Annotated in this window: 44 protein-coding genes, 2 tRNA genes and 1 pseudogene (1 of these 47 running past the window's edge); 17 read left to right on the top strand and 30 right to left on the bottom strand. The window is 65.2% G+C overall.

Annotation, left to right across the window (positions count from 1 at the left end; translation table 11 throughout):
• From FK527_RS06120 to FK527_RS06080, 9 genes are all read right to left on the bottom strand, one after another.
• On the bottom strand, positions 1-399 hold a 399-nt coding region (locus FK527_RS06120), incomplete at its 3' end, for a helix-turn-helix domain-containing protein (protein WP_144731093.1).
• Positions 400-436: 37 nt separating this feature from the next.
• Positions 437-1,855, bottom strand: a complete 1,419-nt coding sequence (gene dbpA, locus FK527_RS06115; RefSeq protein WP_144731091.1) for an ATP-dependent RNA helicase DbpA — start codon at positions 1,853-1,855, stop codon at positions 437-439.
• Between the two features lie 154 nt (positions 1,856-2,009).
• Positions 2,010-2,297 carry an RNA recognition motif domain-containing protein gene (locus FK527_RS06110; RefSeq protein ID WP_144731089.1) on the bottom strand — a complete coding sequence of 96 codons (288 nt, stop codon included), beginning with the start codon at positions 2,295-2,297 and terminating at the stop codon, positions 2,010-2,012.
• A gap of 123 nt (positions 2,298-2,420) precedes the next feature.
• A complete protein-coding gene (gene cspE, locus FK527_RS06105; protein ID WP_144731087.1) occupies positions 2,421-2,633 on the bottom strand; it encodes a transcription antiterminator/RNA stability regulator CspE in 213 nt (70 codons plus the stop codon).
• Between the two features lie 88 nt (positions 2,634-2,721).
• Positions 2,722-2,958, bottom strand: a complete 237-nt coding sequence (locus FK527_RS06100) for a hypothetical protein (RefSeq protein WP_144731085.1) — start codon at positions 2,956-2,958, stop codon at positions 2,722-2,724.
• A 341-nt stretch (positions 2,959-3,299) separates the two neighbouring features.
• Positions 3,300-3,956 carry a hypothetical protein gene (locus FK527_RS06095; protein WP_144731083.1) on the bottom strand — a complete coding sequence of 219 codons (657 nt, stop codon included), beginning with the start codon at positions 3,954-3,956 and terminating at the stop codon, positions 3,300-3,302.
• A 313-nt stretch (positions 3,957-4,269) separates the two neighbouring features.
• Positions 4,270-4,345: transfer RNA gene (locus FK527_RS06090), tRNA-Lys, on the bottom strand.
• A gap of 89 nt (positions 4,346-4,434) precedes the next feature.
• Positions 4,435-5,445, bottom strand: a complete 1,011-nt coding sequence (locus tag FK527_RS06085) for an NAD-dependent epimerase (protein ID WP_144731081.1) — start codon at positions 5,443-5,445, stop codon at positions 4,435-4,437.
• Complete coding sequence (locus tag FK527_RS06080) at positions 5,442-6,995, bottom strand: ArnT family glycosyltransferase (protein WP_186298394.1); 1,554 nt, start codon at positions 6,993-6,995, stop codon at positions 5,442-5,444. Before FK527_RS06080 ends, FK527_RS06085 begins: the two co-directional genes overlap by 4 nt.
• A 158-nt stretch (positions 6,996-7,153) precedes the next feature.
• Between FK527_RS06080 and FK527_RS06075 the strand changes: the two genes are divergently transcribed.
• The 3 genes and pseudogenes from FK527_RS06075 to FK527_RS06065 all read left to right on the top strand — a co-directional run.
• Positions 7,154-8,191 (top strand): glycosyltransferase family 2 protein, encoded by a 1,038-nt coding sequence (locus FK527_RS06075; protein ID WP_246072686.1) that lies wholly within the window; start codon positions 7,154-7,156, stop codon positions 8,189-8,191.
• A complete protein-coding gene (locus FK527_RS06070; RefSeq protein WP_144731077.1) occupies positions 8,188-9,156 on the top strand; it encodes a lysylphosphatidylglycerol synthase transmembrane domain-containing protein in 969 nt (322 codons plus the stop codon). Before FK527_RS06075 ends, FK527_RS06070 begins: the two co-directional genes overlap by 4 nt.
• A 136-nt stretch (positions 9,157-9,292) precedes the next feature.
• Positions 9,293-9,577, top strand: a pseudogene (locus tag FK527_RS06065) (transposase); the annotation flags it as partial.
• 13 nt (positions 9,578-9,590) lie between these two features.
• Here the strand turns inward: FK527_RS06065 and FK527_RS06060 are convergent.
• From FK527_RS06060 to FK527_RS06025, 8 genes are all read right to left on the bottom strand, one after another.
• On the bottom strand, positions 9,591-9,818 hold the full coding sequence (locus tag FK527_RS06060) for a DNA gyrase inhibitor YacG (RefSeq protein WP_144731075.1): 228 nt from the start codon (positions 9,816-9,818) through the stop codon (positions 9,591-9,593).
• Positions 9,819-9,849: 31 nt separating this feature from the next.
• Positions 9,850-10,605, bottom strand: coding sequence for a cell division protein ZapD (gene zapD / locus FK527_RS06055; protein WP_144731073.1), 756 nt, complete (start codon positions 10,603-10,605; stop codon positions 9,850-9,852).
• Between the two features lie 94 nt (positions 10,606-10,699).
• Positions 10,700-11,311, bottom strand: coding sequence for a dephospho-CoA kinase (gene coaE, locus FK527_RS06050; RefSeq protein ID WP_144731071.1), 612 nt, complete (start codon positions 11,309-11,311; stop codon positions 10,700-10,702).
• Between the two features lie 4 nt (positions 11,312-11,315).
• Positions 11,316-12,224, bottom strand: coding sequence for a prepilin peptidase (locus FK527_RS06045; RefSeq protein ID WP_144731069.1), 909 nt, complete (start codon positions 12,222-12,224; stop codon positions 11,316-11,318).
• Positions 12,224-13,444, bottom strand: coding sequence for a type II secretion system F family protein (locus FK527_RS06040; RefSeq protein WP_144731067.1), 1,221 nt, complete (start codon positions 13,442-13,444; stop codon positions 12,224-12,226). The genes FK527_RS06045 and FK527_RS06040 overlap by 1 nt, the downstream gene beginning before the upstream one ends.
• Positions 13,445-13,461: 17 nt before the next feature.
• Positions 13,462-15,213 (bottom strand): type IV-A pilus assembly ATPase PilB, encoded by a 1,752-nt coding sequence (gene pilB / locus FK527_RS06035; RefSeq protein WP_144731065.1) that lies wholly within the window; start codon positions 15,211-15,213, stop codon positions 13,462-13,464.
• Positions 15,214-15,350: 137 nt separating this feature from the next.
• Positions 15,351-15,427, bottom strand: a tRNA-Pro gene (locus FK527_RS06030).
• A 37-nt stretch (positions 15,428-15,464) separates the two neighbouring features.
• Positions 15,465-16,394 carry a polyprenyl synthetase family protein gene (locus FK527_RS06025; protein ID WP_144731120.1) on the bottom strand — a complete coding sequence of 310 codons (930 nt, stop codon included), beginning with the start codon at positions 16,392-16,394 and terminating at the stop codon, positions 15,465-15,467.
• Positions 16,395-16,962: 568 nt separating this feature from the next.
• Between FK527_RS06025 and carA the strand changes: the two genes are divergently transcribed.
• The 5 genes from carA to kdoO all read left to right on the top strand — a co-directional run bounded on the left by carA (position 16,963) and on the right by kdoO (position 23,539).
• On the top strand, positions 16,963-18,147 hold the full coding sequence (carA, locus tag FK527_RS06020) for a glutamine-hydrolyzing carbamoyl-phosphate synthase small subunit (RefSeq protein WP_144731062.1): 1,185 nt from the start codon (positions 16,963-16,965) through the stop codon (positions 18,145-18,147).
• Positions 18,140-21,460: a carbamoyl-phosphate synthase large subunit gene (carB, locus tag FK527_RS06015; RefSeq protein ID WP_144731060.1), complete on the top strand. Its 3,321-nt coding sequence runs from the start codon at positions 18,140-18,142 to the stop codon at positions 21,458-21,460. Before carA ends, carB begins: the two co-directional genes overlap by 8 nt.
• A gap of 99 nt (positions 21,461-21,559) precedes the next feature.
• The gene (greA, locus tag FK527_RS06010) at positions 21,560-22,036 is read left to right on the top strand and encodes a transcription elongation factor GreA (protein WP_144731058.1); all 477 of its coding nucleotides are present in this window, start codon (positions 21,560-21,562) and stop codon (positions 22,034-22,036) included.
• A 40-nt stretch (positions 22,037-22,076) separates the two neighbouring features.
• The gene (locus FK527_RS06005) at positions 22,077-22,496 is read left to right on the top strand and encodes a DUF4149 domain-containing protein (RefSeq protein WP_144731056.1); all 420 of its coding nucleotides are present in this window, start codon (positions 22,077-22,079) and stop codon (positions 22,494-22,496) included.
• A 149-nt stretch (positions 22,497-22,645) separates the two neighbouring features.
• Positions 22,646-23,539 carry a Kdo hydroxylase KdoO gene (kdoO, locus tag FK527_RS06000; RefSeq protein WP_144731054.1) on the top strand — a complete coding sequence of 298 codons (894 nt, stop codon included), beginning with the start codon at positions 22,646-22,648 and terminating at the stop codon, positions 23,537-23,539.
• Between the two features lie 197 nt (positions 23,540-23,736).
• Here the strand turns inward: kdoO and FK527_RS05995 are convergent, their stop codons facing one another.
• From FK527_RS05995 to rpsT, 6 genes are all read right to left on the bottom strand, one after another.
• A complete protein-coding gene (locus tag FK527_RS05995; RefSeq protein ID WP_144731052.1) occupies positions 23,737-25,092 on the bottom strand; it encodes a TolC family outer membrane protein in 1,356 nt (451 codons plus the stop codon).
• 4 nt (positions 25,093-25,096) lie between these two features.
• Positions 25,097-26,473: an HlyD family type I secretion periplasmic adaptor subunit gene (locus tag FK527_RS05990; RefSeq protein WP_144731050.1), complete on the bottom strand. Its 1,377-nt coding sequence runs from the start codon at positions 26,471-26,473 to the stop codon at positions 25,097-25,099.
• Positions 26,474-26,515: 42 nt separating this feature from the next.
• Positions 26,516-28,261 carry a type I secretion system permease/ATPase gene (locus tag FK527_RS05985; RefSeq protein ID WP_144731048.1) on the bottom strand — a complete coding sequence of 582 codons (1,746 nt, stop codon included), beginning with the start codon at positions 28,259-28,261 and terminating at the stop codon, positions 26,516-26,518.
• A gap of 29 nt (positions 28,262-28,290) precedes the next feature.
• Positions 28,291-30,072: a type I secretion system permease/ATPase gene (locus FK527_RS05980; protein WP_144731046.1), complete on the bottom strand. Its 1,782-nt coding sequence runs from the start codon at positions 30,070-30,072 to the stop codon at positions 28,291-28,293.
• Positions 30,069-30,680 carry a hypothetical protein gene (locus FK527_RS05975; protein ID WP_144731044.1) on the bottom strand — a complete coding sequence of 204 codons (612 nt, stop codon included), beginning with the start codon at positions 30,678-30,680 and terminating at the stop codon, positions 30,069-30,071. Before FK527_RS05975 ends, FK527_RS05980 begins: the two co-directional genes overlap by 4 nt.
• A 190-nt stretch (positions 30,681-30,870) precedes the next feature.
• Positions 30,871-31,167, bottom strand: coding sequence for a 30S ribosomal protein S20 (gene rpsT / locus FK527_RS05970; protein ID WP_144731042.1), 297 nt, complete (start codon positions 31,165-31,167; stop codon positions 30,871-30,873).
• 167 nt (positions 31,168-31,334) lie between these two features.
• Between rpsT and murJ the strand changes: the two genes are divergently transcribed.
• The gene (gene murJ / locus FK527_RS05965; RefSeq protein ID WP_144731040.1) at positions 31,335-32,900 is read left to right on the top strand and encodes a murein biosynthesis integral membrane protein MurJ; all 1,566 of its coding nucleotides are present in this window, start codon (positions 31,335-31,337) and stop codon (positions 32,898-32,900) included.
• Between the two features lie 68 nt (positions 32,901-32,968).
• Positions 32,969-33,820 (top strand): SirB1 family protein, encoded by an 852-nt coding sequence (locus FK527_RS05960; protein WP_144731038.1) that lies wholly within the window; start codon positions 32,969-32,971, stop codon positions 33,818-33,820.
• A 15-nt stretch (positions 33,821-33,835) separates the two neighbouring features.
• Here FK527_RS05960 and FK527_RS05955 read toward each other — a convergent pair whose 3' ends face one another.
• The 3 genes from FK527_RS05955 to FK527_RS05945 form a co-directional block, all read right to left on the bottom strand.
• Positions 33,836-35,083 (bottom strand): HAMP domain-containing sensor histidine kinase, encoded by a 1,248-nt coding sequence (locus tag FK527_RS05955; RefSeq protein ID WP_144731036.1) that lies wholly within the window; start codon positions 35,081-35,083, stop codon positions 33,836-33,838.
• A 26-nt stretch (positions 35,084-35,109) separates the two neighbouring features.
• Entirely contained in the window at positions 35,110-35,820 is a 711-nt protein-coding gene (locus FK527_RS05950) for a response regulator transcription factor (protein ID WP_144731034.1), read from the bottom strand.
• Between the two features lie 197 nt (positions 35,821-36,017).
• Positions 36,018-36,578: a DUF4148 domain-containing protein gene (locus tag FK527_RS05945; RefSeq protein ID WP_144731032.1), complete on the bottom strand. Its 561-nt coding sequence runs from the start codon at positions 36,576-36,578 to the stop codon at positions 36,018-36,020.
• Positions 36,579-36,804: 226 nt separating this feature from the next.
• Here FK527_RS05945 and FK527_RS05940 point away from each other — a divergent pair, with 226 nt between their 5' ends.
• On the top strand, positions 36,805-37,701 hold the full coding sequence (locus FK527_RS05940; RefSeq protein ID WP_342778961.1) for a LysR family transcriptional regulator: 897 nt from the start codon (positions 36,805-36,807) through the stop codon (positions 37,699-37,701).
• A gap of 27 nt (positions 37,702-37,728) precedes the next feature.
• On the opposite strand, the gene FK527_RS05935 is transcribed toward FK527_RS05940, so the two are convergent.
• Positions 37,729-38,199, bottom strand: a complete 471-nt coding sequence (locus FK527_RS05935; RefSeq protein WP_144731028.1) for a DUF4148 domain-containing protein — start codon at positions 38,197-38,199, stop codon at positions 37,729-37,731.
• Positions 38,200-38,476: 277 nt separating this feature from the next.
• Between FK527_RS05935 and rpe the strand changes: the two genes are divergently transcribed.
• From rpe to FK527_RS05905, 6 genes are all read left to right on the top strand, one after another.
• Positions 38,477-39,208, top strand: a complete 732-nt coding sequence (gene rpe, locus FK527_RS05930) for a ribulose-phosphate 3-epimerase (protein WP_144731026.1) — start codon at positions 38,477-38,479, stop codon at positions 39,206-39,208.
• Positions 39,205-40,089, top strand: a complete 885-nt coding sequence (locus FK527_RS05925) for an HAD-IA family hydrolase (protein ID WP_144731024.1) — start codon at positions 39,205-39,207, stop codon at positions 40,087-40,089. The genes rpe and FK527_RS05925 overlap by 4 nt, the downstream gene beginning before the upstream one ends.
• A gap of 98 nt (positions 40,090-40,187) precedes the next feature.
• Entirely contained in the window at positions 40,188-43,262 is a 3,075-nt protein-coding gene (locus FK527_RS05920) for a class I SAM-dependent DNA methyltransferase (protein ID WP_144731021.1), read from the top strand.
• A gap of 201 nt (positions 43,263-43,463) precedes the next feature.
• On the top strand, positions 43,464-43,793 hold the full coding sequence (locus FK527_RS05915) for a type II toxin-antitoxin system PrlF family antitoxin (RefSeq protein ID WP_144731118.1): 330 nt from the start codon (positions 43,464-43,466) through the stop codon (positions 43,791-43,793).
• Positions 43,790-44,311, top strand: coding sequence for a type II toxin-antitoxin system YhaV family toxin (locus FK527_RS05910; protein WP_144731019.1), 522 nt, complete (start codon positions 43,790-43,792; stop codon positions 44,309-44,311). Before FK527_RS05915 ends, FK527_RS05910 begins: the two co-directional genes overlap by 4 nt.
• 312 nt (positions 44,312-44,623) lie before the next feature.
• Positions 44,624-45,859 (top strand): carbohydrate porin, encoded by a 1,236-nt coding sequence (locus FK527_RS05905; protein ID WP_144731017.1) that lies wholly within the window; start codon positions 44,624-44,626, stop codon positions 45,857-45,859.
• 382 nt (positions 45,860-46,241) lie between these two features.
• Here FK527_RS05905 and vapC read toward each other — a convergent pair whose 3' ends face one another.
• The 3 genes from vapC to FK527_RS05890 form a co-directional block, all read right to left on the bottom strand.
• Positions 46,242-46,664, bottom strand: coding sequence for a type II toxin-antitoxin system tRNA(fMet)-specific endonuclease VapC (gene vapC, locus FK527_RS05900; RefSeq protein WP_144731015.1), 423 nt, complete (start codon positions 46,662-46,664; stop codon positions 46,242-46,244).
• Entirely contained in the window at positions 46,665-46,895 is a 231-nt protein-coding gene (locus tag FK527_RS05895) for an antitoxin (protein WP_144731013.1), read from the bottom strand.
• A 135-nt stretch (positions 46,896-47,030) separates the two neighbouring features.
• Positions 47,031-48,153 carry the 3' portion of a transglutaminase family protein gene (locus FK527_RS05890; protein WP_246072685.1) on the bottom strand. The gene runs 152 nt beyond the window's last position, so only the last 1,123 of its 1,275 coding nucleotides appear in the window; its start codon lies beyond the right edge, outside the window — the gene reads right to left on this strand; it ends in the stop codon at positions 47,031-47,033.

Here is a 48,153-nt window from a genome sequence, read left to right as displayed (position 1 = left end):
GAAGCCCCAGCGCTTGAGGTATTCGCCCATGGTGCGCACGGGCAGCTCGATGCTGCACTCTTGTTGCACGAGCAGCATCACGGCGGCGCGTGTCCACAACGCAAACGATAGCTTGAGTTGCTCGGGGCGGTTTTTGCAGATCAAGCGCTGGATGTGCAACTCTTGCTCGGGCGTGAGTTTTCTCTTTTGGCCGACGGCCCGACCCGTGGGTTTGGGCTTGAGCGCTTTGATGCCGCCGGCTTGTACCGCTTTGACGGCGCTGCGTACGGTGCCCTGGGCCACCCCCAGCGCGGCAGCAATGTCTTTGACCGACATGCCCCGCTGGTGCAGCCGCACCGCCTGCTTGCGTCTTTCATGCTGCGCTTGCCGCGGCAGCTTGCGTCCGTCTTCTTTGTCCATGCCCTGTAGCTGAGGGCGGATGATCGAAACTCAACCCTTAATTGCCGGGTCTATAGTCATCATTCAGCAACCGCGCCTTCACCGCGCGGCCCTTGATGCGCCCGCCGTTCAGGCGCGCGACGGTCTCGTGCGCGATGGTGCGTTCCACGGCCACGTAGGTAGCAAACTCGTTGATGTCGATCTTGCCCACCTGCTCGCGCGTATAGCGTAGGTCGGAGGTGAGCGCCCCCAGCACGTCGCCCGGGCGGATCTTGTCCTTACGCCCGGCCTGGATGTGGACCGTCGCCATCGCCGGCAACAGGCACCCCCCGGGGGTCGGCGTAAGCTCGGTAAGCGCATGCCAAGCCGAGGGCCGCCCCTGCAACTGCTCGATACGCCCGACCGCACCCATCTCATCCAACGACGCGAGGCTAAACGCGAGGCCGCTTTCGCCCGCGCGGCCGGTGCGGCCGATTCGGTGCACGTGCGCTTCGGGATCGGGCGAGATGTCCACGTTGACGACGGCGGCGAGGCTAGCGACGTCGAGCCCGCGCGCCGCGACGTCGGTGGCGACCAGCACCGAGCAGCTTCCGTTCACGAAGCGAACCAGCACCTGGTCGCGCTCGCGCTGCTCCAGATCGCCATGCAGCGCGAGCGCGCTGTAGCCCTGCGCCTGCAGCAATTGCACCAGCTCGCGGCAGCGCGCCTTGGTGTTGCAGAAGGCCAGCGTGCTGACCGGACGGAAATGTTCCAGCAGTCGCGCCACCGCCGGCAGCCGCTGGTCCTCGCGTACCTCGTACCAGCGCTGTTCTATCTGTTCGCTGCCGTGCTGCGCCTCCACCTTCACCGTGACTGGCTCGCACAGCAACTGCGCGGCGAGCCTGGCGATGCCCTCGGGGTAGGTCGCCGAGAACAGCAGGGTCTGGCGCTGCGCCGGGCACTGGCGGGCCACCTTCGCAATGTCGTCGACGAAGCCCATGTCCAGCATGCAGTCGGCTTCGTCGAGCACCAGCGTCGCGAGCGCATCGAGGTCGAGATGGCCGCGCTCGAGGTGGTCTATCACGCGCCCGGGCGTGCCGACCACGACGTGGGCGCCGTGCTCCAGGCTGGTGGTCTGCCCGCGCAGCGGCACGCCGCCGGCGAGGGTGACGACCTTGACGTTGTCCTGTGCGCGCGCCAGCCGGCGGATCTCGGTCGTGACCTGGTCGGCCAGCTCACGCGTGGGGCACAGTACCAAGGCCTGCACCGCGAAGCGGCGCACATCGAGCCTGGCCAGCAGGACCAGCGCGAAGGCCGCGGTCTTGCCACTGCCGGTCTTGGCCTGGGCGATCACGTCCCGGCCTTGCAGCGCGGTAGGTAGGCTGGCCGCCTGGATGGCGGTCATTTCGAGGTAGCCGAGCCGGCGAAGGTTCTCTCGGGCCGGGACAGAAAGGTCGAGCGTGTCGAAACTGTTGGAGGCTGGCAGGGAAATGGTCATGCATGCATGTTACGCAGGAAGCCGGCTGGCCGGCATCGAATCAGATCGCCAGTGCCTGCATCGAGCCTCCATGCGAAGGGAAATAAAAGGAGGCCTTACGAGGATTGAGGCGGCTACTGGTCGGCGATCTCGTGGGCTTCACCCTTACGTACTATCAGTAGCGACGTTGACCGCCACCGTAGCCCGCGCCGGATTCTTTCGGCCGCGACAGGTTGACGACGATAGATCGTCCGCCTACAGACATGCCGTGAAGCCCGGTAATTGCTGCCTGGGCCTCATCAGCAGTGGTCATTTCAACAAAGCCAAAACCTTTGGATCGACCGGTATCGCGGTCAATCATCACCTTCGCGGATGTAACACTTCCATACGCGGAAAAGTTTTGATTCAACGAGTGATCGTCAACGGAATAAGGCAAGTTGCCGACGTAAATTTTGTTACTCATTTGGAGCCTTTCGGAGAGAGTGCGTGGCAGTTTTAAGAAGCCACGAAAATCGGCGGATGTTCTTGCATCGCGCCTGAGGATGACTCAACCAGTGATGGTCGGCACGGCAGGATCAAGGTTGGTTTAGGCCACGCTGCAGATGTTCGACGCTTGCGCGCCTTTGGGGCCCTGGGTCACCTGAAATTCCACTTTTTGGTTTTCAGTCAGGGTCTTGAAGCCGCTGCCCTGGATTTCCCTGAAGTGGGCAAACAGGTCCTTGCCTCCATCGTCAGGGGCAATGAAGCCAAAACCTTTGCTTTCATTGAACCATTTCACGGTTCCGGTTTGAGTTGTCATGTTGAATTCCTTTCGGTTTTAAAGACGCGACATTGCGTCAAAAAATTGGGTGAATGAAAAGTACTGTAAGCGCCGCGTCTGATGTGGGTCAGGCGGGTGTTGCCAAACCGATGGACTCGTAGTTGCCCATGGCTCGTGCATAGATCAGCGCTTCTTCAATCCTGGTGAACGTGGGAACATAGATGCTGACACGGTCGTGGGTAGAGGAGCCCTGCCCTCGCTTGATGGACAGTCCGGCTTTGTAGCGGCCATCTTCTGCGAGGCGGCTGAAGGGGGTGAATAGCAGCTTTCCGATGCGGAAAGACTCTTGTGTCATGGAAGACATGTATGCCAACTTTCTCGAGTCGTGCGCAACGCACCTGCCGTCGTGCCCATGGATGGACGACGACTGCGGCAGTACGACGTACGACCTGTTGAGCTTGCCAGAGGGGAGAGTGACCACCAGATCAACCCATGCGATATGACGGGTCGGTGGCTGAAAAGAGGACGGCTTGGTTGGTGCCGTGAGCTAGAGTCAAACTGTTTACAGCCAGCAAGCAGAAACTGTAAACGCTTTGACTCTAACACAAAATTTCAAAACATGAAAAGATTTTTGTGCCTCGGGTGCTTGCGTCACGTTTTCGGCAAGATGCTGCCTCAATCTGGCATGACCCCAATGTCAGCTACTCAGATGAAATCGACCGTCGGGTCGGAGAGCACGCGGGCACACAGATGACCGCTGCGAGGAAGAAATTGTGGCGCGTCAGAACGGCAACGACCGATGGCAATCGCTGCGATTTCCTTTTGTATCGTGCTCTCGCTCAGTCCGTCCTTGAGCATCTGGGCGCGAAACGCCAGGATGTCGGTCGGCGAGATGCGGCTGCACTTCATCTGCGCCAAGCGGTGCTTGAACGCGAACGTCCCATCGCGCGCGCCCCGTCGCTTGCGTATATAGGCCTCGAACTCGGGCCGGGTGCTGTTGCGTGCCAGGGGCCGGATATCGATGCCGCCGTCTTCGTTCGCGTAGGCTTTGAGCAAGGGCAGCTCAGTGGCTTCCAGGTACTGGTTGATGCGTGTCAGTTCCTGCGCTACGCCCTTTTTTGAAACAGAGCAGTGCCGTGCGTAGTGGTCAAGTGCCTGGGCCAGGGTCGCTTGCGTGGGGCCACCCAGCACAGGGGTGTGTTCGCAGTCGGCATTGGCCAGCTGTTCGTTGGCCCAGGCCTGAGCATCGGCGTATTTCTCGAAGGTGCGTGCCGGGCGCTTGCTGTTGGCCAGGGTCACTTGGATACGCCAGCCGTTGCGATATTTGAAAGGGCTGGGGGTGCGTGTGGACTGCTTAGCCATGGTGGACCTCCGCAGATGCCACGCAGGGGAGGGTGGCCTGCGCAGCCAGCGTGGCCAGAAGGGGGGTGTGATACCTACTCATTTTTCGTCATTCCCAAGTTGTGGATGACGGGTGTAGGTGCGGGTTTTAGCCTGCTGGGGCCGAACCTCGCTCGTTTGGAGCGCCGTTGCGCGAACGCTACCGCCGTGTCCGGCAGAGCTCTGCGCTATCACTTGCGCTATCAAACATCCCTTTGGGCACTGTTTGCGCCGGGAAAAACAAAGGCCTCCTGAGGGAGGCCTTTGTAAATCATGCACTTAGCACGCTTTAATTTGGTGGGTCCTGAGTGACTCGAACACTCGACCTACGGATTAAGAGTCCGCTGCTCTACCAACTGAGCTAAGAACCCGATCTCTGCTGTGGCAGCAGAGCTAAAAATTATACGTTAAATCACCTTACTTTTTTGGCACATTGGGGGCGCGTATGACGGCATTTTTGCTACGCGCCAAAAAAACCACGGTACCAATCCACAAAGCGCCGCACACCTTCTTTCACGCTGGTCGCCGGGGCAAAGTTTACCCATGCCTGTAGCGCTCGCGTGTCGGCCGCGGTGCTTTGCATGTCGCCGGGCTGGCGCGGCAGCAGGCGTTTTTTTGCTTTGATGCCTAGGGCTGCTTCGAGCGCTGCGATGTAGTCCAGCAAGACCGTGGGTGTGCTGTTGCCGATGTTGAAGATGCGGTAGGGCGCGGAGCTGGTGGCGGGGTTCGGGTGCAGCGGGTCGAAGTGCGCATCAGGGGTGGCGGGCTTGTCGAGTACGCGCAGCACGCCCTCAACGATGTCGTCGATGTAGGTGAAATCGCGCACCAGTTGGCCATTGCCATACACGTCTATGGTTTCGCCCGCGAGCATGGCGCGGGTGAACTTGAACAAGGCCATGTCTGGCCGGCCCCAGGGGCCATACACGGTGAAAAAGCGCAGTCCGGTCATGGGGATGCCGTAGAGGTGCGCATACGTGTGCGCCATGAGCTCGTTGGCTTTTTTGGTCGCGGCGTAGTAGCTGATCGGATGGTCCACCGCGTCGCTTTCGGCATACGGCATCTTGGCGTTGCTGCCATAGACGCTGGAGCTGCTGGCATAGACCAGGTGTTCCACTTGGTGTTTGCGGCAGCATTGCAGGAGGTTGGCAAAGCCGAGCAGGTTGGCGTCGGTGTAGTCGTCCGGGTGCTCGATCGAGTAGCGCACCCCCGCCTGGGCAGCCAAGTGCAGGACACGGTGCGGGCGCACCTCGTCGAACAGTGCAGCCAGCCCCTGGCGGTCGGCCAAGTCCAACTTGACGAAGCGAAAGCCCGGATGGGCCTGCAGCTGCGCAAGCCGAGCCTGCTTGAGCGCTACGTCGTAGTAACTGTTGAGGTTGTCCAGCCCGACAACTGGGCAACCGCGTTCGAGCAGGCGCAGCGCGCAGTGCATACCGATGAAGCCGGCGCTGCCGGTGACGAGAACAGGGTTCATGGCGCGATCGGGGCCGGCAGCCACACATATTCATAGCGCATGGGCGGCGTGTTGCGGGGCATTTTGTCCAAGGGAAGATCGAGTGCATGCACTGGTGCGGCCGGCAGCACGGCAAAAACGCCATTCCACCAACTCGCGGGCGCACGGTCGCGGCGCGCCACCAGCAGCAGGCCCACGCCCGCCGCATGGGCACGCGCATGTGCGCTGCGGATGCAGTCCGCTTGCGAAGGATCGGGCCCCGCACACGCGAGCGCAAAGCCTTGCGGAAAGCGCGAATGCAACATGGCCGCGATCATGTGGTCGGAGCCGACGATCACGCCGCGGCCATCGTAGCCGGCGCGCGTGAGTAGTTCTGCGAGTTGGGGCACGGGGTGATTGAGTTCGTCCGCGTCGCCGCGCCAGCCGGCGATCCAGGGGCGTGCCGTGGCCAGCACCAGAAAAAACAGTGCCACCCCCACTACGGCGGTGGTGTAGCCGCGGCCGGCAGCGGGCTCGAGCAGCACCGGGCGCCAGACATACAAGGCCAGTGGGGTGATCGACAGCAGCGGCAGCACCCATCGCTGCTTGAAATGGCTCACGCCGCCTGCCAGCACCATGCCCAAGAGCGCCAGGCACACGATGAGCAGATAGCGACCAAGCAAGGGCCAAGCCCAGGCACGCCAGGCCGGGGTGCTATGGCCGGGGGGGCTGGTGGGGGGCCGTCCAGGGTTTGCGCGCCACAACCGGCGGCGGTAGCTCAGCAGCAATACCAGCAGCCACAGGCCCAGCGTCGAGAGCACCGCCAGTGCCAGACTGCCCAAGCCTTGCAACCACGTTCTTTGCGCCGAGATATCCATCTTCTGCAATGTTTCCGCGGTGGCCTGGTGCCAGTGCGAGAGCAGCCAATACCCGTGGGGCGCAAAGATCAGCAGCCCCACGAGTGGTGCCCACCACCATCCGGGGGCCAGCACGGCGCGCCGTGCCTGCGGCACGGTCAGGGCTGCAAGCAGCAAGGCGGCGATGAACAGCGCGAAGTTGTATTTGGTCAGCAGCCCTAAGCCGCAGAACAGCCCGAGCCACAAAAAATTGCCAGGCTGCGGCGCACGGATCTGGCGCAGCACCGCCCACCAGGCGCCAAAACCCATGGCCGTGACCAGCACGCTGTGCGTCTGGTCACGCAGCGCGTGCCAGCCGAACGGCAGCATCAGCACCAGCGCCCCGGCGACGCGCCAGGCACCCGGCGGGTCGAGCAGGGTGCGTGCCGCGTGCCAGGCCAGCACGTAGCTCAGCGCGATCAGCACTTGTTTTACGAGCGCCAGCGCGAGCACACTCGGCCCCAGCAGTTGGCACACGGCCCATTGCATCCAGGTGTAGAGCGGCGGCTGCGGCCCATAACCCAAGGCAAACTGCTGCGCCCACAGAATCTGCTCCGATTCGTCCCACTTCATGCCCGGTGAAATCGCCACGCGGGATACCACGTGCGCCACGGTCAGCAGCACGAGCCAGACGAGCGGATGCTCGTACAGGCGGGCTTGCCAGTCTCGGGAGGACGGTGTGTGCGCGGACGTCATGGAGAAAGGCCGCGGGCGTCGGCAAACAGGTGCTTGCACGGTGCGCCAGGCAGGCATTAGGGATGGGGTTGCCGCTGCAAGCACGCAGCGGTGAGGCAACGGGGTAGGGCAACGGGGTAGTATAGGCGGCTGCCGTTTACCTTTGGAACATGCTCCCCGTGACTGCGCCCGATCCCGACGTCTCCATCGTCGTCCCCATTTACAACGAATTCGACAATCTGCCAGAGCTGGTGGAGCGCATCGACGCCGCCATGCGCACGCAGCCGCTCAGCTACGAGCTGATCGCGGTGGACGATGGCTCGACCGACGGCAGCGGCGAGCGCCTGCGCGAGCTCGCCGCGACCCGCCCATGGCTGCGAGCCGTGTGCCTGGTGCGCAACTATGGCCAGTCGAGCGCATTGCAGGCGGGCTTCGATCGCGTGCGCGGCCGCTACGTCGTGACCCTGGATGCCGACCTGCAAAACGAGCCCGGCGACATCCCGCTGCTGCTCGCGCGGCTCGAGGCCGACCCCACGGTGGACATGATTTCCGGCTGGCGCCAGAACCGCCAGGACAAAGCCTTGTCGCGGCGCCTGCCGTCGGTGCTGGCCAACCGGCTGATCTCGCGCGCGACCCAGGTGCAGCTGCACGACTACGGCTGTGCCCTCAAAGCTTACCGCCGGCCCATCATCGACCGCATCCGGCTCTATGGCGAGTTGCACCGCTTCATTCCATCGCTTGCGCGCGACGCGGGCGCGCGCATCGCGGAAGTGCCCGTGCGCCACCACGCGCGCACGCGCGGTGTTTCCAAGTACGGGATAGACCGCACGTTTCGCGTCATCCTCGACCTGATCTTCATGGTGTTTTTCATGCGCTTTCGCCAGCGCCCGCTGCATGCCTTCGGCGGCCTGGGCCTGTGGCTGGCCACGCCTGGCATGCTGATCCTGGCCTGGCTGCTGGTGCAAAAGCTTCTGGGGGCGGACATTGGCGGGCGGCCCCTGCTGCTCGCGGGTGTGCTGCTGGTGCTCATGGGCATGCAGTTCATTGCCGTGGGGCTCGTGGGTGAGCTGCTCACGCGCATCTATTACGAGTCGGGAGGCGGGCAGCAATACCATGCCCATGAGTACGGGGCCTGCGCAGAATTGCAAACGCCGCAAGGTGCCGGCGGTAAAGCCCCGGCATCGCAGCCGGCAGTGCGCGCCGCGGCTTCGACGTGAACCGTTCGCGCAAAGGCTGGCTCAAAGGCCTGGCCGGCCTCGCACTGCTTGCGGCCGTGGCCTATCTGGCGGACCCGGCGGCCTTGCTGCTGCGGCTGCGCGAGGCCGATGGGCGTTGGCTGTTGCTCGGCCTTGTGGCGGCGTTCGCCTCGAATGTTGTCTCCGCCTGGCGCTGGCACGCGCTGGCGCAGTGGCTGGGTCTGCCCATGCGCTGGATGGACGCGCTGCGCTGGTATTTTCAGGCCATAGGGTTGAACGCGCTGCTGCCTGGCGCCGTGGTCGGCGGCGACGTTTATCGTGCGGTGGCGGCTTTCGGCATGCTGCAAGCGCCCGCGGCGCCCATGCCGGCAGCCAAAGCCGTTGCATCCTTGTCGGTGCTGCTCGATCGCCTGAGCGGCGTGTGGATGCTGTGCGCGCTCGGCGCCCTGGGCGCGGCGGCTTCGGCGCCTGCCTTGGCGCCGGTGCTGCATGTCCGCCCGTTTTTTGTTCTGGTGGTGGCCGTTTTGGGAGCGTTGCTTTTGCTCGCATTCCCGTGGGTGCTGCTGCTGTGGCTGCGCGCCAAGCGGCCCAACACCACCTCTGCCTGGCTGGCGCCACTGACGCAAGCCGCGGCACGCCCCGACGCGGGGCGCCAATGGCTGCTGCAAGCGCTGTCGTCGGGCATGGTGCAGGTTCTGTCCGCAACCGCGCTGGCTTTGGGTGGCCTGGCTTTGGACGTGCACTTGCCCGCCTCGGCCTGGGCCTTTGCCATGGCGCCGATATTTCTGCTCGCAGCCCTTCCTGTCAGCATAGGCGGGTGGGGTACGCGCGAGGCCGCGAGCATCGCAGCGCTGGCTCCTTTTGGCGTGCCCGCGGCGGCCGCGATGGGTGTGGCCCTGGTTTACGGAGGGTATGCGCTCGTGCAAGGCGCCGTGGGCGCCTTGGCTTTCGGCATGCCCGGGCGCAGTGCGCGGCAGCGCGGATGAGGGTTTGCGCTGCAGCGCAAGCAGCGGTGCCGCCGCTACTATGCAGAATTTTGAAACAAAAAATTCTTAGGGACATCCTGCAACACCCCATCAAAAATTTGGCAGGTGTAAGCGAAAGATGGCATCTTTTGAACCCATGAAACAAGCCAGCCTCGACCTGAGTCTGACTGTGCGCAAGACGCGCAAGCAAGTGTTCCTCGAACAGATGGACAAGGTGGTGCCGTGGGATGAGCTGGTGCAGCTGATTGCGCCCTACTACAGTGAAGGCATTAAAGGACGCCCACCCTTTGCGCTGCAGACCATGCTGCGCATCCACTTCATGCAGCAATGGTTCAATCTGGCCGACCAGGCGATGGAAGAGGCGTTCTTCGACGCACCGCTGTACCGTGAGTTCGCGCAACTGCCGGCCTCTGGACGCCTAGCCTGAGCAATTTTCATGCTTTGTCGAAGCGCGGGTCGCCGCAGGGCGCGTCGTCGGGCGGCGCCTCGGTGGGCACGCGAAAAGACTCGCTGGCCCAGGCGCCCAGGTCGATCTGCTTGCAGCGCTCGCAGCAAAACGGCCTATAGGGGTTGTTAGGGCCGTAGATACTGTCGCCGCCGCAGGCCGGGCAGATGACGTGCCGCTCGGGCGCGGGTGGCTGCGGCGCGGGGGTGCGGGTCATGGCGTGCGTGCGGCTGCGTCGTTAGGGTTTCTTACGCGCACAAGGCGATTTCGAATGCGGCATCCTCACCGCTTGCGAGCAATCGACCGTCGGCTTGCTGGCGCAAAAGCCGTACCGAAACGAGCAGGCGGTTGCCGCTGATCTCGGGAATCAAGCCGAGCGCGGGGTCTATGCGCAGGCGCAAAAGCTGGAAGCTGCGGCCCTGCGGCAGGCTTTGCTGGAACTGTCCGCCGACGACCGCGACCTTTTGCGGCATGCCGGCATTGCGCAGCAGTTTGAGCAGCAAATACACGGTTTCAGCGAGCGGCGCCAGCATGCCGGCCCAATGCTGCAAGTCCTGCTGGCGTGCCTCGGGGCTTTGGTGCTGCCAAGCGTAGTAGGCGGGCAGGTCGAAGCTGCAGGTGCCACCGGGGATGCCCATGCGGTTGCGTATGCCCATGAGCCACTCGTTTTCGGTCAGGCTTTGGCCGATCTTGCCGGGCTCGGCGTTGAGCGCGCCATGGCAGTGGTCGAGCTGCTCCAGCACGGCGTCGAGCGCCTGCTCCGAGATCGAAGGGTTGCCGCGGTAGCTCTCGAGCTGCTGCTTGTGCTTCTCGATGTCTTTGAACAGGTCGGCCTTGAGATCGGAGCGCGCGGCCACGTCCATGAGCTCGAACAGGGTGGCGAGCGCGAAGTGGTGGTCCAGCGCCTGCGGGCGTGGAATCAACTCGCCCAGCCGCAGCAGCAGCTGCTCCAGCCGCAGGTAAGTGCGCACGCGCTCGTTGAAGGGGTACTCGTACAGGATCACGCGGAGGGCTTCCTCGGGGCTCGGTGGGTCACGGTAGCCGTCGGGGGCTGCGAAAAAGTATGCAGCACACCAGCGTTGGCGGTGTCGTGCGGGATCATAGCCCCAAGTATTGCAGCGTTTGCGCCACTTGCTGCTGCAACTCGACCAAGCTTACACCCTCGTCGTTGTAAATCACGGCGTCGGCGGCGCCGCGGCGCGCCGCGCGCGTTGCCTGCGCGGCGATGATGGCCTCGACGGCAGCGCGCTCCAGGCCGTTGCGTGTCATCACGCGCTGGACTTGCGTCTCTACCTTGCAGTCCACCACCAGCACGGCGTCGAGCCGGCGCTCCCAGTGGCCGGATTCCACGAGCAGGGGCACGTCGAACACAAGCAGGGCGCTACCCTGCGCGATGGCATCGCGCGCGCGCCGCTCGTTTTCCTGCGTCACACAGGGATGCACGATCGCTTCGAGCCTGGCGCGCGCCGTGGGGTCGGAAAAAGCGAGGCGGCGCATGCGCTCACGGTCCATGGCACCGTCGGATGCGACATATTCGGGCCCAAAGGTCTGGGCGATCGCCGCCATGGCCGCCCCGCCCGGCCCCGTCACGGCGCGTGCGATCTGGTCGGCATCGATCAGCGCGGCGCCGTGCGCGACGAACATCTGCGCGACCGTGCTCTTGCCGCTGCCTATGCCGCCGGTCAAACCGAGACGCAAGGTTTTTTGCATGGGTTTACTCCAGCAGCGCCCAGACTGCCTGCAAGATGGCACCAGGCCCGAACACCATGGCGACGAGGCCCGCACCTGCCAGAAACGGCCCAAAAGGCACGTAACCGCCCGGGCGCAGCGTGTGCAGCACTTTCATCGAGATGCCCACCAGCGCGCCGATCACCGAGGCGAGCAGGATGATGGGCACCAGAGCCTGCCAGCCAAACCAGGCGCCCAAGGCGGCAAACAGCTTGAAGTCGCCAAAGCCCATACCCTCCTTGCCCGTGGCGAGCTTGAAGCCCCAATACACCAGCCACAGCGACAAATACCCCGCCGCCGCGCCGACCACGGCATGCTGGAGCGGCACGTCGATCCAGCCCAGCACAGAAGCCAGCAAGCCCGCCCACAGCAAAGGCTGGGTGATGTCGTCGGGCAGCAGCGTGGTGTCCCAGTCTATGCAAGCCAGCGCGAGCAAGGCGGCCGCAAAGCCGCACCAGCAAAGTCCCGCCGGCGTCCAACCCCAGCGGGCGATGCACCAGGCAAAGAGGCCGCCGGTCGCCAGTTCGACGAGCGGATAGCGCCAGCCTATGCGCGCGCCGCAGGCCGAACAGCGCCCGCGCAGAAACAGAAAGCTCAGCACAGGGATGTTTTCCCACCAGCGCACGCCATGCCCGCACGCGGGGCAGCGTGAGCGTGGCGTCCAGAGGTTGAAGGCTTGCGCAGGCACGGCCGGCGCCGTTGCCGCAGCGTGCGCCGTGGGCTTTTCGGCCTGAGGTTGCTGCTGCGCGGCAAACTCGGCGCATTCCGCCGCCCACTGCCGCTCCATCATCTTGGGCAGGCGGTAGATGACGACGTTGAGAAAGCTGCCCAGCAGCAGCCCCAACACACCTGCCAGCGCGGCTTGCATCGCTGGCGGCCAAAGCTCCAGGCCCATCAAACGACCTGTCCGAGCTTGAAGATGGGCAGGTACATCGACACCACGATGCCGCCGATGATGACGCCCAGGAACACGATGATGATGGGCTCCATCAGGCTCGAGAGGCCCGCCACCATGTCATCGACCTCGGCCTCGAAAAAGTCAGCCGCCTTGCCCAGCATGTGGTCTATGGAGCCGGATTCTTCGCCGATCGCGCACATTTGCAGCACCATCGAGGGGAAAACATTGGCATCGGTCATGGCGGCAGTCAGGCTGGTGCCTACGGAAACCTCCTGCTGAATTTTTTTCGTGGCTATTTCGTAGACCGAATTCCCCGCGGCGCCACCCACGGAGTCCAGTGCCTCGACCAAAGGTACGCCGGCAGCGAACATGGTCGATAGCGTGCGCGTCCAGCGAGCGACACAGGACTTGTCGACGAGCGGACCAAAAATCGGCAAGCGCAACAGCAGACGATCCATGAACATCTGCATTTTTTCATTACGGCGCCAGGCCTGCATGAAAAAGTAGATGCCGCCCCCGAGCACACCAAAAATCAGCCACCACCAGCGCACGAAAGCATCACTCAGTCCAATGACGAACAGAGTGGGGGCAGGGAGGTCGGCCCCAAAAGAGGTAAAGACCTCCTTGAATGCCGGGATCACGAAAATCATGATGATCGTGACCACTACGAAGGCAACGATGATCACCGACACCGGGTACATCAAGGCCGATCTGATCTTGGACTTGATGGCCTCGGTTTTTTCCATGTAAGTGGCAAGCCGATCGAGCAGCGCATCCAGAATGCCCGCCGCCTCACCGGCTTCGACCAGGTTGCAATACAGGCTGTCGAAATACATGGGGTATTTGCGAAAAGCGCTGCTCAAGGCCGTGCCGGTCTCCACGTCCATGCGAATATCGTTGAGCAGTTTGCCCACACTGGGGTTGGTGTTGCCGCGCCCAACGATATCGAAGGCTTGCAGCAACGGTACACCCGCCTTCATCATCGTGGCCAACTGGCGCGTAAACAGGGCAATGTCCTTGGGCTTGATTTTCTTGCCCGTGCGCATGCGGCGTTTTTTGATTTTCGTGGGCAGCACACCCTGACGGCGCAGGGAGGCATGCACCTGGTTTTCACCGACGGCACGGGTTTCTCCGCGCACCACCTTCCCGTTGCGGTCTTTGCCTTCCCACTCAAAGACGAAGTCCTTGACGTCTCTTTTTGCTACTGCGGTCGCCATGCTGCTTCCTCGTATGTTTAGTCGTTGGTGACAGCCAGCACTTCCTCGAGCGAGGTTAAGCCCATTTTGACTTTGTGCAAGCCGGCTTCGCGCAATGAACGCACACCTTCCAGCCGAGATTGCTCGGCAATTTCCAGTGCACTTCCGTCACGCAAAATGATGCGCTGAATCTCTTCCGAAATGGGCATCACCTGGTAAATGCCGACGCGGCCCTTGTAGCCATTGTTGCAGGCAGAACAACCCACGGCATGATAGGGCATCCAGGAGCCATCGAGTTCATGTTCCTGAAACCCTGCATCCAGCAGCGCCTCCATGGGAATGTCGGCAGGTTGCTTGCAGTTCGGGCAAAGTCTTCGGGCCAGGCGCTGTGCTGTGATCAGAATGACGCTGGAGGCAATATTGAAAGGCGCTACCCCCATGTTGCGCAGGCGCGTCAGGGTCGTTGGTGCGTCGTTGGTGTGCAGCGTGGAAAGTACCAGGTGCCCGGTCTGTGCCGCCTTGACGGCAATGTCTGCCGTTTCCAGATCGCGGACTTCGCCTACCATGATGATGTCGGGATCCTGGCGCAAAAACGCCCGCAGGGCGACGGCGAAAGTCAGCCCGGCCTTTTCGTTCACGTTGACCTGATTTACGCCGGGCAGATTGATTTCAGAAGGGTCTTCGGCCGTGGCAATATTGACCCCGGGTTTGTTCAGGAGGTTCAAGCAGGTATAAAGTGAAACCGTCTTTCCGGAACCCGTGGGGCCGGTGACGAGAATCATGCCGTAGGGCCTGCTGATTGCGTGCAGCAGGCGCTCTTTTTCTTCTTGTTCGTAGCCCAATGCATCTATGCCCATCTTTGCCGAGCCCGGGTCGAGAATACGAATGACGATTTTCTCGCCGAACAAGGTAGGCAGCGTACTGACACGAAAATCGATCACCCGATCCGGCCCGATTTTCAGCTTCATCCGGCCATCTTGAGGCACCCTTTTTTCCGAAATATCCAGACGGGAAATTACCTTGATGCGCGAAGCCAGCTTGTCCTTGATCGCAATCGGCGGCGAGGCAATCTCGCGCAACTCTCCATCGATACGAAAGCGCACGCGGTATTGATGCTCATAGGGTTCGAAATGCAGGTCGGATGCGCGCATGTGGAAGGCATCGAGCAGCATTTTGTGCAAGAACCTGACAATGGGTGCATCTTCGACGTCGGAATTTGCACTGGTCGCACTTTCGTCCGGGATTTCCGGAGCGACTTCTTCCAGGCCGAAGTCGAAGTCAAAGTCAGCCCCATCAGGAATCGCATAATCTGTGGCGCCATTCGACGCTTTGGCGCTGGCATCTAGAAAACGATTGAGCTTGTCATACTCTGCAATGACCCAGTCTACGCCCAACTGGGTCGTGAATTTGATTTTTTCGCTGGCCTCCTGATCCGTTGGGTCTGCGGTGGCAACGATGAGGCGACTTCCTCGTTTTGCAAGTGGAAAGACACGATAGGTGCTACATATCTTCGGATCCAGCAAGCCTTTTGGTAGCCGAAGCGGATCGATGGTGCTGATGTCCAGCAAAGGAGTGCCAAAAACATGCGAAACGGTATGGGCTAGGTCCGCGGCTGAAACAGCGCCCGACCCGGTCAATTCGGCAATGAAACTGGTGCGACCTGTTTGCGATTTTTTGTAAATCTCTTCCGCAGTTTTTTGGGAGAGTTTGTCTGCAGCTATCAATGCCCGCACCAGCCCAGGCAGGGCTACGGAAGAAGCTTCTTTTTGCAGAGGATCAACGGCAGCCATGTAAGCAGCAGTGTGTTAGGTATGGAAAGGATTCCATCCTATCATCATGGACAGCGGTTGAATGTAAGCCGCGTGAAACAAATCCCGGAAGGGAATCGTGGAACAGGTGTTCTGCGGCGCGGACAAGAAAGAAATTCTGGTCGGGGTGAGAGGATTCGAACCTCCGGCCTCTACGTCCCGAACGTAGCGCTCTACCAGGCTAAGCTACACCCCGCGGTACTTCTCGGAAAAGCGGCGGAACGAATGTCTCATCAGGCGCGTCGCTCGAGAAGCTGAGCCGCCAATTGTAGCAAACCTGATGTGTAAGGATTTTTCGGCAATTGCGCGAGCGCGGCGATGGCGCGCCTGGCTTCGGCGTGAGCCGCCTCGCGCGCTACGTACAGTGCGCCAGTGCTGCGCACGATGTGCACGATGTCGTGCAAACGGTCTGCGGAGCCTTGTTCAATGGCTTGGCGCACCAGGGTAGCCTGCTCTGGTGTCCCACGCTGCATGGCAGCAATCAGCGGGAGCGTGGATTTTCCTTCGCGCAGGTCGTCGCCGAGGTTTTTGCCCATTTCCGTCGCGTCGCCGTCATAGTCCAGCACGTCGTCGATGATCTGGAATGCGGTGCCTAGCGCCTGCCCATAGGTTGCGCAGGCTTGCTCGACCGCGCTGGGGCTTTGAGCTAGGATGGCTCCCAAGCGTGCGCTGGCCTCGAACAGCTTAGCGGTCTTAGAGCGGATGACCTGCAAGTAGCCGGCTTCATCAAGAGATGCGTCATGCATGTTCATGAGTTGAAGAACCTCGCCTTCGGCGATGATGTTAATGGCTTCGGCCAAGACCTCCAGAACGCGCATGCTCCCCGTTTCCACCATCATCTGGAACGAACGGGTGTGTAGAAAATCTCCTACCAGAACGCTCGCGGGATTGCCAAACACTTGGTTGGCTGTGGCGCGGCCTCGGCGCAAGGTGGAGGCATCCACCACATCATCATGCAGCAACGTGGCCGTGTGTATGAGTTCGACCACGGCCGCGAGGATGAAACGGTGTTGCCCACGGTACCCGAGAGCGCCGCAGACGAGCAACAAGAGCGCAGGGCGCAGGCGCTTGCCACCTGCGGCAATGATGTAGTGCGCAATTTGCGCCACCAAGGGGACGCTAGAGGTGAGACGCTTCGCAAGCTCCCGGTCCACTTCATGCATGTCTTCGGCAATTAGTGCGAGCGGGGAGGGCAGCGTGGAAATGGTGGGAGAGGTCAAGATGGTGGCCGCAACAAATAGCGGCAGATTATAAAAAGCCGGTCGGAGATGACGGCGTAGCTAGGAGCTTGTCGGACTTTGGGCGTCGAAAGCGAGAATGCGCCCCAGCGAGGCCAGTTTTTGCCGGATTCGCCGCCCCATAGTGGTGCTATGGGGCAAGAAGCCGGTAAAAAATGGGCCGCTGCGGCGCATTCGCAGCCGACGATTCCAAAACCCGACAGGCTCCTAGGGGCGCACCCTCGCCTGCGCCATCGCACATCTCCTTCCAATCTGCCGGGGACATTTGTAATTGGGATAAAGAGGACATTACTACTTTGGGCTCACATAGCCCTGGCCCGCCGCAGGGCGCGGATATAATGGGCGGCTTTTCTCGCATAAGCGCCGTCCCAGCATCCAAAGCCACTACTTTTTTGAGAGCAGTCACGCGCAGCAAGGTCAGGCACGTCCATGCCCATCCTTGCCCAGCGCAACCTGCGGACCTGGGCGGCCGCCATTCGTTTCGGAGTCCCCAGTGCTTTCGTCTCTCAAGGCAAGCTTCCCGCTCGCCATTCTGGCGCTCGCAGACGGCACGGTCTTTACAGCGCAATCGATAGGTGCCGCGGGCACCACGGTCGGCGAGGTGGTGTTCAACACCGCCATGACCGGCTACCAGGAAATCCTCACCGACCCGAGCTACTGCCAGCAGATCGTGACGCTCACGTATCCGCACATCGGCAACTACGGCGTCAACCCCGAGGATGTCGAGGCCGACAAAGTCCATGCCGCGGGCCTGATCATCAAAGACCTGCCGCTGCTCGCCAGCAACTTCCGTTGCACGCAGACCCTCTCGGACTACCTGGTGCAAGAGCGCACTGTCGCCATTGCGGGCCTGGACACGCGCCGCCTCACACGCCTGTTGCGCACCGGCGGGGCGCAAAACGGCGCCATCGTCGCGCTGGCGCCGGGCCAGGCGGCCACGCAGGCCGCGCTCGAACAGGCCGCCGCACAGGCCATCGCTCTCGCGCAAGGCGCGCCGCGCATGGTCGGGCTCGATCTGGCCCAGGTGGTCAGCACGCGCGCGCCCTACGCCTGGACGCAGACCGAGTGGCAGCTCGGCGCCGGCTACGGCACGCAGACCGCGCCGCGCTTTCATGTCGTGGCCTACGACTTCGGCGTGAAGAAAAACATCCTGCGCATGCTCGCCGCGCGCGGCTGCAAGCTCACCGTGGTGCCCGCGCAGACGCCCGCGGCCGAGGTGCTGGCGCTGCGTCCTGACGGCGTCTTTCTGTCCAACGGCCCCGGCGACCCCGAGCCCTGCGATTACGCCATCGCCGCCGCGCGCACGCTGATCGACGCAGGTATCCCCACCTTCGGCATTTGCCTGGGGCACCAGATCATGGCGCTGGCCAGCGGTGCCAAGACCTTCAAGATGAAGTTCGGCCACCACGGCGCCAACCACCCCGTGAAAGACCTGGACACGGGCCGCGTCTCGATCACGAGCCAGAACCACGGCTTCGCCGTCGATGAAACCTCGCTGCCCGCGAATCTGCGCGCCACGCACGTGAGCCTGTTCGACGGCACGCTGCAAGGGCTTGCGCGCACCGACAAGCCCGCGTTTTGCTTCCAGGGCCACCCCGAGGCCTCGCCCGGCCCGCACGACATTGCCTACCTGTTCGATCGCTTCACGGCGCTGATGGAGAGCCAGAAAAATGCCTAAGCGCAGCGACATTCAAACCATCCTCATCATCGGCGCCGGCCCCATCGTCATCGGGCAGGCGTGCGAATTCGACTACTCGGGCGTGCAGGCCTGCAAGGCGCTGCGCGAAGAGGGCTACAAGGTCATCCTGATCAACAGCAACCCCGCGACGATCATGACCGACCCGGCCACGGCCGACGTCACCTACATCGAGCCCATCACCTGGCAGACGGTCGAAAAAATCATCGCCAAGGAGCGCCCGCAGCACCCCGGCGGCTTTGCCATTTTGCCCACCATGGGCGGGCAGACCGCGCTCAACTGCGCGCTCGACCTGTGGCGCAACGGCGTGCTCGCCAAGTACCAGGTGGAGCTGATCGGCGCCACGCCCGAGGCCATCGACAAGGCCGAGGATCGCCTCAAATTCAAGGAGGCCATGACGCGCATCGGCCTGGGCTCGGCCAAAAGCGGTATCGCGCACAGCATGGCCGAAGCCTGGGAGGTGCAAAAGCACGTGGGCTTTCCCACGGTGATCCGCCCGAGCTTCACGCTCGGCGGCACGGGCGGCGGCATCGCCTACAACCCCGAGGAGTTCGAGATCATCTGCAAGCGTGGCCTCGAAGCCTCGCCCACCAGCGAGCTGCTGATCGAAGAGTCGCTCGTGGGCTGGAAAGAGTACGAGATGGAGGTGGTGCGCGACAAGGCCGACAACTGCATCATCGTGTGCTCGATTGAAAACCTCGACCCCATGGGCGTGCACACGGGCGACTCGATCACCGTCGCGCCCGCGCAGACGCTGACCGACAAGGAATACCAGATTCTGCGCGACGCGAGCCTGGCCGTGCTGCGCGAGATCGGCGTGGACACCGGCGGCTCCAACGTGCAGTTTTCCGTCAACCCCAAAGACGGCCGCATGGTCGTCATCGAGATGAACCCGCGCGTGTCGCGCTCGTCGGCGCTCGCGTCCAAGGCCACGGGTTTCCCGATCGCCAAGGTTGCGGCCAAGCTGGCGGTGGGCTACACGCTCGACGAGCTGCGCAACGAAATCACGGGCGGCGCCACGCCCGCGAGCTTCGAGCCCACGATCGACTACGTGGTCACCAAGATTCCGCGCTTCGCGTTCGAAAAATTCCCCGCCGCCGACAACCGCCTGACCACGCAGATGAAGAGCGTGGGCGAGGTCATGGCCATTGGGCGCACGTTCCAGGAGTCATTCCAGAAGGCGCTGCGCGGGCTCGAAGTCGGCGTCGATGGCATGAACGAAAAGACGCAGGACCGCGAAGTGCTCGAAAAAGAGCTCGGAGAGCCCGGCCCCGAGCGCATCTGGTACGTGGGCGACGCCTTCGCCGCGGGCTGGACGCTCGATGAGGTGCACCATCTCACCAAAATAGACAAGTGGTTTCTGGTGCAGATCGAGGAGATCGTGAAGATCGAGCTCGACCTCGACCAGCACACCGCCACGCACGGCGAAGCCGCGCTCGAGGCGCTCTCGAAACAAGAGCTGCTACAGCTCAAGAAAAAAGGCTTTTCCGACCGGCGCCTCGCCAAGTTGCTGAAAACCAGCGAGCAAGCCGTGCGGGCGCACCGCCGCGCGCTGGGCGTGCGCCCGGTTTACAAGCGCGTGGACACCTGCGCGGCCGAATTTGCCACCAACACCGCCTACATGTATTCGACCTACGAGGACGAATGCGAGGCCGAGCCTACCGACAAGAAAAAAATCATGGTGCTGGGCGGCGGGCCCAACCGCATCGGCCAGGGCATAGAGTTCGACTACTGCTGCGTGCATGCGGCGCTGGCCATGCGCGAGGATGGTTACGAAACCATCATGGTCAACTGCAACCCCGAAACCGTCTCGACCGACTACGACACCAGTGACCGGCTGTATTTCGAGCCGCTCACGCTCGAAGACGTGCTCGAGATCGTCGAGAAAGAAAAGCCCACGGGCGTGATCGTGCAGTATGGCGGCCAGACGCCGCTCAAACTCGCGCTGGGGCTTGAGGCCGAGGGCGTGCCCATCATAGGCACTACGCCCGACATGATCGACGCCGCCGAAGACCGCGAGCGCTTTCAGCAGCTCTTGCACACGCTGGGCCTGCGCCAGCCGCCCAACGCCACCGCGCGCACCGAGGCCGAGGCGCTCGAAAAAGCCCAGGCGCTGGGCTACCCGCTGGTGGTGCGCCCGAGTTACGTGCTGGGCGGGCGTGCGATGGAGATCGTGCACGAGCAGCGCGACCTCGAGCGCTACATGCGCGAGGCCGTCAAGGTCAGCAACGACTCGCCGGTGCTGCTGGACCGCTTTTTGAGCGACGCCATCGAGTGCGACGTCGATGCCGTGCGTGACGCCACGGGCCAGGTGCTGATCGGTGGCGTGATGGAGCACATCGAGCAGGCCGGCGTGCACAGCGGCGACTCGGCCTGCTCGCTGCCGCCGTACTACCTCAAGCAGTCCACCATCGATGAGCTCAAGCGCCAGACCGCGGCCATGGCCGAGGGGCTGAACGTGGTCGGGCTGATGAATGTGCAGTTTGCGATCCAGGAAGTGCCGCAGGACGGCGGCGGCAAGCAGGACGTGATCTACGTGCTCGAAGTCAACCCGCGCGCGAGCCGCACCGTGCCCTTCGTGAGCAAGGCCACGGGCATACAGCTTGCCAAGGTGGCGGCGCGCTGCATGGCGGGGCGCTCGCTGGCCGAACAGGGCGTGACGCGCGAAGTCGTGCCGCCGTACTTCAGCGTCAAGGAGGCGGTGTTTCCCTTCGTCAAGTTCCCGGGCGTCGATACCATCCTCGGCCCCGAGATGAAATCGACGGGCGAAGTCATGGGCGTGGGCAAGACCTTCGGCGAGGCCTACATCAAGGCGCAGATGGGCGCCGGCGAGCGCCTGCCGCGCCCGCTCAAGGCCGACGGCACGCCCAGCGGCAAGGTGTTCCTCACGGTGAAAAACGCCGACAAGCCCCAGACTGTGCAGATTGCGCGCGCGCTGCACGCCATGGGCTTTGCGCTCGTGGCCACGCGCGGCACGGCGCAGGCCATTGCCGCCGCCGGCGTGCCCTGCGAGGTGGTCAACAAAGTCACCGAAGGCCGTCCGCACGTGGTGGACATGATCAAGAGCGGGCAGATCGCGCTGGTCATCAACACCGTGGAAGAGCGCCGCAATGCCATCGCCGACAGCCGCACCATACGCACCGGCGCACTGCAGGCGCGCGTGCCCACCATCACCACCGTCGCGGGCGCCGAGGCTGCCGTCGAGGGCATGCGCTTCATGGACCGGCTGGGCGTGATCTCGGTGCAGGAGATGCACGCGCAGCTGTTTTCGCCATCGGGGAAAACAGGGGCTTAACGCCGCCGTAGCGATTCGGCATAATCGCCGCATCCACTTGCCGCCGGGGTTCGCCTCGGCGGTTTGCTTTTGCACGACACGAAAAAGACGCAGACCACCATGGCCACCATTCCGATCACCAAGCGCGGCGCAGAACAGCTCAAGGCCGAGCTGCACCGCCTCAAAACCAAAGACCGCCCCGAAGTCATCAGCGCCATTGCCGAAGCGCGCGCGCAGGGTGACCTGAGCGAAAACGCCGAATACGACGCCGCCAAAGACCGCCAGGGCTTCATCGAAGGCCGCATCAAGGAAGTCGAAGGCAAGCTCGCCGCTGCGCAAGTGATCGACCCCGCGACGCTGGACGCGGGCGGCAAGGTGGTGTTCGGCGCCACCGTGGAACTCGAAGACGAAGAAACGGGCGAGCAGGTGACCTACCAGATCGTTGGCGAGGACGAGGCCGACCTGAAGCTGGGCCTGATCAACATCAGCAGCCCCATCGCACGCGCGCTGATCGGCAAGGAAGAGGGTGACACCGCCGAGGTGCAGGCGCCCGGCGGCGTGCGCCACTACGAGATCATCGCCGTCAAATACCAGTAAGGACCAGCAAGGCCACGTAAGCGATCAAAGGCGAGAGTCCATGACAAAGATCCCCATGTCCTTGCTGGCGGCGGCGCTGTGGTGGGGCAGCCTCACAGCGATTGGCTTCATGGCCGTGCCGCTGCTGTTTGCCCATTTGCCCACGCCCGCCATGGCCGGGAACATGGCGGCGCAGCTGTTTCATGCGCAAAGCTGGGTCTCGGTGGGGTGCGCGATGGTGCTGCTGATTTATGCATCAAAACAGGCCAAAGCCAAGGATACACAAGCGCAAGCAGCTATCGCATTGATAGTTTTCGGTGTAATCTGTGCGTTGCTGGGCGAATACGCCATCGCGCCGCGCATCGTCGCGCGCCAGAACCTGCGCCTGTGGCACAGCGTGGGCAGCGTGCTGTACCTGCTGCAATGGCTGTGCGCGGGTGCCGTGCTGTGGCGCGCGGGGCGCAAAACCGCGACGCCCTGACGCGCGCCCCTCGGGTTGTGCGCAGCCGGCCGCCCCAATCCCCCAGCCGATTGACCAAGGGCAAACCCCCTGGGAGCGTTGGCTTGCACAATGGCCGGCTCGGGCAGGGCTCAGTGCCTATGCCCCGTTTTAGAGGAGCTCGCGACACCATGGATTCCCCTATCGTCGAAATGGACGCCACCCAGTGGCAGGGCCTGCAGGCGCGCCCTGAATGGACGGCAGCGCTGGAGGCCGGCAAGGTGCTTTTTTTCCCGCGCCTGGGCTTCGAACTCAGCCCCGCAGAAAAAGCCCTGCTGCGCGAAGACATGCTCGACCCCGGCAAGCGCAACGTCAGCCTGGACGCCGAGGGTGTGCTCAACCACGCCGCCGGCAGCGCCGCCGAGCAGAAGGCGCTGGCCGCGATGATCGGCCGCTTTCGCGCGCAGGCGCTGCAGCTCATCGATGACCTGTTGCCCGCGTACCGTGGCCAGCTGCGCGTAGCGCCCACGAGCTTTCGGCCCGCGCAGGTTGAAGTGCGCGCGCAGTCGGTGCGCGCCGACGACCAGCGCATGCACGTCGACGCCTTCCCGACCCGGCCCACCTACGGCGAGCGCATTCTGCGCGTGTTCACCAACGTCAACCCGCAGGGCGCACCGCGCGTGTGGCGCGTGGGTGATTCGTTCGAGGCCATCGCGCGCAAATTTCTGCCCCAGGCCAAACCCTACCGCCTGTGGCAGGCCCGGCTGCTCAAGGCCGTGCATGCGACCAAGTCGCTGCGCAGCGAATACGACCACCTCATGCTGCAGCTGCACGACTTGATGAAGTTCGACGAGGACTACCAGAAAAACGGCACGCTGGTGACGATTCCCTTTCCGCCCGGCAGCGTCTGGGTGTGCTTTTCCGACCAGGCCACGCACGCCGTGATGAGCGGCCAGTTCATGATGGAGCAAACGCTGTACCTGCCGCCGGGCCGCGAGGCCGACCCGCAAAGCAGCCCGCTCGCCATCCTCACGCGCCTCGTGGGGCGCCCGCTCGCGGGGGTGGGGGCGGGGGTGGCGCGCTAGGAGCCTGTCGGACTTTGGGCGTCGAAAGCGAGAATGCGCCCCAGCGAGACCAGTTTTTGCCGGATTCGCCGCCCCATAGCGGGACTATGGGGCAAGAAGACGGTAAAAAATGGGCCGCTGCGGCGCATTCGCAGCCGACGACTCCAAAGCCAGACAGGTTCCTAGGAGCCTGTCGGGCTTTGGGCCGCCTTTGGCGCTCAGTGCCTCAGCCAGCCGTTGACCTGGGCGATGGCGGCTTCGCGGTCGCCGCCGGCGAGGGTTTGCAGGCGGATGCGTGAGAGCAGGTACAGGTAGCGCGCCTGCGCCAGGTCGCGCAGCGTTTGCATGCGGCTTTGCTCGGCGTTCAGAATGTCCACCTGCGTGCGGCTGCCGGCCTCGAAGGACTTGCGCGTGGAGAGCACCAGCTGATCGGCCGAGCGCGCGGCCTGCTCGAGCGCGCGCACGCGCAGGATGCCTTCGGTCACGCCGCGGTATTCCTTGTTCACGCGCAGCGCGAGGTCGCGGCGCAGGGCTTCGAGGGATTCGCTGATGCGCTCCTGCTCGGCGAGCGCCTGGCGCACGGTGGAGTTGACATAGCCGCCGGCGTACAGCGGGATGGACAGTTGCAGACCGACGGCCTTGTTGACGTAGCGCGAGTGGATGCTGGTGATGTTTTCACTCGCGCTGTCCGACCATTGCGCGCTGGCGTCCAGCGTGGGGTAGTGGCCGGCCTGGGTCTTTTCGACTTCGCGGCGCGCGGCCTCGAGCTGGGCTTTCATGGCCTTGATCTCGGCGCTCGCGCCTTCGGCCATGCGCGTCCAATCTTCGAGTTGCAGCGGGTCGGGCGGCAGCAAGGGCATGCGCGCGACGTCTATGCCGGCCAGCGCGCCGGCGGGCTGGTTGATCAGGCTTTCGAGCGTGCGGCGCGTGTAGTCCTGGTTCTGGCGCGCCTCGAGTTCCTGCGCGATGGCCATGTCCAGGCGCGACTGCGCGTCGTCGATGTCGGTGCGCGTGCCCGATCCGGCCGCGAGCGCCTTGCGTGCGGCATCGACCTGGGTGGTGTAGGTGGCTTTCTGGGCCTCGATCAGCGCGAGCTGGTCGTCGGCCAGCAGGGCATCGAAGTAGGCGCTGCTCACGCGCACGGCAAGTTTCTGCAGGTCGTCGCTGAGCACGGCCTCGGCCTGCTCGACCTGGGCCTCGGCCTGGCGGTATTGCGCCCAGCGCTGTTTGTTGAAGAGCGGCTGGCGCAGGGAGACGACCTTGCCGTAGCTCATGTAGGTGTCGTCGCGCGTGCTGAGTTGTCCAAGCATGTTGGGCTGCGTGGTTTCGAGCCGGTTTTTCGTGCGGCCCCAGGACGCCGACAGGCTGGGCAGCAGCTGTGCGCGCGCTTGCGGCAGGCGCTCGCGCCCCGATTCGGCGGCGGCACGCGAGGCGCGGATGCTGGCGTCCTGCTCGAGCGCGGCATCGTAGGCTTGCTGCAGGTCCAGCGCCCAGCTGGCGGCGCCCATGCCGGCGAGCAGGGCGGCAAGCAAGGCGCTGCGCGCCGGGCGGCGGGGTTGGTGTGTGGCGGCCATGGCGTCATTCCTCTTTCATGGACGCCGCAAGGCGCTTGGCGAGCGGATGCAGCAGGTAGGTCAGCAGCGAGCGCTCGCCGGTCTTGATGATGACTTCGGCGGGCATGCCGGGCTGCAGCTGGCGCTGGCCCAGAATCTTGCGCCCCTCCGGTGTGACGCTGACGCGCGCGAGGTAGTACGAAATCTGCGGGTTTTGCGGGTCGGTGAGCAGGTCGCCTGAAATGGATTCGACCTTGCCCGGCACGACGAGCTGCGGCGAGTGCGCAAAGGCGGAAAAGCGGATGTCGGTGGGCAGGCCCGCGTGCACCTTGTCGATCAGGTTGGGGGGGATGCGCGCTTCGAGCAGCAAGGGCGCATCGAGGGGCACGATGTCCATGAGTTTTTGTCCCGGCTGGATCACGCCGCCCACGGTTTGTATGACCAGGCCTATGACCTGCCCGGATGCGGGGGCGCGGATTTCGAGGCGGTCGAGGTCGGCCTTGGTGGCGACGTATTTTTCCGCGTCGGACTCCACTTCGCGCGTGACGTCGGCGAGCTGGCCTTCGACTTCTTTGCGGTACTCCTGCTGGCGCGCGATGATGCGCTGGCGCAGCTCGGCGATAGAGCGGCGCGCGCGGCTGCTGTTGCCCACGAGTTCGGCAATCGCGGCGTTGGATTCGGCCACCATACGCTCGAGTTCGAGCTGACGGTTGCGCGGCGCGTAGCCTTCGCTGACCAGCGCGCGCGTGTGGTTCAGCTCTTCGTTGAGCAGGGTGAGCTGGTTGCGCCGGTTGATCAGCATGTTGTCATAGGCTTCGAGCTGCGCCTGCAGCCCCTGGATGCTTTCTTCCATGCCTTGCACGTCGGCGCGCAGGGCCGCAGTGCGCGCACGAAAGAGCTGCTCCTGCGTCTGCATCTGCCGGCGGATCAGAGGGTCGGATTGCGCTTCGAGCAAGTGGGGGTGGAACTGGATGTTGTTCTGCCCCGCCTGCTCGGCCAGCAGGCGCCCCTGCATGGCGCGCAGGCCCAGGTAGCGCTGGCGCACGGTTTCATAGTTGGCGCGCGCCGTGGCCTCGTCGAGGCGAAGCAGCACCTCGCCTTCCTTGACTTCCTGGCCTTCGCGCACCAGCACTTCCTTGACGATGCCGCCCGTGAGGTGCTGCACCACCTTGCGCTTGGTGTCTATGGCGACCATGCCCTGGCTGGGCACGCCCTCGTCGAGCGGGGCGAACGTGGCCCAGAGCAGGAAACCGCCCAGGCCTATGAGCAGGGCCCACAGGCCTATGCGCGCGGCGCGCCCGGTGTCGGCGAAGGCGTGGTGCTCGTGCTCGTCCGGTGTGGAAGCGGCCGACTCCGGCTGGGGCGTGTCCGGCGCATGAGAGAAAAGTTTGGGAAAAGCCATGACAGTCTCGCGAAGAAAAAAGGGGCAAAAGAGGGGCTGCGCTCAGGCGGGCAGCGGCGCAGCGGGCGGCGGCGCTTCGGGGCGTGCGCCCGCGGCGGGGGTGCGCGCCGCTTGCAGTGCGGCGAGCACGGCGTCGCGCGGTCCGTGCGCCTGGATCTGGCCGTCACGCAGGATCAAGATCCGGTCCGCCACGGCCACGACCCCGGGGCGGTGGCTGATGAGAACCACGGTCTTGCCCTTGGCCTTGAGCTCGAGCACGGTTTTTTGCAGCGCCTGCTCGCCCGCGTCGTCGAGGTTGGCGTTGGGCTCGTCGAGCACGACCAGCGCCGGATCACCATAAATGGCGCGTGCGAGCGCGATGCGCTGGCGCTGTCCGCCAGAAAGCAGGCTGCCAGCCTCACCCATGGGCATGTCGTAGCCCTTGGGAAAGCGCAGGATCATTTCGTGCAGGCCCGCCGACTGCGCGGCCGCGATGACCTTGTCGGGGTCGAGTTCGGCAAAGCGCGCGATGTTTTCGGCGATGCTGCCGTCGAACAGCTCCACGTCCTGCGGCAGGTAGCCGAGGTGGGGGCCGAGCTCGCTGCGGTTCCAGCCGCTCAAGGGGCGCTCATCGAGCAGCACCTCGCCCGCAACCATGGGCCAGATGCCCACGAGCACGCGTGCCAGCGTGGACTTGCCCGAGCCCGAAGGGCCCAGCACCACGGTCACGGTGCCCGCGGGGATGTGCAAATCTATGCCCTTGAGGATGGGGCTGCTGCGCCCGGCGGCGGTGGCGACCACGTTGCGCAATGTGACGGCGCCCGTGGGCGGCACGCGCATGAGTGCGGCATCGCGTTCGGGGTGGGTCTCGAGCAGGGCCTCGAGGCGCGCAAAGGCTTCGCTTGCGCCGATGAAGCTGCGCCAGGACGACACGAGCAGGTCTATGGGCGCGAGCGCACGGCTCATGAGCACGTTGGAGGCGATCATCGCGCCGGGCGAGAGCTGGCCGTCGATCACGAGCAGTGCGCCCACACCGAGCGCGAACGATTGCTGGCTATAGCGGATGAATTTGCTCCAGGCCGTGATGCGGCTCGAAATGCCTTGCGCCTGGTGCTGGCGCAGCAGCGCGCGCTGGTGCCGCTGGAACCAGTGCCGGCGCAGGTTGCCCACCATGCCCATGGCTTCGAGCACCTCGGCGTTGCGCAGCTTGCCTTGCAGATAGGCATTGGCCTCGGCCTGCGCCGTGCCAGCCAGGTGCTGCGGCGCAATCGTGCGCTGGTGGCCGAACCAGGCAAGCGCCGCCTGCACGAGCGCAAAAACGATGCCCGTGACACCAAGCCAGGGGTGCAGCAAAAACAGCACCGCGATGTAGATCGGTGTCCAGGGCGCGTCGAAAAAGGCGAACACGCCCGTCCCCGTCATGAACTGGCGCAGTTCGGTCAGGTCGGCAAAGGCGCGCGCCGGGCTGTGGCCCGACTGGCTCAGCGAAGATTCGAAGCTGGCGTTGAACACGCGCGTGCCCAGCTTTTGATCGAGCCGCACCCCCGTGCGCACCAGCAGGCGCGAGCGCGACCACTCGGTGAAGGCGAGCATGCCAAGCAGAAAGAGCGTGATCAGCGACACGGCGAGCAGGGTCAGCTCGCTGCCGCTCGCGAGCACGCGGTCATAGACCTGCAGCATGTAGAGGGTGGGCGTGAGCATGAGCAGGTTGGCGACCATGCTGAAAATGCCGACGATGAAAAACTCGCGCCGGAAGGCCCAGAGCGTCTGGGTCAGCTCGCTGCGCGCAAAGAAGGCAGGGGTTTTCATAGGAAGATGAGGCGGAAGGCGGGCAAGGGTCAGGATGCGGCGGGCAGGGCGCCGCCGGGGGCGGTCGGGCGTGGCTGCGCAGCGGCAGCCGCCTGTTGCGCTGCTTGCTGTGCTGCCTGCTGTGCTGCTTGTTGGAGCGCCGCCAGCACCTCGTCACGCGGCCCGAAGGCTTGCTGCGTGCCATCGCGCAGCACGAGCATGGCGTCGGCCACGGCGAGCACACTGGTGCGGTGCGTCATGACGACGAAGGTCGTGCCCTGCTGTTTGAGCATGAGAATGGCCTGGGCCAGTGCGGCGTCGCCCTCCTCGTCGAGGCTGGAGTTGGGCTCGTCGAGCACCACGAAGGCGGGCTTGCCGTAGAGCGCCCGTGCCAGCGCGACGCGCTGACGCTGCCCGCCCGAGAGCATGGCGCCGTCGCGTCCCACGGGGCTGTCGTAGCCCTGCGGCAGGCCGAGGATGAATTCGTGCATGCCCACGAGCCGTGCCGCTGCTTCGACCTTGGCCATGTCCACTTCGCCAAAGCGCGCGATGTTTTCCGCCAGCGTGCCCTCGAACAGTTCCACCCCTTGCGGCAGATAGCCCATGTGCGGCCCGAGTTCGGACTTGTCCCAGGTGAACACGTCTGCGCCATCGAGGCGCACCTTGCCGCTGGCGGCGGGCCAGATGCCGACGAGCAGGCGCGCGAGCGTGGTCTTGCCCGAGGCCGAAGGGCCGACCACGGCGAGCACGCGCCCGGCGGGCAGCGCAAACTGCACCCCGCGCACGATGGGAATGGCCGAGCCCGGCGCCGCGGCCACGAGCGCCTCCACCGTCAGCGCACCACGGGGCGGCGGCAGGCGCATGCTTTCGGGGCGCGGCGGCACGTTGGCAAGCAACTGCTCGAGCCGGCCCATGGCGTCGCGGGCGTTCACGACCGTGCGCCACTGCGCGATGATCTGCACCAGCGGCGCAAGCATGCGCCCGCCCAGCACCGAGCCGATGATCATCATGCCCGCGCCGCCGTTGAGACTGCGGTTGAGCAGCAGCCAGGCGCCCAGCCCCAGCAGCAGCGAGCCCATGACCTGTTGCACGAATTTGGCCACGGCCTGGTAGCTGCCGGCCGCATCCGAAGCCACGGCCTGCAGGCGCAGGAATTCGCGCTGCTTGTCCATCCAGCGCTTGTGGATGTCGCGCAGCATGCCCATGGATTCGATGACTTCGGCGTTGCGCAGCGAGCCGTCGGCGTACTGCTGCGCGGCAATCGCGGTGCGGTTGGCGGCCGACAGCGGCGGCTGCGTGCTGCGCTCGGTGAGCCAGGCGATGCCGACCTGCACCAGCGCGCCCACGACCGCCGACCAGCCAAGCACGGGGCTGATGGCAAAAATCAGGATGGCAAAGACGATGGAGGCAGGCGCCTCCATGAGCGCGGTGAGCACCGAGGCATGCAGAAAGTCGCGCACCGTGCGCAGGTCGTTCATCGACTGCACCATGCCGCCGGGCACGCGGCGCAGGTTGGCCTCGAAAAGGGCATTGAAAACGCGCGCCGACATCTTGCGGTCGAGCGTTATCCCGGCTTCGTGCAGGATCGCGGTGCGCACCCACTCGAGCAGCTCCATGAGCAGGTAGGCGCCGAGCACGAGCAGCGTGAGCATGGCCAGCGTCATGTGGCTGCGGCTGTTGACCACGCGGTCATAGACCTCGAGCATGTAGCCCGTGGGGGCGAGCACGAGCAGGCTGGTTGCCAGGCTGAGCCAGCTTGCGCGCACGAAATACGGGCGCAGCGTGGCCAGGGCCTCCCGCAATTCGGCGGCAGGGCGTTTGTTGGGGTTCATACGGTTTCCTCCACCATCACGTATTCGGGAATTTCAGCGGTGCCGGTGGCGTCCGCGGCAGGGTTTTGCGGCGCCTCCTCGTCAGGGTCCGTGAGCCAGAAGGCCAATTCATAAATGCCGTCGGCGCGGCGCGAGAGCACGATTTCGCGCAATTTCTGCGTGTGGAAGGCGGCCTCGTCTTCGGGGCGCAAGGACAGTTGAAAGCGCATGCGTCCGTCCAGCGTGAACATGGACAGCTGGCCCGCCTTGAGGCTCAGCGTGTGCCGGTCGAAATACACCGGGCAGCTGTCGGTAAAGCGCAACAGCGGCAAAGGCTTATCGCCCAGGCGCGTGAGGTTGAACGGGCTGTCCGGGTGCTGGAACACCACCCTGCAGGTGCGAGATACGGAGTAGATGGCGTTGCACACCATCTGCGAGCCCATGGCCGGGAACTGCGCGCGCAGTGCCTTGTAAGCCAGGTGATGCAAGGCCACGCGGTTCCACACGCGGGTGTTTTGCACCAGCGGCGCGAGCGCATTGCACAGTTGCGCAAACCCCTGCTGCAATGCCTGCAGCCGCTGCCCTTGCTCAGGGGAGGTGTCGAGGGGAATGCGCAGCACGGACTTCATATAGGAAGCGGAGTGTAGCATGTTCCTATATGAAGTTTTGGGGTGTAAAAAAACCAGGACGGACTGGAGAAGGGCAACAAAAAAGCCGTCTTGCGACGGCTTTTTGCTTTGCTGACAGCGCACCGTTTACAAACGGCGAGCGGCTAAGGCCGCTCGGGCTGATAAAAAAGGCGGGACGCTCTGCCGGCGTTCAGGCAGAAAGTGCCAGCGCCTTGACTTTGGCGGCGATGCGGCTCTTGTCGCGTGCGGCCTTGTTCTTGTGGAAGATGCCCTTGTCGGCCACGGTATCGACCACCGATTGCATTTTGGCGAAGAGTTCCGTGGCCTTGGTCTTGTCGCCGGCGAGCACGGCTTTTTCGACGTTTTTCACGGCGGTGCGGTATTTGGAGCGCAGCGAGCTGTTCGCGGCGTTGAGTTTGACGTCCTGACGGGCGCGCTTGCGGCCCGACGCGAGGCGCGGGTTTTTCTTTTGGGGCTTGGATGCCATGACTGGGTTCCTTGGGTGTCTGTGGGTGTTGTCAGCAAAGCCGGGCATTATATCCTTTGGCTCTGCGCTTTGCGCGTGTTTGCGCGGCTGTCTTGCGCGTGAGCTGGCCGTGCGCAATGCGTGGCGCAGGGGGTGGTGCAAGGCTGGCTGCGCATACACTCCCGCCGGTGTCACTTTTCAAAGCCGCCTCCACCGTCTCTTTGCTGACCCTGGCCTCGCGCATCACGGGGCTGGTGCGCGACTTGCTCATGGCGTCGATGTTTGGCGCGAATGTGCTGACCGACGCCTTCAATGTGGCGTTTCGCATTCCCAACCTGTTTCGGCGCCTGTTTGCCGAAGGGGCGTTCAGCCAGGCTTTCGTGCCCGTGCTCGCGGCCACCAGGGAGCAGCGCGGCGCCGAAGCCACGCGCGCGCTGATCGCCAGCGTGGCCACGGTGCTCACCTGGGTGCTGGTGCTGACCTGCGCGCTGGGCGTGCTCGGTGCGCCTGTGCTCGTGTGGGCGCTCGCGAGCGGCCTGCACCAGAGCCCCGCGGGGTTCGACGCGGCTGTGGCGATGACGCGCTGGATGTTCCCGTACATAGGCTGCATGTCGCTGGTGGCGCTGGCCTCGGGGGTGCTCAATACCTGGAAGCATTTTGCGCTGCCGGCGGCGACGCCGGTGCTTTTGAACCTCAGCATGATCGCCGCGGCCTGGCTCGGCGCGCCGCAGCTTGCGGCGCGCGGCATCGAGCCGATTTACGCCATGGCGGGTGGTGTGATGCTGGGCGGCGTGCTGCAGCTGGGCGTGCAGCTGCCCGTGCTGCTGCGCATGGGGCTGCTGCCGCGCATCGGTCTGCGCTGGGCCGAAATCCGCGCGGCCTGGGCGCACCCTGGCGTGCGGCGCATCCTCAAGCTGATGGCGCCGGCCTTGCTCGGCGTCGGCGTGGCGCAGTTTTCGCTGATGATCAACACGCAGATCGCCTCGTACCTCGCGCCGGGCAGCGTCACGTGGCTGTTCTATGCCGACCGCCTGATGGAATTCCCCACGGCGCTGCTGGGCGTGGCGCTGGGCGTGGTGCTGACGCCGCAGCTCGCGGCGGCGCGCGCAGCGGGTGATGCGCAGCGCTATTCGGCCATGCTCGACTGGGGCTTGCGCCTCGTGGTGCTGCTGGCCGTGCCCTGCGCGGTGGCGCTGCTGACCTTTGCCACGCCGCTCGTGGCCACGCTGTTCCACCACGGCGCGCTGCACGATGGCGACGTGGGGCAGATCGCGCGCGCCCTGGTCGGCTATGGCGCGGGCCTGCTCGGGCTGGTGGCGATCAAGGTGCTCGCGCCCGGCTACTACGCAAGCCAGGACATCCGCACGCCGGTGCGCATCGCGGTGGTGGTGCTGGTGATCACGCAGCTGCTCAACGTGGCGCTGGTGCCGCTCTTGGCGCATGCGGGGCTGGCCTTGTCGATCGGGCTGGGGGCGCTCGTGAATGCGCTGTGGCTGCTCGTGGGCTTGCTGCGGCGCGGCAGCTACCGGCCGCAGCCGGGCTGGGGGCGTTTTGCGTTGCAAGTGGTGGCGGCCAGCGCCTTGCTGGCCGTGCTGCTGGTGTGGGCGGCGCAGCACTTTCCGTGGCTTGCGCTGCGTGCCGACGGCATGCGACGCGCGGGCCTGCTGGCCATGATCCTGTGTGCGGCGGCGGCGGTGTATTTCGGCGCGCTGTGGGCCGCGGGGCTGCAGCTGCGGCAGCTGCTGCGGCGCTGATGGTGTGAACCCGGCTTTGGCGTCTTTGGTATAGATTGCGCAGGTTTGCTGCAGCGCACGCGAAACCCATGCTTTTCGATGATTCCCCTCCGACCCCGCTCGATTATTTTGCGACGCTGGTGCAAAGCGACGCCCATTTTCCATTGCTCGAAGCGGCGGCCAGCATCGCGCAGGACGAATACCCCGAACTCGACCTGCAGCAGGTGCTCGGCGAAGTGGACCAGGTGCAGGCCCGGCTGCAGCGCCGTATCTCGCGCAATGCCTCGGCGCTGCAGCGGCTGCGCCAGTTGAACCAGTTGTTCTTTGCCGAACTGGGCTTTGGCGGCAATGCCAACAACTACTACGACCCGGAAAACAGCTTTTTGCACCATGTGCTGGCCACGCGCCGCGGCATTCCCGTGTCGCTCGCGGTGCTGTGGCTGGAACTGGCCCAGGGCGCGGGGCTGCAGGTGCGCGGTGTGGCGTTTCCGGGGCATTTCATGGTCAAGGTGGTGCTGCCCAACGGTCAGGTGGTGATAGACCCGGTCACGGGGCAGTCGCTGGGGCGCGAGGAACTGCTCGAGCGGCTCGAGCTCTACCAGGATGAGCGCGGCCTCGTGCCGGACGAAATGCCGTTGAGTCTGTACCTGCAGGCGGCCACGCCGCGCGACGTCGTGGCGCGCATGCTGCGCAACCTCAAGGAAATTTACGGCGCGCAGCACGACGCCGAGCGCTTGCTGGCCGTGCAGGACCGGCTCGTGGTGCTGCTGCCGCGGGTGTGGGAGGAGCGGCGCGACCGCGGCTTGCTTTATGCCGCACAAGGCGAGCCCGCACGCGCCGTGGCCGACCTCGAAGCCTATCTGGAGCACGCGCAAGGCAGTGAAGATGCCGCAGCGGTAGCCGAGCGGCTGCGCGCGCTGCGGCGCATCGTGGGGCAGTGAGCGCGGCGGCGTGAATCACTGCGCCGGCAGCGGCAGACGCAGCACGAAGCAGGCGCCGCCGTCGGGGTTGGCCTCGCAGTGCACGCTGCCGTGGTGGCGGCGCGCGATCGAGCGCACCAGCGCCAGCCCCAGACCTACGCCGCCCGCGCGCTCGCTCGCGCCGGGCAGGCGGTAAAAGGGCTCGAAGATGCGCTCGCGCAAGTCTTCGGGCACGCCGGGGCCGTGGTCGCGCACGCGCAGCTCGGCCATGTTGCCCTGACGCTGCACGCTCACGGTGATCTCGCCCTGGCTGTAGCGGCGCGCGTTTTCGAGCAGGTTACGCAGCGCGCGGCGCAGCAGCTTGGCCACACCCTGCACTTCGAGCGCCGCGGCGTCGGTGTGCAGCTCGGCATGCACGCGCGCGCATTCCTCGGCAGCCAGGCCGACCAGATCGACGCGCTCGAAGGTGCCCACGTCGGCCTCGCGTGCGTCCAGGCGGCTCGCGAGCAGGATTTCATCGACGAGCTGGTCGAGCTCGGCGATGTTGCGCAAAATTTCGGCGCGAAACGCGGGCGCCGGCTGCTCGCCAGACATGAGCTCCAGCCCCATGCGGATGCGCGCAAGCGGCGAGCGCAGCTCGTGCGAAGCGTTGGCGAGCAGCGACTTGTGCGACTGCACCAGCGCCTCGATGCGCGCTGCCGCGGCGTTGAACTGGCGCGACAGATCAGCCACCTCGTCGCGCCCGTGCACCGGTGCGCGCACGGCCAGGTCGCCATCGCCGAAGCGCTTCATGCTGCGCTGCAGCACCTCGAGCCGTTGCAGCAGGCGTCGCAGGATGGGGAACATGCCCAGCGCCACCGCAAGCGCCACGATGCCCAGCATCCACACAAAGCCAAACGGCGGGCGCAGCCAGAAAGCACCCGGCGGCGGGTGGCCAGGGCCGCGGTCCTGGCGCGGCGCCAGCTCCAGGCGGTAGGTGCGGCCGTCTGCGCCTTCGATGCGCAGCGCCAGCTTCTCGCCGGGCGGCGCGGGCACGCGCGTGGCCAGGCCCGCAAGCACGGGCCGGCCTTGCGCATCGAGCAGGCGCAGCATGCGCCCCGGCGGTTGCACTGGCGCGCCGCTTTGTTCGGCGGCCAGGCGCTCGGCCGCCCAATGCTCGGCGGCGATGTGCCAGGCCAGGCCCACGGCCAGCGTGAGCACCATCACGGCCGCGACCACGGCGAGCCACAGGCGCAGATAGAGGCGGCGCGAAAACGGGCTGGAGAACGGGCCGGAGAAAGGCATGGGAGCAGACCGGATTGCGAGCAGCCTCAATCCTGCTGGCGCGCAAACACATAGCCCACGCCGCGCACCGTGAGGATGCGGCGCGGGTTTTTCGGGTCGGCCTCGATGGCGGCGCGGATGCGCCCCATGTGTACGTCGATCGAGCGGTCGAAGGCTTCGAGCTCGCGCCCGCGCACGGCCTCCATGATCTGGTCGCGCGTGAGCACACGCCCCGCGCGCTCGGCCAGCGCCACGAGCAGGTCGAACTGGTACGAGGTCAGCTCGGCGGGCTTGCCGCCCACGCTGACGCTGCGCGCGTCGCGGTCGATCTCGAGCGAGCCAAAGCGCAGCACCTGCGCCGCCGGCGCGCTGCCTGGCGTGCGCCGGCGCAGCACGGCGCGGATGCGCGCGAGCAGCTCGCGCGGCTCGAAGGGCTTGGGCAGATAGTCGTCGGCACCGATCTCCAGGCCGATCACGCGATCCATCGGGTCGCCCTTGGCCGTGAGCATGAGGATGGGCACCTGCGCCGCGGCAGAGGGCAGCGCGCGGATGCGGCGGCAGACCTCGAGCCCGTCGATGTCGGGCAGCATCAAATCCAAAATCACGAGGTCGGCGTTGAAGCCGGGCTCCTGCAGCTGCGCCAGGCCGCTCGCGCCATCGGCGCAGTGCAGCACCTGCATGCCCGACTGGCCCAGGTATTCACCGACCATCTGCGCGAGGCGCGCGTCGTCTTCGATCATCAGCAGTTGGGAACTCATGGCGTGGCAGTGTAGAGCTGTGTCTGCCGCGATGATCGCACTGCTGGCGTGCGCGCCGGTTGAAGCGGGCGTAAAGCGTGGGTAAATGGGGTTTTCATTGGCGCTGCGAAAACCCAAAAACACGAAGGGCCCCCGGTGACGGGAGCCCTGCGCGGCGCAGCGCAAACCATGGTTTACGCTGCCGGTACGAGACCGATTTACAAGTCCTTGGGTGCTTGGCTGTCTTTGCCAGCGTCCGTCAGCGCGGTGCCTTCGGCGCTTGCGCCGGCCTTGGCCAGAGTTTTCTCGGCACGTTGGAAGCGTGCCGGATCGAGCTCGCGCGCCGTCTTGTTGCCGTCGAGGCCGGTCACGATCTCACCCTTTTGCTGCGCTTCGATCAGCTCGGCACGCACTTGGGCGCGTGTTTTGCCTTGGGCGGCTTGCTGGCTTGCGTAGCGCGCAGGCTCCAGCTCGTTGAGCTTCTTGTTGCCATCGAGGCCCGTGGCGATGTCGCCGCTGCGTTGGGCTTCGACGAGCTCGGCACGCACTTGGGTGCGCGTGGTGCTGGTTGCAGCGAGTTGTGCTGCTTGGGCATAGCGCGAGGGGTCGAGCTCATTGAACTTCTTGTTGCCATCGAGGCCCGTGGCGATGTTGCCCGTGCGCTGGGCTTCGATCATGTCGGCGATCACTTGATCGCGCGTGAGCTGGGCGAATGCCGAAGTGCCAGCGAGCAAACCCGTTGCGAGAACCAGGGTAGTGAGGCGAAGTTTCTTGTTCATGGTGCAATCCTTTCAAAGCTGTTGGCTGTGATAACGCCGGCGGGCGGTGGTCCCTGCCTGTCGGCATCGGTGCATCGGCTAGTGGGTTGCGATGCATCAATGGCTCGAATATTAGGGAAAACCCTAGCATTTTAAAACCAAGTAAACCGCAATTCAGTGTTGCTCCATTTGCAATAATGGATTTCTATCTGAACATTTGTTCAAATCAATGGACAGGCTTTCATCCATGCGGGTGTTCCAGCGCGTGGCCGACGAGGGCAGTTTTGCCGCGGCGGCGCGGGCGCTCGACATGTCGCCGGCGGCGGTGACGCGCGCCGTGGCCGAGCTCGAGCAGCACCTGGGCGCGCGGCTGTTGCAGCGCACCACGCGCAAGCTCGCGCTCACCGACGCGGGCGAGGCGTACCTGCGCCGCGTGCGCAGCATCCTGCAGGAGATCGACGACACCGAGGCGGCCGTCAGCGCGAGCGCGCAAACCCTGCAAGGCATGGTGCGGGTGCAGGCGTCGCCGCTGCTGGCCTCGTACTTCCTGGCTGTGCAGATCGCGCACTGGCACCAGCAGCATCCCAAGGTGGCGCTTGAGATCGTCGTCGAGCCGTTCCCGCACCTGCACGTGGAAGAGTACGACGTGACCTTCATGACTGTGGAGGAAGGCTTCGACGCGAACGTAGTCGCGCGGCCGCTCGCCACGACCGAGTTCATCGTCTGCGCTGCGCCCGCCTACCTCGCGCGCGCGGGCACGCCGCAGCAGCCGCAAGATTTGGCGCAGCACGACTACCTCAAATTCCTGCGCCAGCAGGGTGGCGGCACGAGCCGGCGTTACTTGCCGCTGCGCCGTGCCGACGGCACGGGCGAGCCGGTGCACGTGGAAATGCCCGTGGTGCTGCAGTCGGTCAGCTTCGAGGTGCTGTACCGCGCGGCGCTGCATGGTGCGGGCGTGGCGGTGCTCTCGCACCTGCTCGTCGCTCCCGACTTGCAAAGCGGCGCACTCGTGCACTTGCTGCCCGAGTGGATCTTTGGCCGCTCGACCATCTACGCCGCGGTACCCTCGCGCAAGCTCATGCCGGCGCGCGTGCGGGCGTTCCTCGACTTCATGAGCGCCTTTCTGCCCGGGCGCATCGCCTGATAGGACCCTGTCGGGCGTTGCCGCGCTTTAGTTCTGGCGCGGATAACGGCTGGGATCGAGCTCACGCATCGTCTTGTTGCCATCAAGACCCGTGGGAATGTCGCCCGTGCGCTGGGCTTCGATCAGTTCAGCGCGCACTTGCTCGCGCGTCTTGCCTTGGGTGGCTTGCTGGCTCGCGTAGCGGGTCGGCTCCAGCTCGTTGAGCTTTTTGTTGCCATCGAGGCCCGTGACGATGTCGCCCGTGCGTTGCGCCTGGGCGAGTTCGGCGCGCACTTGTGCGCGTGTGGCGCCAGCGCTCACCAGCTGCGCGGGGTAACGGGCGGGCTCCAGTTCATTGAGCTTCTTGTTGCCATCGAGGCCCGTGGGAATGTCGCCCGTGCGTTGTGCCTCGATCAGCTCGGCGCGCACCTGTTCACGGGTGAGCTGGGCGAAGGCCGAAGAGCCGACGAGCAGCCCGGCTGCGAGTACCAGGGTACTGGTGCGAAGTTTCTTGTTCATGGTGGAATCCTTTCAAAAGCGGGTGGCGGCCATAACGCCGGTGGGCGATGGCCCTTGCTTGCCGGCATCGGTGCATCGACTGAGGGGTTGCGATACAACGATGGCTCGAATACTAGGGAAAACCCTAGGTATGAAAAACTAGACGGATGTCAATTCAATGTTTCAATTTTTGAAACAATCAATTTGCAGTTGAACATTTGTTCAAAAAATAGAGGGGTTTCAGCCGCTCCAGGGGCTCCAGGGGTTCCAGCGCGCCGCTGGCTGCGACAATCGCGCCATGAGCACGATTTACCGCATCGCCCCCTCCATCCTCTCTGCCGACTTCGCCCGTTTGGGCGATGAATTGCGCCAGGTCATCGCTGCTGGCGCGGACTGGATTCACTTCGACGTGATGGACAACCATTACGTGCCCAACCTCACCTTCGGCCCCATGGTCTGCCAGGCGCTCAAGCCGCACGCGCGCACCGCGGCGGGCGTGCCCGTGCCCATCGATGTGCACCTGATGGTCGAGCCCGTCGATGCGCTCGCGGCGGCCTTTGCCGAGGCTGGCGCCGACACTGTCAGCTTCCACCCCGACGCCACGCGCCACGTGCACCGCAGCATCCAGGCGATCCGCGCGCGCGGCGTCAAAGCGGGGCTTGCATTCAACCCCGCCGCGCCGCTGGACGTGCTCGACTGGGTGATCGAAGACATAGACCTGATCCTCATCATGAGCGTGAACCCCGGCTTTGGCGGGCAGAGCTTCATCGACTCGGCGCTGCGCAAGATCGAGGACGCGCGTCGGCGCATCACCGCCTGCGGCAAGGACATCCGGCTGGAAGTGGATGGCGGCATCAAGGCCGACAACATCCGCCGCGTGGCCGACGCGGGCGCGGACACTTTCGTCGCGGGCAGCGCCATCTTCGGCCAGCCAGACTACCGCGCCGTGATCGAGGCCATGCGCGCGCAGCTTGCGCAGGCGCCGTCTGCCGCGCCCGCTGCTGCCTCTGCCACCCCGCGCGCCGCATGATCGCGATCCCGCTCGAGCGCGCGGCCTGGGACGCGGCCATCATCGACCTCGACGGCACGCTCGTCGATACCCTGGGCGACTTCAGCGTCGCGCTCAACCGCATGCTGCAGGACCTGGGAGCCTGTCGGGCTTTGGGCGTCGAAAGCGAGAATGCGCCCCGGCGAGACCCGTTTTTGCCGGATTCACCGCCCCATAGTGGTGCTATGGGGCAAGAAGCCGGTGAAAAGTGGGCCGCTGCGGCGCATTCGCAGCCGACGATTCCAAAGTCCGACAGGCTCCCAGGTTTGCCGCCCATCGCGCCCGCCTTCGTCGCGACCATGATAGGCAAAGGCTCCGAGCACCTGCTGCGTTCAGTGCTAAAACACGTGCTAACGCAGGTGGGACAAGCGCAAGCAGCTCCTGAAATCGATGCGCAGGTGGAGGCCCTGTACGCGCGTGCCTGGCCCAGCTACCAGCGGCACTATGCGGCCATCAACGGCCAGTACGCGCAGCTCTACCCCGGTGCGCTGCAGGGCGTGCAGGCGCTGCACGCCGCGGGCCTGCGCCTGGCCTGCCTGACGAACAAACCGCTGGCCTTTGCACGTGCGCTGCTGCAGTCCAAGGGGCTTGCGCCGTACTTTGCGCAGGTGTTCGGTGGCGACAGCTTTGCCGCCAAAAAGCCCGATCCGCTGCCGCTGCGCAAAACCTGCGAAGCGCTGCTGAGCGCGCCCGCGCGCACGCTCGTGGTGGGCGACTCGAGCAACGACGCCCAGGCCGCGCGCGCCGCCGGCTGCCCCGTGGTGCTCGTCACCTACGGCTACAACCACGGCCAGCCCGCGCGCAGCGTGCCGGCCGATGGCTACATCGATTCGCTCGCCGACCTGCTGCCGCTGCAGCAGTAGGCTGGGTTGGCGCAGCGTAACCCAGCACCGGCTGCTGGCCACGTACCGGAAATGCTGGGTTACGCTACGCCAACCCAGCCTACGAGCTTGCCCTCTCCATGTTCGATGCCCCCGCGCCCATGACCCCCGCAGAATTCATCGCCAAATGGGGCCCTGGCGGCCCTGCCTACGCGCTCAACGAAGAGCAGGGCGCACAAAGCTACTTTCTCGACCTGTGCGAGCTGCTCGGCGTGCCCAAGCCCGGCAGCGGCGAGGTGGCGCACGAATACCTGTTCGAGCGCGGCTCGCTGGTGCTCGGCGAGGCACGCGGCTACGCCGACGTGTTTTACCGCGACCACTTCGCGTGGGAAAACAAAGCCCCCGGCAAAAACCTCGACGCCGCGCTGCGCCAGCTGCAGCAATACAGCCTGGCGCTGGCCAACCCGCCGCTGCTCGTGGTGTGCGACCGGCTCACGATCCGCATCCACACCCAGTTCAACGGCCACCCGAGCCAGACGCACACCGTGCGCCTCGACCAGCTCGACCAGCCCGAGGCGCGCGAGCTGCTGCGCCGCCTGTGGAACGATCCTGCGAGCTTTCGCCCGCAGCTCACCAACCGCGCCATCACCGAAGCCGCCGCGCAGAGCTTTGCCACCCTGGCCGAGCAGCTGCGCCGCCGCGGCCACCACCCCGACGCGGTGGCGCACTTCCTCACGCAGTGCCTGTTTTGCTTCTTTGCCGAAGACGTGGGCCTGCTGCCGGGGCGCATGTTCGAGCGCCTCGTGGGCAACCGCCACCTCAGCAGCGAACGCCTCACCCAGGGCCTGCAGCAGCTCTTTGCCACCATGCGTGACGGCGGCCTCTACGGGCCCGACGACCTGCCCTGGTTCAACGGCGGGCTGTTTGCGCGCATCGAAGTGCCGCGGCTCGAAGTGCCGGACGTGACCGAGCTGCGCAAGGCCGCCGCGCTCAACTGGAGCGCGATCGACGTCTCCATCTTTGGCACCCTGTTCGAGCGCGGGCTCGACCCCGCCAAGCGCAGCCAGCTTGGCGCGCACTACACCGACCCGGCCACCATCGCGCGCATCATCGACCCCGTCATCATCCGCCCGTTGCTACAGCAGTGGGAGCAATTTGCGCAGGAGCTGCAAGGGCTCACGGCCAAAATCAAGAAGCATGGCGACGCCGCCTACCAAAAGGCGCACGCGCGCTTCGTGCAGTGGCTGCAGACGCTGGCCGGCTTTCGCATCCTGGACCCGGCCTGCGGCAGCGGCAACTTTCTGTTCCTCGGGCTCAAGGCGCTCAAGGACGTAGAGCTGGTGTGCGTCACGCAGGCCGCCGACCTGGGCCTTGCGCGCGAGCAAGACCTGGTCACCGGCCCGCACAACGTGCTGGGCATAGAGCTCAACGAATACGCCGCCGAACTCGCGCGCGTGAGCATCTGGATCGGCGAAATCCAGTGGCGCATCGCGCACGGCTACCAGCCCAAAACCAACCCCGTGCTCGAGCCGCTCGAGCAAATTGAATGCCGCGACGCGCTGCTCGCGTGGGAAAGCGAAGCGCAAGGCGGGCCGCCCCGGCCCGTCGAAGCCGCCTGGCCCAAGGCCGACGTGGTGGTGGGGAATCCGCCGTTTTTGGGCGACAAGTGGATGCGCAGCGAACTCGGCGACGCCTACGTCGATGCGCTGCGCAAGGTGTACGAAGGCCGTGTGCCCGGCGGCGCCGACCTCGTTACGTTTTGGTATGAAAAAGCGCGCTCGGCCATTGCACAGCAAGCGCTGAAAGCTGCGGGTTTGGTAGCAACCAACTCGATCCGCCAGCGCGGCAACCGCCCCGTGCTCGAGCGCATTGCGCACACCACGCGCATCTTCGAAGCCTGGGCCGACGAACCCTGGGTGAACGAGGGCGCCGCCGTGCGCGTGTCCATCGTGTGCTTTGGCGCGTGGGATCAGCCCGCGCGGCTCGACGGGCAGGAGGTGGCGCAAATCTTCACCGACCTCAAGGCGCAGCCGCTCGCCAGCGGCGAGGCGGTGGACTTGACGCGCGCGAAGCCGCTGGCCGAGAACGCCGACGCCTCGTATTTCGGCTTTTGCCTGGCCGGCAAGTTCAAGGTGCCCGCCGAAACCGCCGCCCAATGGCTGCGCCTGCCCAACGTCCACGGCCGGCCCAACAGCGACGTGCTCAAGCCCATTTACAACGGGCGCGACATCACCTACCGCTGGTCGGGCGATTGGGTGGTGGACTTCGGCGCCCAAATGTCCGAGCAGGACGCCGCGCTGTACGAGGCGCCGTTTGCGCACGTGCGCGCGCAGGTCGCTCCCGTGCGTGCCAGCAACAAGCGTGCGGCACGCGCGCGCTGGTGGTGGCGCTTCGGCGAAACACGCCCCGGCCTGCGCCGCCAGCTCGCCGCGCTGACGCGCTACATCGTCACCGTGGAAACGGCCAAGCACCGCCTGTTCGTGTTCCTGCCCGCGCGCGTCGCGCCCGAGCACAGGCTGATCGTGATTCCGCGCGCCGATGACACGACCTTTGGCGTGCTGTCGAGCCGTTTTCACGTCGTCTGGGCTTTGGCGCGCGGCGGCACGCTGGAGGACAGACCTGTTTACAACACGACGCAGGTTTTCGAAACCTTCCCCTTCCCCGCCGGCCTCACCCCCGCCGACACCGCGCACCAGCGCACCGAGGCCGTGGAAGGCGGAGCGCTGATCCCCGCGGGGCTCGCGGACACGGTCTTGATCGCGGCGCAAGATTTTGAGCCAAATCGGCCTCAAGCCAAGGCGCAGCAAGCACTAGCAGCTACCAAAAGCATATCCCTGCGCGCCGCCGCCACGGCCATCGCGCAGGCCGCGCAGCGGCTCGACGCGCTGCGCCAGGCGTGGCTCAATCCGCCCGAATGGACGCAGCGCGTGCCCGAGGTGGTGCCGCTGGGCATGGAGCATTCGCCCTATCCCGAGCGCATCGTGCCGCGCCCCGGTTTTGAAAAAGACTTGCAGCAGCGCACGCTCACCAAGCTCTACAACCAGCGCCCGGCATGGCTCGCGCAGGCGCACGCCGCGCTTGACGCCGCCGTGGCCGCGGCCTACGGCTGGGCCGACTACGCGCCCGACTGGAGCGACGAAGACATCCTGCGTCGCCTGCTGGCGCTGAACCTTGCGCGCAGCCACGGGGCCGGGCCTGCGGGCGGCGCAGCGTAGCCAAGGCCGTGTAACCCCGGCAGCTTTGCGGCGCGGGTTTGCAACCGGAATCGAACCCGCGTCCGTCCCGTTCCGGCCAAAAAGCACACCCATTTACGCCCATCCGAGTCCGGGCGTCACCGAAGGCAACGCAGCTGCATTGATAGGATAATGCGATTGCATTACCATTCAGGCATCACCCCAGATCCGCAGGAGACCGCCATGGCCGCGACCCTCGAAGTCGAATCCACACTCACCGATCGCTACCAGACCACGGTGCCGGAAACCGTGCGTCGTGCCCTCAAGCTGGGCAAGCGCGACAAGATCCACTACACCATTCGCCCCAGTGGAGAGGTGGTGCTCACGCGCGCCGAGGCCCCCGAGGGCGACGACCCGGTGCTGGGGCAGTTCCTCGGTTTCCTCGCCGCCGACATCGCTCGCCACCCCGAGCGGCTGCAAGCTGTGGATGCCGCCCTCATCGAACGACTCCAATCGTTGGTTGGCGGCGTCGATGTCGATCTCGAAGCGGCCCTTTCGGCAGACGATGAATGAGCGCAGGGAAACCCGTACCCCTGGTCATTCACGGCTGGACGGTCTTCGCTCATCCGCTGTTCCTGGCGCAGGTTGAAGCCTTGGCACGGCAGGTCGAGAGTCTGAAACAGAAGGATCCTGCCGGGTACGTGAAAAAGAACGCCAGCAAACGACTGGCCGCGATCACCAAACTGGCGTTCGATGTCATCCCGCAAGATCCGGCGCGACCGGAGTATCGCCAGGGCGGGACGCTCGGCGACGAGCACAAACACTGGTTCCGGGCCAAGTTCTTCCAGCAGTACCGACTGTTCTTCCGCTACCACGCGCAGGCCAAGGTGATCGTTTACGCCTGGGTGAATGACGAAGACACCAAACGTGCCTTTGAGCGCAGCGACGATGCCTACCGGGTGTTCCGCAAGATGCTGGAAAACGGGCATCCGCCCGATGACTGGGATCGGCTGCTGGCGCAGGCGCAGAAAGAAGCGCAGCGGCTGCAGGAATCAGTGGCCAGGAGCCTGTCGGACTTTGGGCGTCGATAGCGAGAACGCGCCCCAGCGAGGCCAGTTTTTGCCGGATTCGCAGCCCCATAGTGGCGCTATGGGGCAAGAAGACGGTAAAAAATGGGCCGCTGCGGCGCATTCGCAGCCGGCGATTCCAAAGTCCGACAGGCTCCTAGGGCGGCAGCAGCCCGGTGATAGCGCCACGGGGCATTCTGAATGCGGCGAATCCGCTCTCCAATCTCCGCAAAATATGCAGCGAATAGTCGACGCCTACCTGTCACTTCGCTCGCCCGCCGCACAGCACCTTCATGGACGTTCGGAAAGCGACCAAGAATCATGAAATCAAGCTGCATGCGCAGAGGTAACGCAATCCAAAAGCTCGGCGCCTGCGGCGTCCTGGCGCTGTGGCTGGCTGGCGCCTGGGCACAGGCCGATCCAAACGTCGCGCAAACGCCGGGCAGCGAGCCGGGCAACGAGGCTGGCAACGAGCCGCTGGCCCCCTACAGTGCGCCCTACACCCCGCCCGCGCAGCCCTGGGGCCAGGGCCTGAGCAGCCTGCTGCACCTGGATGCCGAGGCGCTGGGCGTGGTGGGCGGGCGCGGAGCGCGGCGGCCGCTCGCCGTGGCCGCGGTGCAGGCCGGCCTGAGCCTGGACACCGAACAGGCCGGCTGGTGGCGCCAGGGGCAGTTCGACCTCATGCTCATGGGCCTGCGCGCGAGTGGCAATCTGCCGCAGCGCAGCGGCGACGCGCAGCTGCCCACCAGTCTGTGGGCGCCGGATTTTTTGCGCGTCTATCAGGCCAGCTATCGCCAGGGCACCGGCAGCGCCTTCGTGCAGGGCGGGGTGATGGACCTGGCCAACCAGTTCAACGTGACCGAGGTGGCCGGGCATTTGCACAACGCTTCGTTCGGCAGCACGCCCACGTTGACCGAAAACGCCCGCCTCGCCACCTTCCCCAACCCTGGGCTGGCCATGGTGGCGGGGGCCGACCTGGGCCGGGGCTGGAGCGCGCAGGCCGGCCTCTGGCAGGGCAACCCGCCCGCGGGCACGGGGGCGCTGCGCGGCGCGCTGTTCATCGCCGAGGCCGCGCGTGACTTTGGCGGTGCGGACGGTGCCGACGGCGTGGACGCGGACGACGTAGCGCGCGCCGACGATGCCGCCGCAGGCAGCAAAGCGGGCACCACGCTCAAGCTCGGCTGGTGGCAGCACCGGCTGCAGGGCACGGCGGGGGCGTCAGGCCCGTATGGCATTGTCCAGCACAGCTGGCGCGACGAGGCCCGGCGCCTGTGGAGCCTGTTTGCGCAAGCCGGGCGCGCGCCGCAGGCCGCGAGCATGGTGCGCAGCTACCTGGGCGCGGGTGCGCGCGTGCGCGGGCTGTTCGCGGCGCGCCCGGCCGATGTGCTGACTTTGGGGCTGGCGCAGGTGCGCCAGCCGCTGCAGCGCGCTGAAACCGTGTGGGAGCTGGTGTATTCGACCGAGCTGGCCCCGCATGTGTACGTGCAGCCCGACCTGCAATACATCACCCGCCCCGGCGGCGGCCCCGGCACGCAGACCGTGCTGGGGCTGCGCGTGCACGTGGAGCAATGAATCGTGCTTGGAATTTCAGGCCAAAAATGGCCATTAGCCAAGGTGCAGCAAGCGCTGGAAGCTATCAAAAATGATGAAGGCAGGCTGGGTTGGCAACCCAGCCTGCGTCTTTCGCCCGTCATTGCGAGGCGGCAGACAGGCGGACGAAGTGATGCCCGCCAGCCGCCTCGCCATCATCCCGCGTCCTAATGAACAATCTGGGTTTAACCCAGATTGTCCATTAGGCGGTGCTGCGCACCTACGCGGGCGCTGGCGGGCGCCTGACGGCCATTTTGGCCGCTGCCTCGGCGTCCATGGCACCGGCCATGGACTTCTCCTCAGCAGCCAAACTGCCTCGCCAGCCACCTCGCCATCATCCCGCGTCCTAATGAACAATTTGGGTTTAAGTGTCCTGCGCAGGCGCCACCCAGTTCTCTACCGCTAGTCCCTCGACGCGGCGGAACTCGCGCTCGTTGTTGGTCACAAGCACCCAGCCTTCGGCCCGCGCGTGGGCGGCGATCCAGAGGTCGTTGTTGCCAATGGGCTGCCCGGCGCGCTCAAGGCTGCTACGGATTTGGCCATAGTGCTCGCCAGCGGCAGGGGTCAAGGGCATTACCTGGATGGCGCTTTGCAGCTGCTGCAGCGCTAGCAGGGCCTTGGGCCGGGACTGGCTCTTTTCTGCGCCGTGCTGAAGCTCGCCCAGGGTGATGACGGACATGGCCAAAGCGTCTGCGCTGAGTTGCTCAAACCGCGCCCTGACGGCGGGCGGGTGGTGCTTGGCGATGTAGATGCAGATGTTGGTGTCGAGCAGATAGCGGATGGGCATTCAAAACGCCTCGCGCTCTTGGGGAGGGGGATCTTCGCGGCCTTCCTGCATGAAGTCGGCAGGCAGGGAGGTCAGGGCATCAAAGATGGCAGCGGCGCTGGCGGGGTGTTCGCGCAGGATGATGTCGTTGCCCTGCCGAAAGATCTCTACCTGCTCGGTGTTGAACCGGAATTCTTTGGGCAGACGCACGGCCTGGCTGTTGCCGGACTGGAAAACGCGGGCGTAGGTCATGTGACCTCCTTTGAAAATATATACAAAAAGTATATACGCACCAGATCTTCTGTCAATGCTCAGGAGTGTATGTGGTGCCCTGCGTCTGCGTCACCGCCGTTTACCCCAGATGGCGCATGCGGCGGTGCCGTGTCCCTACGGGGCACGCAATGACGGGGGCTTGTTTGTCAGCAGCGCCTGCAGTTCCTCGGGCGGGGCCACGGTGACGCCGACTTCGAGCTCGTGCGCGCCGCCGCCCTGGATCACGCCGCGCATGGGCGAGACGTCGGAGAAGTCGCGCCCCACGGCGAGCGTGACGTAGTCCGCGCCGGGGCTGCCCCAGCCGCTGCGGCGGTTCGTGGGGTCGAAGTCGAACCAGGCGCCGCCGGCTTGCTGCGCCTGCGTGTGCAGCGCCGCGCTCATGGGGTCGGTGTCGTCAGGCAATGGCGCGGCGTGCGCGTGGGCGGCGATCCAGGGCACATACACGCTGACCCAGGCGTGCGAGGCATCCGCGCCTATGAGCCGGGGCTTGCCCGGCGGCGGGCGCGTGAGCAGGTAGCCGCTCACGTAGCGCGCGGGCAGGCCCAGGCTGCGCAGGCAGCCGAGCATGATGTGCGCGAAGTCCTGGCAAACGCCCTTGCGCTGCGCGAGCGCCTGCAGCGCGGGCGTGTTGACCTGCGTGCTCGCGGGGGTGTAGCGCAGTTCGCGGTGGATGCGCTCCATGAGCGCCTGCGCGGCGGCCAGCAGCGGCGTGCCGGGTGCGAACGCGGGGCGCGCAAAGGCGGCGAAGGCGTCGTCGCGCGGCACATGCGGCGAGGCGAAGAGGAATTCGCTCGCGGCGTCGTAGGGCGCGCCGGCGCGGTAGCGGTAGTGCTCGCGCACGGCCTCCCAGGGGGCTTGCCAAGGCGCGTGCCATGCAGGGGCGGGCGGCGCATTGGCAGGAGGTGCGTCGGCAGGAGGTGCGTCGGCAGGAGGTGCGTCGGCGGTGGCCAAATCGGACGCGGCGCTGGACGGGACGAGGGAAAGGGCCGGGGGCGCCGCCGCGGGAATGCTTGGGGCCGCGGCGGCGGTGGCCCCAGCGGTTGCAGCCGCAGTTGCCGCAGTTGCTGCGGTGGCCGTAGTTGCCGCAGCGGCCACGATGGGCAGGGGCGCCGGGAGCTGCGTTTGCACCAGGCTGTCGGCCTCCACGCACAGGCTCTCGTGCGGCGCCTGCAGCGTGAAGAAGCTGCGCAGGTTGCCGAAAGCGTCGCGCGCCTTGCTTTGTGCGGCGGGCTCGGGG

The organism is Extensimonas perlucida, assembly GCF_007655255.1.
GTDB lineage: Bacteria > Pseudomonadota > Gammaproteobacteria > Burkholderiales > Burkholderiaceae_C > Extensimonas > Extensimonas perlucida.
This window is presented reverse-complemented; position numbering and strand designations above follow the sequence as displayed.

Bases quoted from the DNA above. Each gene is read 5' to 3' on its own strand.
- FK527_RS05935 (WP_144731028.1), bottom strand. From the start codon at position 38,199: ATGAACAAGAAACTTCGCACCAGTACCCTGGTACTCGCAGCCGGGCTG.
- FK527_RS05945 (WP_144731032.1), bottom strand. From the start codon at position 36,578: ATGAACAAGAAACTTCGCCTCACTACCCTGGTTCTCGCAACGGGTTTG.
- FK527_RS06005 (WP_144731056.1), top strand. From the start codon at position 22,077: ATGACAAAGATCCCCATGTCCTTGCTGGCGGCGGCGCTGTGGTGGGGC.
- FK527_RS06025 (WP_144731120.1), bottom strand. From the start codon at position 16,394: ATGCATGAAGTGGACCGGGAGCTTGCGAAGCGTCTCACCTCTAGCGTC.
- carB (WP_144731060.1), top strand. From the start codon at position 18,140: ATGCCTAAGCGCAGCGACATTCAAACCATCCTCATCATCGGCGCCGGC.
- rpe (WP_144731026.1), top strand. From the start codon at position 38,477: ATGAGCACGATTTACCGCATCGCCCCCTCCATCCTCTCTGCCGACTTC.
- FK527_RS06085 (WP_144731081.1), bottom strand. From the start codon at position 5,445: ATGAACCCTGTTCTCGTCACCGGCAGCGCCGGCTTCATCGGTATGCAC.
- FK527_RS05940 (WP_342778961.1), top strand. From the start codon at position 36,805: ATGCGGGTGTTCCAGCGCGTGGCCGACGAGGGCAGTTTTGCCGCGGCG.
- FK527_RS05985 (WP_144731048.1), bottom strand. From the start codon at position 28,261: ATGAAAACCCCTGCCTTCTTTGCGCGCAGCGAGCTGACCCAGACGCTC.
- FK527_RS05920 (WP_144731021.1), top strand. From the start codon at position 40,188: ATGTTCGATGCCCCCGCGCCCATGACCCCCGCAGAATTCATCGCCAAA.
- coaE (WP_144731071.1), bottom strand. From the start codon at position 11,311: ATGCAAAAAACCTTGCGTCTCGGTTTGACCGGCGGCATAGGCAGCGGC.
- FK527_RS05995 (WP_144731052.1), bottom strand. From the start codon at position 25,092: ATGGCCGCCACACACCAACCCCGCCGCCCGGCGCGCAGCGCCTTGCTT.
- FK527_RS05975 (WP_144731044.1), bottom strand. From the start codon at position 30,680: ATGAAGTCCGTGCTGCGCATTCCCCTCGACACCTCCCCTGAGCAAGGG.
- FK527_RS06100 (WP_144731085.1), bottom strand. From the start codon at position 2,958: ATGTCTTCCATGACACAAGAGTCTTTCCGCATCGGAAAGCTGCTATTC.
- FK527_RS06095 (WP_144731083.1), bottom strand. From the start codon at position 3,956: ATGGCTAAGCAGTCCACACGCACCCCCAGCCCTTTCAAATATCGCAAC.
- FK527_RS05910 (WP_144731019.1), top strand. From the start codon at position 43,790: ATGAGCGCAGGGAAACCCGTACCCCTGGTCATTCACGGCTGGACGGTC.
- FK527_RS06060 (WP_144731075.1), bottom strand. From the start codon at position 9,818: ATGACCCGCACCCCCGCGCCGCAGCCACCCGCGCCCGAGCGGCACGTC.
- FK527_RS05905 (WP_144731017.1), top strand. From the start codon at position 44,624: ATGCGCAGAGGTAACGCAATCCAAAAGCTCGGCGCCTGCGGCGTCCTG.
- cspE (WP_144731087.1), bottom strand. From the start codon at position 2,633: ATGACAACTCAAACCGGAACCGTGAAATGGTTCAATGAAAGCAAAGGT.
- FK527_RS05915 (WP_144731118.1), top strand. From the start codon at position 43,464: ATGGCCGCGACCCTCGAAGTCGAATCCACACTCACCGATCGCTACCAG.
- FK527_RS06080 (WP_186298394.1), bottom strand. From the start codon at position 6,995: ATGACGTCCGCGCACACACCGTCCTCCCGAGACTGGCAAGCCCGCCTG.
- FK527_RS06110 (WP_144731089.1), bottom strand. From the start codon at position 2,297: ATGAGTAACAAAATTTACGTCGGCAACTTGCCTTATTCCGTTGACGAT.
- rpsT (WP_144731042.1), bottom strand. From the start codon at position 31,167: ATGGCATCCAAGCCCCAAAAGAAAAACCCGCGCCTCGCGTCGGGCCGC.
- greA (WP_144731058.1), top strand. From the start codon at position 21,560: ATGGCCACCATTCCGATCACCAAGCGCGGCGCAGAACAGCTCAAGGCC.
- FK527_RS06045 (WP_144731069.1), bottom strand. From the start codon at position 12,224: ATGGGCCTGGAGCTTTGGCCGCCAGCGATGCAAGCCGCGCTGGCAGGT.
- pilB (WP_144731065.1), bottom strand. From the start codon at position 15,213: ATGGCTGCCGTTGATCCTCTGCAAAAAGAAGCTTCTTCCGTAGCCCTG.
- dbpA (WP_144731091.1), bottom strand. From the start codon at position 1,855: ATGACCATTTCCCTGCCAGCCTCCAACAGTTTCGACACGCTCGACCTT.
- FK527_RS05990 (WP_144731050.1), bottom strand. From the start codon at position 26,473: ATGGCTTTTCCCAAACTTTTCTCTCATGCGCCGGACACGCCCCAGCCG.
- FK527_RS05950 (WP_144731034.1), bottom strand. From the start codon at position 35,820: ATGAGTTCCCAACTGCTGATGATCGAAGACGACGCGCGCCTCGCGCAG.
- FK527_RS05925 (WP_144731024.1), top strand. From the start codon at position 39,205: ATGATCGCGATCCCGCTCGAGCGCGCGGCCTGGGACGCGGCCATCATC.
- vapC (WP_144731015.1), bottom strand. From the start codon at position 46,664: ATGCCCATCCGCTATCTGCTCGACACCAACATCTGCATCTACATCGCC.
- kdoO (WP_144731054.1), top strand. From the start codon at position 22,646: ATGGATTCCCCTATCGTCGAAATGGACGCCACCCAGTGGCAGGGCCTG.
- FK527_RS05955 (WP_144731036.1), bottom strand. From the start codon at position 35,083: ATGCCTTTCTCCGGCCCGTTCTCCAGCCCGTTTTCGCGCCGCCTCTAT.
- FK527_RS05960 (WP_144731038.1), top strand. From the start codon at position 32,969: ATGCTTTTCGATGATTCCCCTCCGACCCCGCTCGATTATTTTGCGACG.
- FK527_RS05980 (WP_144731046.1), bottom strand. From the start codon at position 30,072: ATGAACCCCAACAAACGCCCTGCCGCCGAATTGCGGGAGGCCCTGGCC.
- FK527_RS06040 (WP_144731067.1), bottom strand. From the start codon at position 13,444: ATGGCGACCGCAGTAGCAAAAAGAGACGTCAAGGACTTCGTCTTTGAG.
- FK527_RS05895 (WP_144731013.1), bottom strand. From the start codon at position 46,895: ATGACCTACGCCCGCGTTTTCCAGTCCGGCAACAGCCAGGCCGTGCGT.